46 protein-coding genes and 2 pseudogenes (1 of these 48 running past the window's edge) are annotated in these 57,671 nt (G+C 42.9%); 36 read left to right on the top strand and 12 right to left on the bottom strand.

All coding sequences use genetic code 11. The annotated features are described in order from the left end of the window. The 6 genes from NO992_RS10910 to NO992_RS10885 all read left to right on the top strand — a co-directional run. Positions 1-543, top strand: the 3' portion of a protein-coding gene (locus NO992_RS10910; protein ID WP_371376977.1) for a dynamin family protein. 1,746 nt of this gene lie to the left of the window's left edge; 543 of the gene's 2,289 nt are visible here — the last part of the coding sequence; the start codon falls outside the window, past its left edge; the stop codon is at positions 541-543. A gap of 51 nt (positions 544-594) precedes the next feature. Then, on the top strand, positions 595-1,548 hold the full coding sequence (locus NO992_RS10905) for a hypothetical protein (RefSeq protein WP_371376974.1): 954 nt from the start codon (positions 595-597) through the stop codon (positions 1,546-1,548). Positions 1,549-1,559: 11 nt separating this feature from the next. After that, the gene (locus tag NO992_RS10900; protein WP_371376972.1) at positions 1,560-4,817 is read left to right on the top strand and encodes an ATP-binding protein; all 3,258 of its coding nucleotides are present in this window, start codon (positions 1,560-1,562) and stop codon (positions 4,815-4,817) included. Then, positions 4,814-5,485, top strand: coding sequence for an HNH endonuclease (locus tag NO992_RS10895; RefSeq protein ID WP_371376969.1), 672 nt, complete (start codon positions 4,814-4,816; stop codon positions 5,483-5,485). The genes NO992_RS10900 and NO992_RS10895 overlap by 4 nt, the downstream gene beginning before the upstream one ends. 17 nt (positions 5,486-5,502) lie before the next feature. After that, a complete protein-coding gene (locus tag NO992_RS10890; protein ID WP_371376966.1) occupies positions 5,503-5,907 on the top strand; it encodes an SMI1/KNR4 family protein in 405 nt (134 codons plus the stop codon). 701 nt (positions 5,908-6,608) lie between these two features. Beyond that, positions 6,609-7,751 carry an MFS transporter gene (locus NO992_RS10885; protein WP_371376963.1) on the top strand — a complete coding sequence of 381 codons (1,143 nt, stop codon included), beginning with the start codon at positions 6,609-6,611 and terminating at the stop codon, positions 7,749-7,751. A 94-nt stretch (positions 7,752-7,845) separates the two neighbouring features. Here the strand turns inward: NO992_RS10885 and NO992_RS10880 are convergent, their stop codons facing one another. Genes NO992_RS10880 through NO992_RS10870 form a run of 3 tightly spaced genes read right to left on the bottom strand, consistent with a single transcriptional unit; the run spans position 7,846 to position 10,626 of the window. Beyond that, positions 7,846-8,652: a heme ABC transporter ATP-binding protein gene (locus NO992_RS10880; protein WP_371376960.1), complete on the bottom strand. Its 807-nt coding sequence runs from the start codon at positions 8,650-8,652 to the stop codon at positions 7,846-7,848. Between the two features lies 1 nt (position 8,653). Continuing rightward, positions 8,654-9,709, bottom strand: a complete 1,056-nt coding sequence (locus NO992_RS10875) for a FecCD family ABC transporter permease (RefSeq protein WP_371376957.1) — start codon at positions 9,707-9,709, stop codon at positions 8,654-8,656. Next, positions 9,709-10,626 carry a hemin ABC transporter substrate-binding protein gene (locus tag NO992_RS10870; protein ID WP_253106136.1) on the bottom strand — a complete coding sequence of 306 codons (918 nt, stop codon included), beginning with the start codon at positions 10,624-10,626 and terminating at the stop codon, positions 9,709-9,711. Before NO992_RS10870 ends, NO992_RS10875 begins: the two co-directional genes overlap by 1 nt. Positions 10,627-10,689: 63 nt before the next feature. Between NO992_RS10870 and NO992_RS10865 the strand changes: the two genes are divergently transcribed. From NO992_RS10865 to NO992_RS10800, 14 genes and pseudogenes are all read left to right on the top strand, one after another. Next, complete coding sequence (locus tag NO992_RS10865) at positions 10,690-11,430, top strand: energy transducer TonB (protein ID WP_371376954.1); 741 nt, start codon at positions 10,690-10,692, stop codon at positions 11,428-11,430. A 14-nt stretch (positions 11,431-11,444) separates the two neighbouring features. After that, positions 11,445-11,948: a MotA/TolQ/ExbB proton channel family protein gene (locus NO992_RS10860; RefSeq protein WP_010370061.1), complete on the top strand. Its 504-nt coding sequence runs from the start codon at positions 11,445-11,447 to the stop codon at positions 11,946-11,948. After that, positions 11,941-12,348: a biopolymer transporter ExbD gene (locus tag NO992_RS10855; protein ID WP_371376951.1), complete on the top strand. Its 408-nt coding sequence runs from the start codon at positions 11,941-11,943 to the stop codon at positions 12,346-12,348. Before NO992_RS10860 ends, NO992_RS10855 begins: the two co-directional genes overlap by 8 nt. A gap of 164 nt (positions 12,349-12,512) precedes the next feature. Further along, on the top strand, positions 12,513-14,630 hold the full coding sequence (locus NO992_RS10850) for a TonB-dependent receptor domain-containing protein (protein WP_371376948.1): 2,118 nt from the start codon (positions 12,513-12,515) through the stop codon (positions 14,628-14,630). Positions 14,631-14,639: 9 nt separating this feature from the next. Next, positions 14,640-15,707, top strand: coding sequence for a ChuX/HutX family heme-like substrate-binding protein (locus NO992_RS10845; protein WP_371376945.1), 1,068 nt, complete (start codon positions 14,640-14,642; stop codon positions 15,705-15,707). 171 nt (positions 15,708-15,878) lie between these two features. Then, a pseudogene (locus NO992_RS10840) lies at positions 15,879-16,247 on the top strand (NUDIX domain-containing protein); the annotation flags it as partial. 237 nt (positions 16,248-16,484) lie between these two features. After that, positions 16,485-16,757 (top strand): helix-turn-helix transcriptional regulator, encoded by a 273-nt coding sequence (locus NO992_RS10835; protein ID WP_349196217.1) that lies wholly within the window; start codon positions 16,485-16,487, stop codon positions 16,755-16,757. Further along, positions 16,758-17,012 carry a HipA domain-containing protein gene (locus NO992_RS10830; RefSeq protein ID WP_366033862.1) on the top strand — a complete coding sequence of 85 codons (255 nt, stop codon included), beginning with the start codon at positions 16,758-16,760 and terminating at the stop codon, positions 17,010-17,012. A gap of 498 nt (positions 17,013-17,510) precedes the next feature. Further along, positions 17,511-19,622 carry a TonB-dependent siderophore receptor gene (locus NO992_RS10825; RefSeq protein WP_371376942.1) on the top strand — a complete coding sequence of 704 codons (2,112 nt, stop codon included), beginning with the start codon at positions 17,511-17,513 and terminating at the stop codon, positions 19,620-19,622. A gap of 117 nt (positions 19,623-19,739) precedes the next feature. Next, positions 19,740-20,906: a DUF1624 domain-containing protein gene (locus NO992_RS10820; RefSeq protein WP_371376939.1), complete on the top strand. Its 1,167-nt coding sequence runs from the start codon at positions 19,740-19,742 to the stop codon at positions 20,904-20,906. Positions 20,907-21,238: 332 nt separating this feature from the next. Beyond that, positions 21,239-22,870 carry a hypothetical protein gene (locus NO992_RS10815; RefSeq protein WP_371376936.1) on the top strand — a complete coding sequence of 544 codons (1,632 nt, stop codon included), beginning with the start codon at positions 21,239-21,241 and terminating at the stop codon, positions 22,868-22,870. A 22-nt stretch (positions 22,871-22,892) separates the two neighbouring features. Next, positions 22,893-23,330: a hypothetical protein gene (locus NO992_RS10810; RefSeq protein WP_371376933.1), complete on the top strand. Its 438-nt coding sequence runs from the start codon at positions 22,893-22,895 to the stop codon at positions 23,328-23,330. A gap of 9 nt (positions 23,331-23,339) precedes the next feature. Next, positions 23,340-23,690 (top strand): hypothetical protein, encoded by a 351-nt coding sequence (locus NO992_RS10805; protein WP_371376930.1) that lies wholly within the window; start codon positions 23,340-23,342, stop codon positions 23,688-23,690. A 68-nt stretch (positions 23,691-23,758) separates the two neighbouring features. Further along, positions 23,759-24,848 (top strand): annotated as a pseudogene (locus NO992_RS10800) (ISAs1 family transposase). A 134-nt stretch (positions 24,849-24,982) separates the two neighbouring features. Here the strand turns inward: NO992_RS10800 and NO992_RS10795 are convergent. Continuing rightward, the gene (locus NO992_RS10795; RefSeq protein WP_371376927.1) at positions 24,983-25,420 is read right to left on the bottom strand and encodes a DUF6641 family protein; all 438 of its coding nucleotides are present in this window, start codon (positions 25,418-25,420) and stop codon (positions 24,983-24,985) included. Positions 25,421-25,546: 126 nt separating this feature from the next. Between NO992_RS10795 and NO992_RS10790 the strand changes: the two genes are divergently transcribed. Further along, the gene (locus NO992_RS10790; RefSeq protein ID WP_371376924.1) at positions 25,547-25,873 is read left to right on the top strand and encodes a transposase; all 327 of its coding nucleotides are present in this window, start codon (positions 25,547-25,549) and stop codon (positions 25,871-25,873) included. A gap of 17 nt (positions 25,874-25,890) precedes the next feature. Beyond that, positions 25,891-26,850 carry an IS5 family transposase gene (locus tag NO992_RS10785; RefSeq protein ID WP_371377162.1) on the top strand — a complete coding sequence of 320 codons (960 nt, stop codon included), beginning with the start codon at positions 25,891-25,893 and terminating at the stop codon, positions 26,848-26,850. Between the two features lie 378 nt (positions 26,851-27,228). On the opposite strand, the gene NO992_RS10780 is transcribed toward NO992_RS10785, so the two are convergent. Next, positions 27,229-27,978, bottom strand: a complete 750-nt coding sequence (locus NO992_RS10780) for a type 1 glutamine amidotransferase (protein WP_371376921.1) — start codon at positions 27,976-27,978, stop codon at positions 27,229-27,231. A 98-nt stretch (positions 27,979-28,076) separates the two neighbouring features. Between NO992_RS10780 and NO992_RS10775 the strand changes: the two genes are divergently transcribed. From NO992_RS10775 to NO992_RS10760, 4 genes are all read left to right on the top strand, one after another. Continuing rightward, positions 28,077-28,868: an AraC family transcriptional regulator gene (locus NO992_RS10775; protein WP_371376919.1), complete on the top strand. Its 792-nt coding sequence runs from the start codon at positions 28,077-28,079 to the stop codon at positions 28,866-28,868. Between the two features lie 121 nt (positions 28,869-28,989). Next, positions 28,990-30,894: an alpha/beta fold hydrolase gene (locus NO992_RS10770; RefSeq protein WP_371376916.1), complete on the top strand. Its 1,905-nt coding sequence runs from the start codon at positions 28,990-28,992 to the stop codon at positions 30,892-30,894. A 165-nt stretch (positions 30,895-31,059) separates the two neighbouring features. Next, positions 31,060-31,461 carry a hypothetical protein gene (locus NO992_RS10765; protein ID WP_349196225.1) on the top strand — a complete coding sequence of 134 codons (402 nt, stop codon included), beginning with the start codon at positions 31,060-31,062 and terminating at the stop codon, positions 31,459-31,461. Between the two features lie 196 nt (positions 31,462-31,657). Next, complete coding sequence (locus NO992_RS10760) at positions 31,658-32,767, top strand: tetratricopeptide repeat protein (protein WP_371376912.1); 1,110 nt, start codon at positions 31,658-31,660, stop codon at positions 32,765-32,767. A gap of 51 nt (positions 32,768-32,818) precedes the next feature. Here NO992_RS10760 and NO992_RS10755 read toward each other — a convergent pair whose 3' ends face one another. From NO992_RS10755 to NO992_RS10735, 5 genes are all read right to left on the bottom strand, one after another. Further along, on the bottom strand, positions 32,819-34,765 hold the full coding sequence (locus tag NO992_RS10755) for a winged helix-turn-helix domain-containing protein (protein ID WP_371376909.1): 1,947 nt from the start codon (positions 34,763-34,765) through the stop codon (positions 32,819-32,821). A 111-nt stretch (positions 34,766-34,876) separates the two neighbouring features. After that, positions 34,877-35,752: a putative DNA-binding domain-containing protein gene (locus NO992_RS10750; protein ID WP_371376906.1), complete on the bottom strand. Its 876-nt coding sequence runs from the start codon at positions 35,750-35,752 to the stop codon at positions 34,877-34,879. After that, the gene (locus NO992_RS10745) at positions 35,752-36,702 is read right to left on the bottom strand and encodes a DUF692 domain-containing protein (RefSeq protein ID WP_010370012.1); all 951 of its coding nucleotides are present in this window, start codon (positions 36,700-36,702) and stop codon (positions 35,752-35,754) included. Before NO992_RS10745 ends, NO992_RS10750 begins: the two co-directional genes overlap by 1 nt. 13 nt (positions 36,703-36,715) lie before the next feature. Further along, positions 36,716-39,034, bottom strand: coding sequence for a ferritin-like domain-containing protein (locus NO992_RS10740; RefSeq protein ID WP_371376903.1), 2,319 nt, complete (start codon positions 39,032-39,034; stop codon positions 36,716-36,718). A gap of 190 nt (positions 39,035-39,224) precedes the next feature. Then, the gene (locus tag NO992_RS10735; protein ID WP_010370008.1) at positions 39,225-39,812 is read right to left on the bottom strand and encodes a hypothetical protein; all 588 of its coding nucleotides are present in this window, start codon (positions 39,810-39,812) and stop codon (positions 39,225-39,227) included. Positions 39,813-39,863: 51 nt separating this feature from the next. Here NO992_RS10735 and NO992_RS10730 point away from each other — a divergent pair, with 51 nt between their 5' ends. Next, positions 39,864-40,874: an alpha/beta hydrolase gene (locus NO992_RS10730; RefSeq protein ID WP_248694127.1), complete on the top strand. Its 1,011-nt coding sequence runs from the start codon at positions 39,864-39,866 to the stop codon at positions 40,872-40,874. A gap of 234 nt (positions 40,875-41,108) precedes the next feature. On the opposite strand, the gene NO992_RS10725 is transcribed toward NO992_RS10730, so the two are convergent. Further along, a complete protein-coding gene (locus NO992_RS10725) occupies positions 41,109-44,360 on the bottom strand; it encodes a PDZ domain-containing protein (RefSeq protein WP_371376900.1) in 3,252 nt (1,083 codons plus the stop codon). 144 nt (positions 44,361-44,504) lie between these two features. Next, positions 44,505-45,308: a putative porin gene (locus NO992_RS10720; protein WP_017217680.1), complete on the bottom strand. Its 804-nt coding sequence runs from the start codon at positions 45,306-45,308 to the stop codon at positions 44,505-44,507. A gap of 170 nt (positions 45,309-45,478) precedes the next feature. Here NO992_RS10720 and NO992_RS10715 point away from each other — a divergent pair, with 170 nt between their 5' ends. From NO992_RS10715 to NO992_RS10675, 9 genes are all read left to right on the top strand, one after another. Further along, a complete protein-coding gene (locus tag NO992_RS10715; protein ID WP_371376897.1) occupies positions 45,479-45,865 on the top strand; it encodes an STAS/SEC14 domain-containing protein in 387 nt (128 codons plus the stop codon). Between the two features lie 142 nt (positions 45,866-46,007). Further along, entirely contained in the window at positions 46,008-46,700 is a 693-nt protein-coding gene (locus tag NO992_RS10710) for an SDR family oxidoreductase (RefSeq protein ID WP_253106099.1), read from the top strand. Positions 46,701-46,808: 108 nt separating this feature from the next. Next, positions 46,809-47,465, top strand: coding sequence for an ABC transporter ATP-binding protein (locus NO992_RS10705; RefSeq protein WP_371376894.1), 657 nt, complete (start codon positions 46,809-46,811; stop codon positions 47,463-47,465). Between the two features lie 4 nt (positions 47,466-47,469). Continuing rightward, on the top strand, positions 47,470-49,923 hold the full coding sequence (locus tag NO992_RS10700; RefSeq protein WP_371376890.1) for an FtsX-like permease family protein: 2,454 nt from the start codon (positions 47,470-47,472) through the stop codon (positions 49,921-49,923). Next, complete coding sequence (locus tag NO992_RS10695) at positions 49,913-50,980, top strand: lipocalin-like domain-containing protein (RefSeq protein ID WP_371376887.1); 1,068 nt, start codon at positions 49,913-49,915, stop codon at positions 50,978-50,980. The genes NO992_RS10700 and NO992_RS10695 overlap by 11 nt, the downstream gene beginning before the upstream one ends. Positions 50,981-51,158: 178 nt before the next feature. Further along, positions 51,159-54,437 carry an MHYT domain-containing protein gene (locus NO992_RS10690; RefSeq protein WP_371376884.1) on the top strand — a complete coding sequence of 1,093 codons (3,279 nt, stop codon included), beginning with the start codon at positions 51,159-51,161 and terminating at the stop codon, positions 54,435-54,437. Then, positions 54,437-55,420, top strand: a complete 984-nt coding sequence (locus NO992_RS10685; RefSeq protein ID WP_371376881.1) for an HD domain-containing phosphohydrolase — start codon at positions 54,437-54,439, stop codon at positions 55,418-55,420. Before NO992_RS10690 ends, NO992_RS10685 begins: the two co-directional genes overlap by 1 nt. Positions 55,421-55,582: 162 nt before the next feature. After that, positions 55,583-56,278 (top strand): hypothetical protein, encoded by a 696-nt coding sequence (locus NO992_RS10680; protein ID WP_371376878.1) that lies wholly within the window; start codon positions 55,583-55,585, stop codon positions 56,276-56,278. Between the two features lie 225 nt (positions 56,279-56,503). Then, entirely contained in the window at positions 56,504-57,190 is a 687-nt protein-coding gene (locus NO992_RS10675) for a porin (RefSeq protein WP_371376875.1), read from the top strand. The last annotated feature ends 481 nt before the right edge of the window (positions 57,191-57,671 follow it).

Below are 57,671 nucleotides of genomic sequence, written 5' to 3'. Positions count from 1 at the left end.
GAAAAGTTACATCAAGAGTATCTAGACCATATTGCTACATTATTCCCTGAAAGCAGCACACTTGAGCTTCCCGTCTTTCAGGCTCTAAAACACAGCATCACTGCTATTTCTCTTGATATCGAACTCAATCAAAGCGATATCAGCAAAAGGTCAGTGGTAAGCGGTTATAGAACCGTCAAAGATTCCAAGTGGTACAACCCTTTTTCTTGGGGGCGAACCCGCGAAGTGGAAGTGTACAGTGAAGAAGAATACGTTGATCTTCAAGAGCTTTGGAAAGAGCGGGTTATCCCAATTCGTGCCCAATTTGTATCCTTAAAAGACGACGCCATCAAACGCATCAGAGAGGATAAGGACAAGTTGATTGATAACTACCTCGCATTCTTAGAAGACGAATTTAGCACCAAGTTTGCTGCCATTCTCGCCGATCTAGAACAAAAAGTTAAAAACCAAACTCAGCGCGAGAACGCCATCGCTCAAGCAAAAACTGATATCGACGAGATTCGCGCTATCAAGCAAGAGCTGGAAGCCATCTTACTGTTTTAACCCGTTACTGACCCACTGAGAACATCAATGGGTTTTTGGAGGCCAAATACCATGACAGCATCCACGGAGCTTGTTGCGCCAAATCTAACAGCCGCAGAGTTTAAAGCGAAAATCATCAACTTTGTAAAAAGCAGAGATTTTAAAGCGGAGTTGCTCCGCCAAATATTGTCAGCTCTGCCTGGTGACAAACTCGCGCTTTTCGAAGAATACCGAACCAATACCACCACAGATCCAATTAGTGAAGACAGTTATAAATGGGAACGTGAGGGGGGGGCTTATTTTTCCTTGCAACTCCATATGGCAGAAGAAAATTTCTGTTTGGAACGATTAGAGCACCTTATTCAGGTGAAAAGTCACTTAACGGAACGAGGTATCGCTGGTTTTTCCCACCCCGTCTCCAGTTCGACAACAAGCCACGAAGAAGCAAAAAGTACAAAGGAAAACACAATGACCACTGATTTTTCATCTGTTGATTCAACAGGCTTCACTCCATCACGCTCGTTGAACAATTGCATTGAAAATGACGACATTTCGACCATACGCGTCGCATTGTTCATGGAGATGAATGATAAACGTCTATCGACTGTCGCATTGTGTCAAGCTATTGCATTTACTCTTTCTAAACATCCAAATCTATTTGTAACCTACGAAGAGAATGCCTACTCCCAAAAGATGGATTTTGACGCTACTAGTTGGAGCAAAGACTATTACCATATGCAAGAAGTGTATGCATCTTCCAACTTCTCTTTGGAACGCATTCGCCATTTGGTCGCAGTGCGTGAGCATGTATTTACGATTGCACAAGATGGCGCCCGACCTGCAACATTGCCGAAAACTCCGCCACAACACGCACCGAAGCAATCGACCCTGCATCGAGATCAACCATCGACGGGCAGCACTTATCGCCCTGAGTCTAAACCTGAGAACAACGTTCTGAAATCCTTGTTGTTGATTGGTGGTGCGGTGGCAGCCATCGCCTTAGTCATTCTGGCTGTAATTGTTTAGTGGGGCTTAGAATGAATCTATCAACGACTGAAAGGGAACAACTTACTTCTCTTACCGAGTTGCTTCCCGCACAGCAAGAGGCGCTGACGACGCTATCTACTGCGCATGCATTGGTTAACAAAAGTTATCTTGCTGAACTTAAACACTACAATGTGTTGCCAGTGGAAAACCAACAAAGCCTTCCACTTAACCGTGGTGGCGATGTACGCATTTTCCGTGTGGAACGTTTGATTCAGGAAAACAAGCAATCGGTGCTAGAAAGTACCACCGCAGCTTACACTGCATTGGGAGCAGCGGGATACTCAGTGTTCCTTTTCTTAAAATCTGATGGAAACGAGACACTGCTCTACATTGGTACACGTGGTGATCCCGGGAAAATGTTGGGCCAAAACTCAGGAGATTTGTTGCAAGAAACCTTCAAAGGGCATTTCCCAGGTAGCAAATTGACTTCGTTAAACGGTGCGCAGGTAGATGCATTATTAAATGGACTTAGTGAAGAAAGTTCGAGTAAAACAGTTACCGCAGTCAGCAGTGTGCCTGGTCTTTCTACAGAAGACCAGACTCATTTTATGCAAGGGCTAGAGCGTTTTATCGATGCGGCAGAAAACCGCACTTATGAGGGGCTGATCCTCGCTGAGCCCGTTTCTATGCAAGCATTGAATACCGTACGTACAGGATATGAGCAGGTGGCGACCCAGCTTTCCGCTCTGTCAAATCGCCAATACAGCTATGGCATTCAGGACAGCGATGCTATTAACCTCAGCATCAGCGAAGGACTGAGCCACTCTTTGGGAGAAAGCCTCGGGCTGACCGAAACAACAGGTACCAGTGAAAGTACAACAACATCGGTTTCCCGTTCTCACACCACCAATGAAAGTAAATCCTCGCCAAACAAAAAGGATAAAATAATTGGAATGGGAGCCATGGCTCTAGGATCTGCAGCAGGTATCTTCGCTGGGCCATTAGGGGTAATGATTGGCGGACAAGTTGGTGGGCAAGTTGCGAGCATGTTTCAAACAACAGACACAATCGGCTCCTCTGAATCTACCTCAACAAGTGAAAGCAGCAGTCATTCGACTAACCAGTCGACGGCAACCAGTACCACAACAACAGAAACAGACACACATAGCACGACCAACACCAAAGGCCTAACGCAGACCCACGGCTCAACACAACAAGTGAGTTTTGAGACAGCGGACAAAGGCATTTTGAATATGCTGGAGAAGGTCGACCACCATCTAAATCGTATCAACGAGGCAAAAAGCCACGGTGGCTGGCTCAGTACCGCTTACTTTGTCAGTGACAGCGCAGCCTCCAGTGAAGCTTTGTCTAGCATTTTCTTGGGCCTCACCCGCGGAACTCAGTCGTCCATGGAAGATTTTGCTCTGACCACATGGACCGGCAAAAAAGCCAATGCAATAACACAATGGCTGGGGCAGCTCATGCACCCTCGACTTGAACCGAGTTTTGCAGGGAATACTCACATCCCCTACCTCACTCCTGCTACCTTGGTATCGAGCAAGGAGATGGCGCTACAGCTAAGCCTTCCTCGTCGTTCTACATCTACCGTCGTGGTGCAAGAAACCGCCGCATTTGGCCGGAAAGTGCAGACGCTGAATGCTGATGTCACTAGCACAAACTCGCGAACTATATCATTGGGCCAAGTACGTCACTTATGGACCGACTTGCCACAAACTGTGGAATTAGACCTTGACCAACTAACAAGCCACACCCTGATCACTGGTTCAACAGGTTCAGGCAAAAGCAATACGGTTTACGCGCTACTGGATCAAGCAATACAACAAGACATTCCATTCTTGGTCATTGAGCCTGCAAAGGGCGAGTACAAGCACGTCTTTGGAAATCGCCCAGATGTGCGTGTTTTGGGCACAAATGATCGATTTACAGAACTGCTGAAAATCAATCCGTTTTCTTTCCCTGAACAAACCCATGTCCTTGAGCATGTGGATCGCTTGATTGAAGTGTTTAACGTCTGCTGGCCAATGTATGCCGCAATGCCTGCCATTCTCAAAGATGCAGTGCTGAGAAGTTATGAGGCCTGTGGGTGGGATTTGCGTGACTCAACGTCAACACTCAGTTCTCCGTTGTTCCCGACGTTTGCCGATTTGCTTATGCAGCTAGAGTCCGTCATCGCCCAATCGGCTTACTCGGACGAAATGAAGAGCAACTATACAGGTGCATTAGTCACGCGTGTGCGATCAATGGTTAACGGACTGAACGGCCATATCTTTGCTGCTGATGAAATCAGCAATGCCGACCTGTTAGACCGCAATGTCATCATTGATTTGAGTCGAGTCGGGTCGCAAGAAACCAAATCGCTGTTGATGGGGCTGTTAATCATTCGACTTGGTGAATACCGTGCTGAACAAATGCTCATGAACCAGCCTCTCAAACACATTACTGTGTTGGAAGAAGCTCACAATATCTTGCGAGCAAACCAATCAACAGGGGGAGCAGAAGGCGGCAGCGTTGCGGAGAAATCAGTTGAAATGCTGTCGAATGCCATCGCAGAAATGCGAACGTATGGCGAAGGCTTTATCATCGCGGATCAATCACCGTCAGCGGTACATATTTCAGCTATCCGCAATACCAACACGAAAATCTTGATGCGTTTGCCAGATGAAGCAGACCGCTTGTTGGCAGGGAAATCTGCAGCACTAACGGATGAGCAAGTTGACGAAATGGCCCGCTTGCCTCGAGGGGTTGCGGTGGTGTATCAGAATGAATGGCTCGAAGCTGTATTATGTAAAGTCAGCCGTTTTTCTGGGCAAGAAAGCTCCTACCAGTATCAAGCAGTGCCAACTAACACGATGAGTGAAATGTCGTTTCGCTTTAATTTAGTCACTCATCTTTTGAGTGAATACAATCAAGTGGAGTCAGAAACGAATGGGGAGCAATTGGCAGAAACTCTCTTCCGAAGTAATTTGCCAACGACAATGAAAGTTCGACTCAGACAGTATTTGCGTTCTGGTCTGACAGATCTTGTTTTCCGCGACTTTGCATTTTTAGTACCTCATTTGTTGGATTGTAAACATCAGTTAGAGAGCGTTATTTGTAAGGCAAAGAACGTAGAACAAATACATTCTCGTCTCCAAATGCTGGTATTGGAGAAGTTTAACAATGCGGCTCAGGAGCAAGTGATTATGATCATCCAGCCTTTACTGAGATCATTAGTCCCGAATGGAGAGATATACATGAAACTCTACTCAGAGTGGAGACAGTTTGCTAAGACGGACGTTGCATTATGAAGGATTTATTTATACCAAAAGAGATTGCAGATAAGCTTCAACCCGAGCTGTCAAAAACATTAGAGCATATTAACCCAGTAAATATCGATTTAAGTGAACTAGACCGTCCTATTTTGAAAACGGCAGACTTTAAGCTTGAGTGTAAAGAAAGTGAAACTCGACCTTTGACACAACAGGAAAAGGACTTTTATCGAGAAAAACTCGGCTGCTCAGAAAATTTAATTGAAAATGCTACTATCGATGAAAATGGAAAAATTTACATAAAAACAATTAATGAAAGTAAAGAAGGTCAAATAGGTGAAGATGGCGTTGAATATGTACGCCGGACAATTGAAGTCAATGGCATTGAAGTTGAAGGCGTGTTCCCTCAATTCGAAAGCGCAATTGATATACAACTTCCCGAGGAACTGATCCAAGCGACAGATTCTGAACAAGCTAAATTTGCAAACCAAGAGCTAAAAGAAAAGGTTCAAAGTGATCCTGATTTTGCAATGCAGTTCAACGATGAACAGCTTGAGCAGATTGAGAATGGTGAAACCCCAGATGGTTATACTTGGCATCACAGTGAAGAGTATGGCGAAATGCAGCTGATTAGCACGGAAGATCATCAAAATAACCGTCATACTGGTGGCAAAGCCATTTGGGGCGGCGGAAAAGAAAACCGTTGATATAGAGGATTTTAAAAATGAAAGAATGGCGTTACATCAAACCTTTGGCAGCGGAAGGTCTCATTCCTGACGCTCAAGAAAAATTAGGCTACAACTTTGTCGATTCCTATATCGACTTTGTTAAGAAATACAATGGCAGTCGACCTCCTGTGAGTGTATTCAGTACCAGTACATCGCAAGAAAGAACGATAAAGTCCTTTTTGTCATTTAACCCCACTGATGTAGAAAACATCATTAAGTTAAACCAAGCTGTCTCTGAGATCTCCGCAAAACTGGCTGCTTTCGCGATAGATAACTTTGGCAACTACATTTGCTTTGACAAACAAAATGATACGGTCGTCTTTCTGGATTTTGAGACAGGAGAAACAGAGCTGATCGACAATACGTTTTCTGGTTTCTTGCTAAAAATTGATACGGAATAAAAATAGAAGTTAAAGTATTGACCGACACAAAGTTACAATTTTTACCACCGCAGAGAAACACATATTGTAGTAACTTAGGTTGGAATATAGAGGCGCAGCTATGTATGATGAAGGCTTTGTAATACAAGGCCTTTGCAGAGCTCAATCGGCTCACACGAAATCCGTAGATGCAGTTATTTAGCACATCGTTGCGTTGACGTATCTCAATTTGGATTATTGACTACTTAATCGACATCGTATAAATTGGCGCACGATTTTAATTTGGATCTTTCCACGATGTTTTACATCCTATTTAAGAATTTTGTTAGAAGGCTCTGCTCCGTGCATTAACACGATGAAGTGTTGCTCGGAGCTTACTTTCTAAATCTTCATCAGAGGCATTGGCGACTACCAGAATAAAGGTGGGAGGCGTCAGTGTATCTGATGATTGGAAAGACGAAGCCGGCGATGATACTTCATCGCCGGCTTTTTTGTGCCCGAAATTCAGTGGCACACGTTTTCGAATTTTTTTGAAACGAGAGGTCGGTATCACAGCCGATCTCCCGTTTTTTATGGATGTAATTTAATGAATTTGCTTTTAAATGACCTGATGACGTCAGGTAGTGACTCGTACAAAGATAAGCTAAATGTTGGCTTTATTTCTTTTGCTTTGCTGAACACTTGCAAGGTAAACGTTTGCTGCGCAAAAAAGGGGTGAAGAGATGTTATTGACTTTATTACTTGCCTTTATTGCGTTTTTAGTTGGCGCCGATGAGCTGATGCTTGGGCCTATTCTTGAGCCTATTGGACTCGAATTAGGTGTAAAGCCTGAGCGAGTTACACTGTTTATTACCACTTACAGCGTTGCCCTAGCGATTGTGGCTCCGCTATTTGGGGCACTCTCAGATAAAGTAGGGCGCCGCGCTATCATCTTGCCTGCAATCGTTGTTTTTGGTGGTGCCTCCATCGTGACAGGGCTTGTCACTTCATTTGAGTGGGGGTTGGTTGCTCGTGTGATCACGGGGATTGCCAGTGCTGGCATGCTACCGGTTGCATTTGCCATCGCGGCAAGCTCTGGTGAAGATGCGCTAAAGCGGATCGGTTGGGTGCAAGCAGGCTTAACCCTTGGCATGATCTCAAGTCCTGCGTTTGGCGCATTTTTAACGCATTTAATGTCGTGGCGAGCGGCTTTTGTTGCACTCGGGATCGCTACTTGGGTTGTGGCGTTATTACTTACTGTAAACCGCAGTGCGCTCCCAAATGACAAAGCTGTAGAAGGCACCAAGATATCAGTCAAGCTATGGCAAATCCCCGGTGTTGTTGGCGCGTTACTTACCATGTGTATTGGTTTAGGTGGTGGTATTGGTTTGTTCAATTTGGTTGGGCAGCATTTACGAGATACACAAGCACTGTCAGTGTGGTTTATTGGTGTACTGTATGCCTTATTAGGCTTAGTGAGTGTTGCTGGAAACTTGATGATGCCAAAACTCGCAACCCATTTTGAAAGTGGACGGCAGGTCATGCGTGCGTCATTGGTTGTTTGCCTCATCGCTAGTAGCGGTCTTTATTGGTATCAAGGTATCTCTCTTATACCGTTATACGTTTTGATGACACTTTGGGCATTGGCTGGCGGCATTGGTGCTCCGGCATTACAGGCATATATTTCAGAGCTTTCGCCTGCACATCGCGGTGTGCTCATCTCACTGGCCATGAGCATGATGCACATTGGTGTAGCGATTTGGTCTGCCGTCGCGGGTTTTGCTTACAGCCTAGATGTGGCTGCGATGGCGCTGCTTGCTATTATTTTGTTTAGTCTTGCCATTTGGTGTTTGCGCCCCGTAAAAGGGCATCACTTTAGGAGGTAACTAGCAACTTGCTTAATTTTAGCTTCATAGTTGGGAGCTGAGTTAAGCGAGCTGATTAAACAGGCTGGTGTATGCCAGCCTGTTTAAGTGCAGGTTATTTTCCAGCCGCAAGTCCAAACGTTTTAGTAACACCCAGGGTTGGTAAAAACATATCTGAAAGCGTGATCTCTGCATCAATCCCATAGGTACTCATTAATTGAGCGTTACTGAGTACTTCCTCTGGGGATCCGGTGGCAACCAATTCGCCTTGTTGTAGCAGATATACCTTATCGGCAAAGCTCGCAGCGAGAGCTAAGTCATGTACCACTGCGACTACGCCAGCCCCCTGCTTAGCTACTTGCTGAGCTAGCTTCATGACTTGATACTGATGATATAGATCTAGGCTTGCAGTAGGCTCGTCAATCATCAGGTAGCAGGGGTTGTTCGCATCTAAGGTAGGTAGCAGCTGGCAAAGCACCCGCGCAAACTGAACCCTTTGCTTTTCTCCCCCTGATAGCTGAGTAAAGCACCGCTTTGCTAAATGCTCGACTGATAAAGTTTGCATCGCTTGCTGTGAATACTCACGAAGCGAGTACGGTGTACAATTGTGCTGATGTACATAGTGCGACATATCCACTATCTCTTGCACGCTAAATGGGAACTCACAATCATATTGCTGCGTGAGTACGGCGCGGATATGAGACAGTGCCAAGGCACTTAAGTCTTGCACCCGTTGTTGATGATAGGTGACATCGCCCTGTGATAGAGAAATATCGCCACACAGCGCCTTGAGTAGGGTAGACTTGCCTGCCCCGTTGGGGCCAAGAACAACGGCAAACTCCCCCGGGTTGATTGAAAAATCAATGTTTTTGAGCAACAATTTTTGCCCCACTTGGACACTGACGTTATGCGCTTCTAACATACTAAAGCTCCTTTATACGATACGTTTTTACCAGCATGATCAGGAAAAAAGGGCCTCCTAAAGCGCTGGTGATAAGGCCTATCGGTAATTCTGATGGGAGAATGAGTGTGCGCGCGAGCAAGTCCGCCAAACACAGTAAAATTGCCCCACCCAACATCGAAGCTGGTAATAAATAGCGGTGATCTGGGCCGATTAATAAGCGCACTATGTGAGGAACAATAAAGCCAACGAAACCAATAATACCAGTTAGCGCAACCGCCGCACCGGTGCACAGTGCGGTATAAACAAATACCTTCTTTTTTAAACCTACGACATCGACCCCGAGGTGTCTAGCTTGTTGCTCGCCAAGTAAATAGAGGTTGAGCGGTTGAGCTAAGCGGCTAAAACCAAAGCAGCAAGCCAACATTAAACACAGCGATGGGATGATAGTTGTGAAACTATTGCCTGCAAGTGATCCCATGCTCCAAAAGGTTAGGTCGCGTAACTGTTGATCTGAGCTGATCAACGTCAGTATTCCGATGACCGCACCAACAATGGCGTTTACTGCTATGCCTGCTAACAACAAACTGACAATTGTGAAGCGATTTCCTTGGCTGGATAAACGGTAGATTAAACTACACACACCAAGACAGCCCAGAAAAGCACCGATTGGCACGGCGTAAATACCATAATAATCAGCAAATCCACTGAGTAACGTAGAGCCTAGTACGATGGTACTAATTGCACCAAGTGCGGCACCACTAGAGATCCCAATTAACCCTAGATCTGCCAGCGGGTTTCTAAAGACTGCTTGCATTGCGGCGCCGCATGCACCAAGTCCGGCACCCACCACAATTGCGAGCATTAATCTTGGTAATCTAATTTGCCAGATCACCGCGTGTTCTAAGTTACTTGATTGACCTGCAAAGAGAATATCCATCAGACGACTGTAGCTAATGCTCACCCCGCCGCTGCTAAGGCCAATGAGGCTCACCACGATACAGCCGATAATCAGTCCCAACAACATCCATTTTCTGGCAACTTCAGCGGGAATTAAAGATTGCTCGAGTGCTAGCATTACAGAGACTCATTTTTTGGTGCAGACTGGGCTGCTCGAAATCGGTAACCCTTGGGCAGTGTGGCGTCTGGGTGGAGTAAGGTCGCCAGCTCAACCACGGCTTGTGGCGTGCGTGGGCCCATGCCAAGTAAATACGTTCCATCGATAAGTATAACCCTGTTGTTTTTAACGGCGTTTGAGAACTTAAAGTGGGGAACTTGGCTTAAATCCATCGCTTTTTGCTCGCCATGGCGGCCCATACTAATGATGACATCAGGATCCATGGCGATGGCCGCTTCGGTTGCGAGCGGCTTCCAACCGTCAAAATGCTGTGCTGCAACATTAACGCCGCCAGCTGCGTTGATAACCTCATCTGCAGAATTTCCAGCACCCGCAACAATTGGTTGGCCGCTACGAAGGCTCAAAACAAATAATACCTTAGGTTTGTTATTCACTTGTTTCAGGACATGAGTTAAGGCTTTTCTGTCGGCTTGAATATATTCGACTAGCGCTTGGCCTTTATCTTTAACTGCCAGTAATTCGGCGATTGTTGTTATTTTTTCTTCGACACCAGCAAGATCATCGTTATCACTGAAAATATAGGTGGGGAGTCCGGTCTCCTGAAGTTGTTTTAATACCTTGTCAGGGCCGGTGTCGGCCTCGCCGAGTAACAAGTCTGGATTCAAGGAAAGGATCCCTTCAACGTTGATTTTTCTTACGTAACCGATTTGTGGTTTATCGGTCGCAGCAACAGGGAAGACGCTAGTACTGTCTACGCCAACAATACGATTTTCCTCGCCAAGTGCATAAATAATCTCTGTGATAGAGCCACCAGAAACCACGATATTTTTGGCACCTTGATTAGCATAGGTAGGTTGAAGAACAGAAGTGAGTAGTAGCAAACTAGAAGTTAGCAGTGTCGTAATTTGAGCTTTCATTACAAATCCAAACTTGTTAGTATTTATTGCGAATAGTAACAGTTATCATTTGCTTTTATCAATATGAAATTAATTATCTGCATCACAGTCTCCGCTCTGCTGCATGGCTTGTGGTGGTTATTTCCTGCAAGCTCAGCACTGGTGTGGCACTCAGGCGTTGCTGCAAATGAAGTGAGTAAAGTCACCAAACCACTCATGATTTCGTTTACGGCACAACCTTCCCAAGAGCCAGCTTCAAAAGTGGTAGCAGAGCAAGTGCCATCTGATTTTAACGGCACTACGCACTTACTTAAAAAACCACAAAGGCAAGAACAGAAAGCCAAGCCTGTACCTAAACCCAAGCAACAGGCCAATGAGCGGCCACAACCTAAAAAGCTTAACAAAGCCATAGAGACTGAGAATAAAAAAACTATCGAAGCGGCAGCGCCTACCTCAACACGAGAAAATACGTCGCGGCAAGAGGTGGCGCAAATGGCCTCAGCTAGGCATCTCAGTGAAGCAAATAGTACCGATGACTCTCCTGTTAAATTAGATGCTTTACCTTTATTCAAAGCACCAAGACCTGCGCTTAGCTACCCACTGCGTGCCAAGCGAAGAGGGTTTGAAGGCGTGACAATTTTTGAAATTGAGCTGGATCAAAAAGGTGAAATCGTGAATTTAACTTTGGTTAAAAGTAGCGGTCATCAATCTTTGGACGTGGCTGCTCGCAAGAACGTTGAACAATGGCAGTTTCATCCAGTTTTTCGTGATGGTAATGCGGTAAAAGCCTTATTTACCGTACCCATTAAATTTTCCCTTTCTTAGAGAGTAATACTACGATGCAGTCTTGGTTTTCCCAACTTGGCCCAATGCAATGGCCATTTTTATGTTTGTCGGTTATTGCGCTTGCAGTGATCATTGAGCGGCTTTGGGTGCTTAGCCGCGCTTGGTTTACCGTTCATGAAATCAAGCGTAAACCCCATTTTTTTCGTAGCAAAGCAGTTGGCGCTTTGCGGTTACAAGGGTATGTTTTTGAGTGGCGTAAGCGGTTAGTGATCTTAAGCATTATCGGCACGCTAAGCCCATTAATGGGACTCTTTGGCACCGTCTGGGGGCTGGTCTTGATGTTTAAAACCATTGCCGAAACTCAGCAAGCGGTGACGCCCGCGTTATTAGCGGATGGATTATGGGAAGCCATGTACTCAACCATGGCGGGACTGGCGATAGCCATGCCATGTTTACTTATTTATGGTGTTTTGCAAGCGATGGTTGAGCGGTTTCAAAGCGAGCTTGTGCTTTATATGAATACCCAATTTACCTTGGTGGAGGCGGATAATGCTTGAGCTGCCAACACCCAAACCTCAGCACCTAGGCGCTGATTTAACCGCGTTACTCGATGTACTTTTTATCGTCCTTGTATTTTTGCTGCTCAGTGTGGCCGTAAAACTCAACGTCTTGGAGGTCAACTTACCAACAGCGGGGAAAAATGGCGAGGTTGTGCTGGAAAAAACACCGAAAGTTGTGAGTGTCATGTTCAATCATGGTCAAATAGCCTATGCCTTAGACGAGCAGCCGTTTAGTGCGGAAAACACGCTGATACAAGCGCTTGGTCATTTAGACAAGTCAGAGGTGATTTATATCGCCGTGGATAAACAAGTACCCAGTGAAGCACTGGTATCACTTTTTGCACAGCTTAGCAAACTTGAGATTCAAGTAGCGAATTTAATAGTTAAAAGCGAATAAAAATAATTACCATTTAGATTGGTGTGTGTTATATTGCGCCACGACAATCGCATTTCATCTTGGGGAGCCTGTCTACTAAAGGCCGGCACTATGTTAGAACACTAGGGAAGATCAGGGGCAAAGTTGAAGTGCGTGTAAAAAATAACGACACTCGGAGTATTCTTATGCGTTTATCTAAATTAACCCTTTTTATCGCGCTTGCCACTTCTGCCACCTGGGTACAAGCCGCATCTTCTTCAAATAACGATGGCTCTCAGTCGACAGTGGTAAAAACAGACTTAGATGCAGTGACTGTAACGGCAACGCGTACCGCAAAAACCGCATTGCAATCATCACAAGCGGTGAATGTTATTTCAGCTGAACAAATTGAACGCAAATTAGATAGCAGTGTATTTGAGACCTTAGATACCATTCCTAATGTTTCCGCCAATGGTGGACCAAGATCGACAGGACATAAGTTCAATATTCGTGGCTTTAGTGACGCGGAAGACGTGATGGTGACGATTGATGGCATGCTGCAAACTTTTGAAAAATATCGCATGGGTAGCCTGTTCACTGATCCTGAATTATATCGCTCAATAAGCATTAAACGAGGCACGAGCACTGTGCTTCATGGCGGTGGTGCGCTCGGCGGTGTTGTTCAGTTTGAGCTAAAAGACGCCGCTGATTTTTTACAGGATGGTGAAGTCGCTGGGGCTAAAATTAAACTTGGTTATGACAGCAACAACGCTCAGAAGAATGCCTCAATGATCGCGTTTGCAAGGCCGAATGATTCGCTTGACCTACTTGCTGGTGTTGTAAAGCGCGACAGCGAAGATTGGGAGCTGTCTAACGATGAAACTTTGGATAACTCGGCAATCGAAAATAGCTCTGTTCTGTTAAAAGGGGAATATTTCTTAAGTGATGATGCCATTGTGGGGGCAAGTTACACCGAGACCACAGATAACCAGCGAACCGAGTTTAATACAACAGATCCAGGCGCATGGGGAACGGTGTACCGTGAGGTAGAGCAGTCCGTTACTAATCTGAGCTATGAACTCAACCCTGCAAATAATCCCTACCTGAACCTCAGCGCTAAGGCCGGTTATACCAGCAGTCAAGTGGCTGAATCTGATGGTGTCGGCATGCTTGAGGACTACATCGGTATTGAATCAAACTATGAATACAACATCACCACTCTGGATGTAATGAATACCAGCGTATTGGACTCACATACTTTGACCTATGGTGTGCAATATACCGACAAAGAGCGTATTGGTGAAAAGACAGCATTACCATGCTTAAAACTTAACTACGAGACCTATGCTTGTGAGCAATACGGTCCGACTCCAACCACCGCTGAGATGACATCCCAACCGGGTGGTACGCAAAAGCGCTCCGGTGTGTATATCCAAGATGAATTTACTTGGCAGCAACTTACTGTGATCGCAGGGCTTCGCTATGAACGCTATAGCACCTCACCAACAGCTAAATTTCAACAGGCGTTTGCAGCATTAGATAGTAAAGTGACACACAGTGATTGGGCGGGTGCTTTGAGTGTAAATTACCAACTGACACCACAGTGGGCTGTGTTTGCAAACCGCCAAGAAGGTTTCCGTGCGCCACTCATTGACGAGTTATACGATCAATACGGTGGCAGACAGCCAGGATTAGCGTTAGACGTAGAATATTGCAATAACACCGAAGTTGGCGTGACCTATCAGGCAAATAACATACTCACTGACAATGACACATTAACTGCGCGTTTTATCTACTTTGATATCTCGGTAGACGATGAAATCACGTCGGTCACCAGTAATATGACCAACCCCGTACCTGCACCACGTTATGCTAATCGCGCTAGCAATGATAGAGATGGCATTGAGCTGGAAGTAAACTTTGCAACACCACGCTTTTACAGCAATTTTTCTTACAGTGACATAGACGGCAAAGATCAAGACAACAAGCCTTTATGGTATTTGCCTGCAGACAAAATGGCTTTAGATTTAGGTGCCTCGTTATTTGATCAAGCCGTTCAAGTTGGTACGCAAATAGTCAGGCGTGGCGATCGTGACGTGCAGGTGATGGACAGTGCAACAAGGCAATACTCAACGCAAACACAAAAAAGCTACACCCTGACTGATTTATATGCGAGTTGGGATATTAATGCTGCCTTTAATCTAAGAGTTGCTGTCGATAATGTTTTTAACAAAGAATACAAACTGATGGCTGGTACCGGTGGTGGAATAGGCGATTACGGTTTTGGCCGCAACATTAAAACCCAGATCAGCTGGCGTTTTTAAGGAGAGATCATGAAGCAATTAATTCAAGACTATAAAACCTTGTTAGCGGGTGAGCCAAGGACACGGCCCGTTGATGCTGCAATGCAACTGGGCGTGAGTGAGGCCGAATTATTGAATGCCCAACTTGAAGAAGCGGTGACTGCCACAGTAACGCGCTTAGATGAAACGCAGCTTGCCGATATCCTCAAGAGCCTGAAAAAGCTCGGTAAAGTGATGGCGTTGACGCGTAACGGCAGCGTGGTCAATGAAATTAAAGGGTTATATGAAAAGCTCTATGTTTCAGACAATAATGGCAAACTAAGTGGTATAGCGATTAATCCCGGTGGTATCGACTTACGGCTATTTTTGTATCGTTGGCAAAGCGTATTTTTAGTTGAAACTGAAAGTCATACGAGCTTGCAGTTTTTTGATGAAAATGGCCGTGCGGTACATAAGGTTTATACCACGGCTGAGTCGGACTTTAATGAACTGGTGAATATTAAAGCGCGCTATCAACTAACATCACAGCGCTCTTTTAGCGTTAAGCCATTTGAACTTGTGGAGCCTGTAATTACCTCGCCGAGCGCTGAGCAACTAGATAACTTTAGGAGCCAGTGGAGTGAGCTTGAAGATGTCCATCATTTTCCAAAGCTTTTAGAGACATACAACTTTGAACGCTTGCAGGCCCTTGAGCTCGTCGGCTCACCATGGAGCTTTGAGCTACAGAGCTTTGAACTTGCTGATATATTTCAGCAAGCAAAAACGTTTAAGCAAGAGATTATGGTATTCGTTGGCAACCCAGGTGCGGTACAGATCTTCTCTGGGAAGGTTGAAAACCTCAAGCAAGTTGGCCCTTGGTTTAACGTCTTAGATCCTGAGTTTAACCTGCATATAAAAGCAGACGATTTGACCCGCGCATTCGTGGTCAGAAAACCCACGGATAACGGCAATACGGTGGTTACCTCTATTGAGTTTTTTGATGCCAATCGCGAAACGGTATTAACGCTATTTGGCCGCCGCATTGAAGGCAAAAAGCAAACTAGCGAGTGGCAAGCCCTCTGTGAGCGATTGATCCACAAAGGACAGGTTGCGGCGTGATAAGTTTACCGTGTTAGTAGCAAAGCCCTGTTCATAGGGCTTTTTTCATTTTTACTTGCTAGGTATTAGGAATACATAATGAAAGAAAGACAATGTGCAAGACTAATTATCGTCAATGAAAAGCAAGAGTTATTGCTATTTTAGTATCAGGATGAACATCACCATGAAGCTTTCTGGGCAACGCCTGGTGGCGAATTACAAGGCAATGAGACTTACCTAGATGCCGCTGCTAGAGAGCTCTATGAAGAAACAGGGTTGGAGCAAGAAATAGGCCCCGTAGTGAAAGAGCGTGAAGCTATTTATGCAGTTGCTCGCTCCATCCCTGCGGTTTGGCAAGAAAAGTACTATTTTATTCGATGCTCAAGTAACGATGAGGTCTTTGCGGCACGTTGGACTGAAGAAGAAAAAGATACAATTCAACAATGGCAGTGGTGGAGCCTTAACGCAATGACGCAGGTAAATCCAGCGCAATTTAAGCCCGAGTGGTTGCCAAAACTGCTTCGAGAGCTAACCGATAAAAAACCTGAAAAACTATCTTAATTTGCTTTTTTAAAATGTTTTAACCAAGAGGTGGGTTAAAGTATTTGTACTGTTTAAGTCATTACGTGAATAGGTTTTAACGCGAACAAATAACGGTGGAAGTCACTGTTAACTTATGTTAATGCTCTAGAGTTCAATCGCCTTTTTCTCAATAGTTGGCACATTGGGAAACATACCTCACTACCTCTTTTTCTATATCTGAAGGATGTCAGTCTTGCTTTAGTTTCTGCTATCATAATGGCAAAAAAATCATCTTATGATATGCAGATGGAACTCAAAGAGTTTATCAAATCCGCTCGGAAAAAAGATAAACTCAGTGTTCAGAAGATGGCCGATCTCTCTGGTGTGCCTTATGCTACGATCCGAAAGTTTGAGTCATCTGGTAACATCTCATTGCGGCAGTTTCTTATGCTTTATGAGACTGTCGGTGACTTGAAAAAAGTGAAAGAGCTGACAAAGTTATCTGAGCCTGAATATAAAACTATAGAGGATGTGCTTCGACATGCTTAAATCAGCCTAGTTAAAGCTACGCGTATCATGTGCAGTGTTACTGAGTCTCAAAAGCTTATTAAGCGCTACATTTTTAATTACCTAACGGTTAACCAAGATGATCACAGTAAGAACTTTAGCTTTCTTGCCAGTGACACCGATAACTGGACACTATCGCCTTTCTACGACATTGTTTATAGCCCCAGCCCTTACAAAGAGCATATGACGGCATTTGGCGGGAATGGCCGAACGCCAAAGCGCGCGCTAGACCAGTAAGCTGCTCAGTCTGGGTTATCTTCAAAGAAAGCGATTATGGTGATGGTTGAAGAAATCTTCGAAATAACTCGCTCGTTTCGCAATCAAGCCAAAAATTTAGGTTTGTCACATACCCTGATCAAGGAGATTGATAAGGATATAGTCGAAAAGTTTACTATTTTGACAGGGTAATGTGGCCCGAGAAAACTGTAATTTTTTAACCTATCCGACTAAATTAACGTATAAAGTTCATGTGTACTGGAGAATAAATACTCAGTACGAGTATGAATGTGCAAAACTGCTAGGCACTTATAGCGTTAATATCCCTCGTTAATCACACCGCTCAGAGCTAATTCAGATAAATACAGCTCAGCTTCAGAAGCAAACAATCTCAAACAAGAGAGAGCTTTCGACCAAATACACAAAAAAAGCGTCGATTGACAGTTTATCAAATAACAATAATACGATGTAGTATGTTATATTGTATCAAATTTTGAATTCCAGAAAATAGAGATACCAGTGAACAAAAAATTACTACTCTCCCTCATTTTGGTGGCTAATGGCACTACTGCGCAAGAATCAGCTTCAAATCATAGCCCAAGCCGGGAAATCGAACGTATAGAGATTAAACAGTTTCGGCAGCCCTATCGTGGTAATGTACCTTTAATTCAAACGCCTCAAGCAGTCGATACCATTAGTTCAGAACTGCTTGAAAGCGAAAGTATTACTCGCTTTATGGAAGCGTTAGAACTCACACCGAGTGTTGTTAGGCAAAATAACTCTGGAGGCATGTTTGATAGCTTTGCTATCCGTGGTTTCTCGGGCGATGAAAATAATCCATCAGGCTATCTTGTCAATGGCTTTAATTCTCGAGGCTACAACGGCAATAGAAGTACAGCCAATATCGAAAGCATTGAAGTCATGAAAGGTCCAGGCTCTGCGTTATATGGGCAAGGGGAGCCCGGTGGCACTATCAATATCATTACCAAAAAGCCTCAGTTCGAAGAGCAAGGTTATATTCAAGCAACGTTTGGTAATTACAGTAAAAAACAGTTTGAATTTGATTACACAAACTCAGCTACCAAAGAAACTGCTTATCGACTAAATGGCGCATATGAAGATTCAGACACACATAGAGATCATGTTTCAATCAAAAGCTTGCACTTATCGCCGTCGGTACTGTGGAATATTTCTGATGACACGAGTCTGAGCTATGAAATGGAAGTACTCGATCAGAAAAAGCCGTTGGATAGAGGTGTGTATATTCTAAATAATAGCTTTGATGACGTTAACACGGACGCTTTTTACGGTGATATTCGTGATGGTGCGCACCAAGTTGAAGCCCTAGGTCATCAGTTAATGTTAAACCATAGGTTAAGCGATGATTGGCACATACTCACCGGGTTTGCTTATCGAGATTCTTCATTTAAAGGTGTATCTTCAGATACCGAATTATCGGATGGTCGACAGCTGATATACACAGACGCGAGCCTACTTTCTCGTCAAAGACGTGCTCGAGACTACGAAGCTTTGGATGTTTCTGCGCGTATTGAACTCAGTGGTGAAATTGAATTTGGCAGTGTAAAGCACAACATTCTAGTGGGCGTTGATCACTATAATTTTGACATTGATACTGACTATAAAGTATGGCGTACGGCATGGGGGGAGGGCGATACTACCTATAGCATTAACCCAAATAACCCAGACTACACGCAAACACAACCAGAGCCTGTATTAAAAACGTTGACCGAAGAAAGCCAAAAAGGTCTAGGTATTTATGCCCAAAACTTGATCGAATTGACCGAGAAATCGAAAGTATTAGTGGGTGTCCGTGTTGATAAATTTGAGCAAGACATTCTTAACCTTCGTAGTGATGAAGCGCAAAGCCAAGAGCAAACCGAGTTTACGCCACGTTTGGGTTTTATTTATAACGCGAATGACAAAGTTAATCTGTATACAAGTTACGCAGAAGGGTTTAGGCCAAATCCAGGTTTAGATTCTAATCGTAATGCGTTTGAACCAGAGGAAACTAAATCTTTTGAAATCGGCGCTAAATGGCAAGGTGTTGCGGATCGTTTCTCGGGTAGCATTGCACTGTTTGATGCGCAAAAAACCAATATGCTTACCGCTGAACCTGACACAGGCCTATCGGCAACCTTGGGCGAAGTAGAAAGCCAAGGTATTGAATTTCAATTAACGACTGAGTTAACCGACGAGACTGTACTCGCGCTTGCTTATACTTATACCGACGCAAAAACTGCAAATGATGTGATTAATGCAGACTGGGGCGTGCCTATTCCCAAGGGCTCACGTTTGATCAATATTGCAGATCATATTGGTCATGTTTCACTAAAGCATTACACCACTTTTTTAGGAAAAGAATCCTATCTTGGGGCAACCGTGAATTATGTGGGTGATCGTCTGGGCGAAACAACAGACGCAAACTTCATTTTGCCATCCTATACGCTAGTTAATTTATCGGCCTCGGTTGAATTAAATGACAAGGTAAGTGTGAAACTGGACATCAACAACCTGTTTGATAAGACTTATTTTGAAAACTCCTATCACAAACTATGGACCATGCCGGGATCACCTACAACATACAGCGCAAGTGTGAAGTATCAGTTTTGATCCCTAATACAAGCGTAAAATCTTAGCATATTTTAGGTCTTCTGCTTGTCGAGAGAGTAACAGTCTGAGTCATTTTACTTGGACTGTTTTTTCGTTTTTAACACGAGAAAGAGTGTAATGAATAATCTGCAAAACAGTAAAACACGGTTGTCTTCTATCGATATACTGCGTGGCATCGTGATGTTATTTATGTTGGTTGACCATGTGAGAGAGCGTTTTTTCTTGCATGTACCAGTTCTTGATCCAATGGACATTCATACCACGAGTCCAGATCTGTATTTTACCCGTTTAAGTGCCCATTTTTGTGCGCCTATTTTTGTCTTTTTGACAGGTTTATCGGCTTGGTTGTATGAAAACCCCGCAAATGGCGCAAAGCGGTCGGCCCAGTTATTTCTTTTAAAGCGTGGCTTATTTTTAATTTTACTTGAAATGACACTGGTTAATTTTTCTTGGTTTGGCGCGTATCAAACACTGTACTTGCAAGTTATTTGGGCAATTGGCGTCAGTATGTTGGTATTGGCACTGATGGTCGCTTTACCCCGCAGTGTGATTGCAATATTGGGGGTAAGTATTGTGGCTGGTCATAATTTATTGTCGCCCATCGGGTTTGCACCGAACGAAATAGGTTATACCGTTTGGACGATTCTGCATGACCGAGGTTATTTAGTAACAGATGCTGTTGTTAACGTAAAAGCGTCTTATCCGGTTTTACCTTGGATTGGCGTTATCTTGTGCGGCTATGCGGTAGGGCCTTTATTTTCAAGCTCAGTGTCATCGCAAGTACGTAAAACCATTTTATTGCAAAGTGGGACAGCTCTGTTAGCGGGTTTAGTGATTTTAAGAGGATTAAATCTGTACGGAGAAACGCTTGATTGGTCTCAACAGGCAACAACACTTCTTACCACGATGGACTTTTTTAACTTTACTAAATATCCGCCGTCTCTCGATTTTATTTTACTTACCTTGGGAGTTGGTGCATTGGTGTTAGCGTTTTTAGAGACTAATGCGCTCAGAGTATTAGAGCCAGTTCGCGTATTAGGGTCAGCGCCGATGTTTTTCTACATTACGCACCTATACGCGCTACTTGTTCTTAGTATATTGGCACAATGGCTATTTGGTGCGAATCAGCACTATGGTAGCAGTCAAACTGCATATTTTGGCTTTTATCATGTTTGGCAGATATGGCTATTCGCAATGTTTTTAAGTGTGCTTTTATACCCATTATGTAAATGGTTTGCAGGTTATAAACGGAAAACATCGGCGAGATGGGTAAAGTATTTTTAGAACCTGTTTAAGTTGTTGTTTTTAAAATAAACCAAGCTGATAGCGGACACCCATCATAATATAGGTGCAAATTGTGGTGAGTGTCGGTGATAACCTGTGTTTAGTTATCCACTTTAGATGCTATGCTTTCCGCATTCATAATAAAAAGACTAGTACAACGTAGCCTCCTAGTAAAGCAGATACTAATCTACAAGACAAACAACGCAACTTGTAAACGAACTCAGATATCTCAAAGTTGTTCTTTTGTGAACGGATTTGGTTCTATTTTTGTTCAGTTTGTGGTAGCTTTTTAGTTAATTATAACTATCTGAAACAAAAAATCAGGGATATACATGGCAGTTTCTACAGCTATATTATTGACTCTATTTCTGGGGCCTATTCTTTATATCGTTAAAACTCTGTTTATGGCACCTATAACCACCTCTGCTGAATATCATTATGCCTCCCGGAAAATAAAAGCAAGCCACTTTATTGACAGTACAGTAATGTATTCATTGCAGATTGCCAGTATTACTCTATTTGCGACATGGGGGTTTATTTTTGGACTATGGACACTATTGGTGCCTATTTTCTGGGGAGTTGGGTTCTATTTCGTCAGCTATTTTTTGAAGTCAGGCAAGTTAGATGACTTTATTACGTCAGAGTCTTTTGGAACACTACACCAATTCATATCTAATGGTGGTAATCAGAGGTTATTAGCTATTCTAGCATCGATAGTGACTTTAGTTGCTTTAGCTGGACCGGCGATGTTTGAAATTAAATACGTGTCAGAAATAGTATCCGTCGGCCTGACAGGTACAGACTCTTCTAGCATTATACTGATGATCGCTTTTTTGGGGGTTAGTGGAACCTACATGTTAAAAGGTGGCTTCTCTAATGTTGTATGGACTGATCGTATACAACTATTGTTAGGTTATGGTCTTTTTAATCTATTTATGGCGTTAATAGTCAGGCATTTTAGTGAGTTATTTTCAACTCCAGCCGTTATCACATTGATGCTCATGACGGTTTTTTCTAGCGTAATAGCATTTAAAAAGACTTCTTTCGACTCAAAGCAAAACCTAAAGGATTACTTATCCTTAATGAGTGTATGGTTTGTTGCTTTCATGTATTTGGCAATATTGTTAGAAGTTTTATTGAAGTTTGGTGTGACGGCTTCAAGTATCGGCGAATATTTTACAGAAGCATTATCAAGTAACTTTTCTTTTCTCTCTTTATTAAGTCTTTTTGTTGCAAACGCTTTTTATCAACTTGTTGATGTAGGCCAATGGCAACGTCTATTGTCTGTCGAAGTATCAGAAGGCAATTTAGACGAAACAAAAGCAAGGTTAAGGCAAGCATTAAAAGTCATTGCACTGTATTCACCACTAACTTGGGCTATTTTCGTTATATTTGGAGTGTTTCTCAAGTACGCGTTATCTGAAGTTGACCCTTATGTGATGATTAATCAACTGTCTAATCTAGTTTTTAGTAATAAACTGTTTCAACCGCTTACGATTTTGTTAGCTGGATTGCTTGTATTGTCGTTAACTTCTGTTATGTATTCTACAGTTGACTCTTTATTTGCTTCATCCTCATTTACCGTTGCCAACGACCTATTTAAGCTGGAGAAAAAGTCGACAGGAAGCTTAGTTACAAAGCATGTAGTTATATCTTTCTTTACCGTGGTGACTATATTTTTACAGTTACTCATTTATTTTACACTAAGCGAGTTGGCGGGAAATCGATTTGATGCTGTGCTGTATACATGTTGGGCGTTTCAGCTTGCTTTATTACCCTTGGTTCTAGCTACAATTTACGGTAAAGCTAGATCTCAAATAGCGGGTGTTTTATCAATAGCTATTGGATGCTTTGCAGCTGTATCCCCTTTAATATTTGGCAGCCCATACGATGTATATGAATACTCTCCATGGTTGACTGTGTTTAGTTCGTCAATCGTATATGGGTTATGGAACCGAAGTTGATTCAGAGAAAAGGAATTGTCATATGAGTGACTTAATAGAATTAACCAATCATACACAATTAACGTCAAGCACTGATGAACAGATTACACAACTAGTAAGCCTAATTCTTGAGGAACATCTATTTATTACCTTTTTTACTATATTTTTAGTGTTGGCCTTTTGGTTGAGTGGTTATTGGTTCGGGGTAGTGAAAGAAAGAGTTGACGATGGTAAACTTCTCACAGATCAGGCGGTAAAAGAACAGGTCAAGGACATATTTATTTGGTTAAAAGATTGTTGCTCAAAAAACATGGCTGCGGTTTTGATTACATTCTTTACAACCTTATTTGCTGCAATTGTGGTGAATCCAAGTGATATCATGAAAGCAATTTTGAACATTGTCCCAATTTTAGTTATTTCTAGTGCGAGTGCCATGAGCTTTTTTGTAGTCGCATTAAAGTGTTTTAAAAGAAAATGGTAAGGAGATTATATGCCACCATCAGGTTATCACAGAGACCAAGCTAACTCGGCTATCTCATTTATTTTATCTTGTGCAAGGGAGCTTCTGAGTGAAGCAAAAGAACAAGGTAAAGATATCATAAGTGCATTAGAGTGGGAGGTGAATAATATCGAGCGCTTGAGTAGTTTGGGAGAATTCTCAGATTTAACTAAATCGGTATTTCAGATTAACAAGGAATTCTATAAAGCAATACTTGCTGAAAGGCCTGCTGGATATGAAGAATACATGGTAGTAGTTGATCATTTATCACAAGATTACTTAAAACAGCTATTAGAAGTTGAGGAAATTGGACTTCGGTCACGGCGGGATCACACTTTGTAAAAAGGCTTTAACACCCGCCTCTTTTCTGATCTAATAACGCCCACATTATCACTATCTACTTGTTAATTATGTCGCTATTTTGCCACCTTAAACTTGTTGAAGATAAGGGTTCTTCTATCAATCAACATCATGATCTTACTGATGTTTTGTTTCTTATCATCTCGGCAGTTTTATCTGGTTGTGAAGGCTGGAAAGATATCGAGGTGTTCGGGCACAGTAAACTGCCCTGGCTCAGGCAGTTCAGAGCATTTAAGCATGGTATTCCTACGCGACATAGCATTGTACGTATTCTTAAAACCGTGGAGACTGATTCGTTGGTTTTGGCCTTGTTCAGTTGGGTCAACGAACTGCGCTGGTAGGCCAATCATTGCGTTTGATGGTAAAACTCTGCGCGGTGCCAGTAAAAAGCGTTAGGATAACTTACACTTGGTGTCCGTTTTTGATTGCGAGTCTGGTTTAACTTTGTATCAGCGAACGGTAGAAAATAAGTCCAATGAGATACCGGCAGTTAGGGCCTTATTAGATGTGCTCGATATTTCAGATTCTATTGTCACACTAGATACACTACGTTGTCAGAAAGCGACGCTCTCAGCACTGATTTCAAGAGGGGCTGACTATCTGGTTCAGGTCAAAGCAAACCAGAAAACACTCTATAAAGCAGTCACTTCATGTTTTGAAACAGCCTTTGCAGAAGAAAAGAATTTGCCTGAAGATGTACAAGTCAGCAATGGTCATGGACGTCAGGAAACACGCGTCACTTATGTTCTGAAGGCCGACAATCTGCCTGAAGAGATAAGAGAAAAATGGCCTGGGATCACTTCGCTGGTCGCCGTTGAAAGACACAATCAATCCGAGTCGGTAACAAAAATAGACACGCACTTCTATGTCACTTCAATTGAGCCTGATGCACAGATGTTACAAAAAGCTATCCGCCATCATTGGCACATCGAGAACCAGCAGCATTGGGTATTGGACGTGGTGTTTAAAGAAGATGCCTGTCAGATAAGTGAGCCTATTTCGGCGGAAAACATGGCGCTGTTCAGACGGGTTGTTCGCAATCTAGTAAAGCAGCACATAGGCCGTAAGGATTCGATACGTGGCAAGTGTGTTCGGGCTAGCTTTGACGATGAATTCAGGGCAGAGCTTATCTTTGGTTAATGGTCGTTAACGAAGTATGCTCTCACCCTGGGACTTCGGTCTAAATATGCCTAAAAACAAATTAACCGACAAATCAAATAGTCGGTTAATTTGCGGCCTATTAGTGGGTGAATTTTATTTATCTTAGGTTTGGGTTAGGCTTTGTTGACAGGTAAGTTGTTGGAGACCACCTCGAGCGCTTTATCCAGTTCACCGTCGGCGGTGGCATCAATCACGGTTTGGATCACCGTCGGTAAGCTTTCTTTGTCACCAACCTCAATGGCGTGGGTTCCTTTGGACAGTTCCTGTGGCTTGTTGGCGTATCGCACCTCCAAGTAGTATTTACCGCCTTTGGCGTAGAACCAAGGGCTTACCTTCTTGGTGATTTTAACTTTCTCTTGTTGACTTGTTTCTTCATTCTTCTGCCACTTCTCCTTGTAGCTGGTGTAGGATTCACCGTTAACCTGCGCCGTTGCCATTTCCAATTGGATTTGAAGGCGGTTGATTAGCTTGTCACGGCGTTTAGCCTCTGGTGTGGTGCTTTTCTCTGGGCGTGAAACGGCCTTGAGCGTACTCAATATAGATTTAGTCATGGTATTTAGTCGCTCCTGAAACCAATTTAATTTATTGAATTACTTGAAGATCTAAACGATTTTACTACCCTCAAATTGCAACTTTTTTGAATCACACAACCAAAACATTGCAATTTGAGTGTAAAAATGAAACCAAAACCAACCACGCAAACACCACAAAAGCACCTGTTTCAAGTCGAGCTTATTGATATTGTTTCACCGCGTCATGAGCTAGTGAAGCTAGCAAAACTCATTGATTGGCAGCGCCTAGAGGTTGAATTTAAACAGCATTATGGCGATAAAGGCGCTTGCGCCAAGCCTATCCGCCTGCTTGCGGGTCTCGAATATCTGAAACAAATTCACAAACTGTCTGACGAAAACACAGTGGATATGTGGTGCGAAAACCCGTATTGGCAATATTTTTGTGGCATGCAATTTTTTACGTATGAGCCTCCTTGCGATCCAGTTCAATGACACGTTTTCTCAAGTGAATTGGTAAGGATGGCGTTGAGTTAATGCTGTCACTCACGGTAGATGCGGGCCTTAAAAGTAATACTATTAAACCTTCAGGCTTGCGAGAAGTAGTCGTAGACAGCACCGTCATGGAGAAAAATATTGCCCATCTAACAGACAGTAAACTACTAGAAAAATACCGCAATAAACTGGTTGGCTTTGCTAAGCAAGTCGGTATTGTGCTTAGGCAAAGTTATGAACGAGTAGGCCCTAAGGCCGCTCAAAAGGTAGCAAGTTATGCTCATGCCAAACAATTTAAACGGATGAAGAAGACACTGAAAGAACAGAAAAACTATCTCAGGCGAGTGATGAAAGACATCTTGCGGAAAATCACCGAGCAACCAAGCAAGGAATTCTTCGATACCCTACAGCAGGCTGAGCGACTGTTAAAACAAGAAAAAACGAGTAAAAACAAACTCTATAGCCTACATGAGCCGGATGTTGAATGTATCGCCAAGGGGAAAAGCGCAAAGCCATATGAGTTTGGTGTCAAAGTGAGCGTCGCGACAACATTGAAAGAGCAGTTTGTGTTGTGCGCTCATGCAATGCACGGCAATCCCTATGATGGTGACACGTTATGGGAAACGTTGAGAATAGTAGAAAATGTCACGGATAAAAGACCATACAGCTGTTTTGTAGATAGAGGTTATCGCGGGCACTTTGCAGAACGTTATGATGTGTATATTGCAGGGCAAAAGCGCGGTGTGACGCCGAGCATTAAGAAAAATCTCAAGCGACGCAAAGCGATAGAGCCAATCATCGGGCACGTGAAACAAGATGGTCACTTGGGTCTTAACCGTTTAAAAGGAAAGCTCGGTGACAGGCTTAACGCAGTGCTTGCGGGTGTAGGTCAAAACTGCCGTAAAATCCTAGCCCAACTGCCGCTTTTTTATGCCTGGACTTTATATCAGTTCTTAGCAGCGAAAAGCGCTACGTAATAACAGAGCTGTCGATAAAGCTAATGCCCAATTTGGATTGATTTAGTTCGGCCAGCCTAAGCATTAAAACGTCAATATTCAGGATCGACTAAGTAGGTGGGACTGAGTAACCCGCGAACAATAAGCTGAATTAATCTCAACCCTTTTTTGTATTTCTCTGCTTAGTTCAGATTCGGATAACTACTGGTAGGGAATACGCGCATTATCAAGGTATGGGCGGATACTCGTTCTGGGTTTTAAACGGTAATGAGTTAGCTAAATGTCCGCCTTGGAGAATTACAGAGAAATGCAAAGAACAATGCCAATCCACAGTTGGAACCTGACATTGTCGCAATTAGCTGCCTACTTCGAAGGTAGGTTAGATGGCGTGCTAGATACTTAGCAATTTAGGCTGACATAGAATTCTGAACGCCCTCGTTTTGATTTATAAAAGCTTTCTAACTTATCTAAAAAACCATACAGTTTTTGGTTCATTTCGTCATAGTTATGATTCAGTAAAACGTCTGGCTCATCTACAAATCGATGCTGCAACGCGTCACTGAGATCGTCATTTTCAATCAGTAATGCGACGATATCTTTAGTAAATTCCATATGGCACTGAAAACCGTATACTAGGTCTCTGTAGGCGACAATTTGCCTTGGGCACCCGGCGCTATATGCAATCACTTGTGATCCATTGGTGAGCCCCGGCATATCATTATGCCAATGACCGACATCCAACACTTTTCCAAAATGACTAAATAATGGATGTGTCATCCCAGCTTCCGTCAAAGTTATCGGGTATTTTCCTATTTCACGTTCAGGGCTAGATTCAAATGTTGCACCTAACGCTTCACCAATGAGTTGCGACCCTAGGCATATACCAAGCACAACTTTTCCGGCGGTAATCGAGTTCAAGATGACTTCTTGCTCACCTTTTGTATCGAAGTGTGGGCATTGCTCAATAGTTGTCGACGGATTTTGAGGTCCTCCCATTACAATCAAAAAATCTAGGTTTTTGGCATTTTTTGGGAGCGGTTCTCCTTGATAAACTCGCGAGTAGGTAATGGTATGGCCGCGTTTATTTGCCCACGATTCATAGGCGCCGGGCGCTTCAAAATGTTCATGAACGATAAAGTGAATATGCATCTTTGTGCCTTTTAATTAACGATAGGCTGTAGATGGTATATTAAATTTGGATGGCGTAATTTATACTAACAGACGTTTAATGTTGATAAGTCGCCAAAATGCAAGCTAATGACCTTATTAAAGGTTCTCCTAATAAACAAATCATAACTAAAACGACGAATATGGCTTCTGGCTATGTTGATGACTTCCACTCGCATTCGTGGCATCAAATTGTGTTTCCTTTGCAGGGGCTGCTGCAATCAAGTATCGGCGATAAAAGCGGGATTGTTCCTCACAATGGCATGCTCTACATACCCGCAAATACAGTGCATAAATCCATAGCGATCACAAATACACAGTTTTTGGCGATTTACCTTAATCCCGACAAATATGTTCAGTATGGAGACAAACCAAAATCCTGTCTGGTAACGCCATTTATTAAAGCATTAATACTGCTTCTATTTGAAAACGAGACGCTCACTCAAGCAGAGTCCAATATTACACATTTGCTAACCGTATTGCGAGATCAGATCGAGATCGCAAACCGTTATGAAATACCTTTGCTCATACCTACCGATAAACGTCTTTTATCCATTTTCTTACAGCTTAAAGAGCAACCGGATTTACCATTTACGTTAAAGGAATGGGCAACAAAAGTGGGCGCTTCTGAGCGCACTTTGTCGCGATTGTGCTCGAGGGAGTTTTCTCAATCATTTTCACGGTGGAGACAAAATGTGAGGTTAGTTTTATCTTTGCAATTGTTAGAGTCGCAAAAGAGCATACAGGAAATTGCTATCGAGTTGGGGTACGCTTCTGACTCTGCGTTTGTGCAAGCGTTTAAGAAATTGTTTAACCAAACACCCAGAAAATACCGAATTGCCAACTTACAGCACAACGTAAATTCATTTTGAGCAACTTCTACTGCTTGCTCGTGACTTGCACTAGAGACGAAAGTATCTTATCGCGAATGCTTTTAAGTTCTTCTCGCTTTATGTAGTCTAGGTGGGATTTGATTATTGGAGGCATTTCGCGATGTTGCGAATTCTTTTATGTGCTAGCTTAGGATTAGCACCAAGTTTTGGGTTAGTTGCCAAAGAGGTAATGACCCCAGACAAGCTTTGGCAAGTAAAGCGCGTGAGTGCGCTTGGGTTATCTAAAGACAAAACCCATGTGATTTATCGAGTTACAACTCCTAGTGTTGAAAACAATGACTTTGATAGCAAAGTTTATCAAGTGCCGTTAAAGGGTGGGGCGTCTCATCTTTTAAGCGCGTATCAAGGGATATTGTCAGACGACAATATTTCGCCAGATGGTAGCAAAAAACTATTTCATGACACCGTCAATGTTGAAGCTGTGCTGGCCACGGATAGGCATAAAGCGCTTACGCAAGCAGATGCTTATGTATTTGACGACTTAAACTACCGCCATTGGGATACCTGGAAAGACGGCAGTGTTAAACATGTGTTTTATCAGGACCTAATCACAGAAGAAAAAGTCGACATCATGAAAGGCATGCCTTTTGATAGCCCGACGTCACCATTTGGTGGTTCAAGCGACTATGTTTGGGGCCCAAAAGGTGAAAATATCTACTACGTCAGTAAAAAGCTGACTGGCGCAGAATATGCGGGCAGCACCAACACAGATATTTATCGTTATAACTTAGCGAGCAAGAAAACCACCAATCTAACCGAGCAAAACTTGGGTTATGATAAAAGCCCTGAGTTCTCATCGACAGGGTTGCTGGCTTTCTTACGTATGGATGAAGCGGGTAACGAGGCGGATAAAAATGACATTATCGTTAAGTTGGGTGACAGAGAAGTCAACTTAACTGCGCATTGGGACGGCACGGTAAGCAGTTTTGAGTGGAGTCACGATGGCAAGCATATTTATTTTATTGCACCAATTGACGGAACAATCCAGCTATTTCAAGTAGCGGTGAGCAGCAAAACCAAAGCCAATCCAAAAATTAAGCAGCTAACTAAGGGCATGTTTGATGTAAATAGCATTGTCGCTGCCCTAGACGATCAGTTAGTTGTTACTCGCAATAGCATGAATCAAGCAAAAGAGATCTTCCGCTTTGATCTGAATAGTAAAAAGCTTGTTGCGCTGACAAATGTGAATGAGGCGTTTTATGCTGATTTGGATTTACCGAACGTTGAAAAGCGAATGGTGAAGACAAAAGACGGCGAAGACATGCTAACTTGGGTTATCTACCCACCTAATTTTGATAAGCGTAAGCAATATCCAACGCTGTTATACCTTCAAGGTGGTCCACAGTCGCCGTTATCACAGTTTTATTCCTTCCGCTGGAACTTCCAAGTGATGGCATCACAAGGCTACATTGTGGTTGCGCCAAACCGTCGTGGTATGCCTGGACACGGCGTGAAATGGAACAAAGATATCAGCCAAGATTGGGGTGGTAAGGTAATGCAAGATTACCTAGACGCAATCGACGATGTTGCGAAAGAGTCATATGTTGACAACAAACGTATCGCGGCAGTTGGTGCAAGTTTTGGTGGTTACTCTGCGTTTTACTTAGCTGGCAATCATGATGGTCGTTTCAAAACCTTTATCGCGCACTGTGGCATTTTTGATTTGCGCAGTATGTACGGCACAACCGAAGAAATGTTCTTTGTGAACAACGAATTGGGTGGCGCGTACTGGGAGCAAAACAATGCGGCCATCAGCAAAGCATACAATCAGTTTAACCCAATCAGCTATGTGGATAAGTGGGATGCGCCGATGTTCGTGATCCATGGTGGTAAAGACTACCGTGTACCGCTGAGCCAAGGAATGCAAGCCTTCCAAGCCGCTAAATTACGTGGCTTAAAGAGCCGTTTCCTTTATTTCCCTGAAGAAAACCACTGGGTACTGACACCGCAAAACGGGATAGTATGGCAGCGTGAATTCTTCAAGTGGTTAGAAGAAACTTTATAATTGATGTCACTACTGTCAACAATGTAGTTAAGAAAATGCCAGATCGCACAGTGTGTTGTCTGGCATTCTTGTTTTGTAGTGTAGCCTTGGTGCTGCGCAAGTATTGTTGTACCCGAAAATTGGCGCCATACTAAATTAGTCAAAGGAAAATAGAAGGAAAATTAAATGATTAAAAGGATAATAAGCGGTTTTTGGTTACTTATGTTGGCTGTGAATGCACAGGCAGCTGAAGAAGCATTAACGATTGATAGCGTAGTGCCTAACAATATGGAACTGGCTTTTCCGAATGATGCCAATATTTACCCAGATATCAGTGACTTCAAGGTACTTAACGCGGTACTGATGAGTAACGAAAACGGTGAACGCTGGGCAATGATCACGATTAAAAATCAATCGAGCGGCCGCCGCACATTAACACAAAAACACCTGCTGGCACTAACAGCTAACGGGCAAAGGATCGCGCCGATGAAGCTTTCTGAAAGCTTTGATGGCGGAGAAACGCTTTCACTCACACTGGCTTTCGGTGAGAACAAGTTTCCGTTGCTTAACGTGTATACGCGTAATTAGTAAGCCTTACCATCACTTTTTACAACCATAGTCACTGTGCTAAACGTTGCGACTTAGGTAACCATGTTAGCACTTGATATTTAGCCTCTGACAAACTCCGATTGATCCACATCAGCAATTCATCAATAAAAAATAAGCAATGCATCAAGTTTTAAAAGTTTTTATTTCATAAGCTTACCCAAAAATGGAGAAAAGCATGAAAATACTTTTAAAAAGTTTGATGTGGCTAAATTGCGCGTTGTTTGCGTTAGTTACTCACGCTCAGATAGCCTCAAAATTACAGCATATCACTGTGAGTTCAAAGTTAGTGGGAGGGCCTGTTGATGTACAAATATATCTGCCTTTTGATTTTGATGTTAACCGAAAGGAGCCATACTCAACGCTTTATACAACTGCGGGAGAGAGTCGTTTTGATGTACTGAAAGCTGAAGTGGACTGGTTGAGTCACACTAGTTTTTCACCTATCCCGCAACTTGTGATTGTGCGAGTGCCCAAATTGAATTTTGCTGAGGCTGACAAGTTATCTGACCAAGCGTATTTTGCTTTGCTAGCTCGCGTGTTAGCAAGTGAAGTTGAACCAACATTGATACGGCAATTTAATCTTTCGCCGTTTAAAGTCATTGAAGGGTACTCAAGCAGGGCGGCGATTGCTTTGAATTTATTAGGAAAGATGCCCGGTTATTTCCAAGGCGCGATATTGTCTGCGCCAGTTTGGAGTCAACTTCCCAAGCAACTAATAGAAGATATTAGTGACAACATCGCCAAGGGCAAACTCACCAATAACCTATATATCAGTCTTGGCAGCTTTGACGAAAATAGGCCGTTTTTTGCTGCACTCGCCGTTTCAAAACGACACCAACACTTGATGTTGGAGGACTTAAGTCAACATCATTATCATATAGGCGCACAGCTAGCGCTAAGACATGGATTACAACATATTCTTGGCGCAATAAAGCTTCAAGATTATGCTCAATTTGACAAGTCAGGCCTAAATGGGTTGCGAGAATATCACCAAAAACTAGAACAGCGCTATGGGTACTCGATTGATATTAAGGCCAATCAGCTTGCTCTAGGGCAATATTTATTCGCGCAAGGCAATAGAACACTTGGAAAAAACGTGTTTGATGAACTACTTGCGATTATGCCTAACTCTGTTATTTACAATTTACGCTATGGGCAGATTCTTTTGAATGCGGGCGATACAACACAAGCAACACTTCAGCTAGAGCGTGCCTTGCTGCTAGCAACAGAGCAAAAAAATGAAGAAGCCAAGCAGTATATTGAACAAGTATTGTCTCGGCTTTAGCGTTATTAAGAGTGATATAAAGGTGGCCCACATGTGTGAGCCACCTTTATATTAGTGGTTTTCTGGCTCTGCTATTTTTACTTTAACTTGGTTTGCGCTAAGTGTTTTTGGTGAGTCAGCTAAAACCTTAAAAGGATGTAGTTGAACATCTGTGATCAAGCGAGTCTGCTCGTCGGATTTGCCCAATGTATCCAAAACTTGCGTGTTGATGTTATAGCGCCAGATAGTCGCCTGTTTGTCGGGAATAATCAGCTCATTCCCACGTAGGTAAAAACGCCAATGCAATGTGATTTTGTTTGTTATTGGCTGTGGTTTGAGCGAATTGTTGACGAGTACTTTTAAGTTTGGCTCATCTGGTGTGGCTATATAGACAGTACCGTTTTGCTGTATTTGTGCCCAGTGAACCTGCCCCTGATAAAGTGGCTGTTTATGGTTGGTTACAGGGTCGAAAAGTACTAGCTGTTCATCGCCAAGATCATTGATGAGAAGGTAGTTACTTCCTTTTATTTCAATTGATTGCATTATAATTTGCTTTTCAAATAAAGCAGGAAAAACTTCAACGCCAGTGACTAAATTGATTTTCAATAAGCTTTGTTTTGATGCTGCCCACAATTGTTTACCATCGGCTGTCCAAACAAAAGACGAAATATGTTTGTTATGGGTGAGCGGGATCTCTCGCTGTTCTTGCTTTAACCAAACTTCATTGGTGCCTGTACGATTAGAGAGAAATGCAATGGCATTTCCACTTGGTTGAAATTGCCCTGAAAGCTCGTCGTAGTGGCTGATTGTAAGTCGGCTTGTAGAGTGGTTGTCTTGAATATTAATCTGCTTTTGTTCTCGGATTTGTGTCGCTAAATAGTTGTTATCTTTAAGATATTCAGTAATGTAGAACGATTCTGAGCCGATTGCAGGAATGGTTTGTACAAGCTGGAGGTTTTGGAAAATGTAGAGCGCAGATGCGGTTGAAAGTATATGTGTTGTATCTGGCCCATCTACTAGCACTAGCGAACGATCCAATTCTACACCAGACAATTTTTCTTGTTGAAGAAGAGAAAGCTCGTTTTCTCTGCTAATCATATAACTAGAGAGATAAGCCTCTTTATCTGGATCTTGGGTGAGTAAAGTAAGTTGACCCTCATTAAATAAGGACGCTAAAATTGTTGCAGTTATAGGTAAAGAAGTAAATGTGACTGAATCTGAGTGCGGAGTAAAAAGGGCATACTCGTTATTGGCGATAAGTAACACTTGATGACCAACCCAGTAGGCTTGCTGTACTTCTTTATTCAAGCAAGGAGAGATCACTTTTCTAGCAGCAAACCTTGGTAACACGACGATAGCTTGATGACACTTAGCTTGTGATTTTGTTTTGCGTGTTTCAATGAGTACTGCTTTTTTACCATCTTTGTTTAGCTGAGGTTTGCCAACAAAATCCAATGCACGGGTAACTAACTTAGTTGTTTGGAAATCCAAATCCTTTACTTTTAGTTCCGCTGCTTGCGGCGTTCTGGCCACATATAACAACCTTCTACCTGAGGTGAGTGTCGCAGTGCTTTCCAACTCCAATCCGTAACTTACGGGTGTAACCTCTGAAAGTTGGAAATTAGCTTTTGGCATCGTTGAATAGATAAACAACATACCGAAGAGGGTGATGAAAGCTGTGAAATAGAGAATATAGGCTCTCAGCTTTTGGCTTAAATCAGTATGCTGATCCCCAACTTGTAAACGATAGCCCTTTTTATGAAAAGTCTGGATAATACGTTTATCACTATCCCCAAGTAGTTTTCTAAGCTGAGCAATACATCGTTGAAGGGCATTTGGGGCGACGACGGTATTTTGCCATACAGAATTAAGTAAATGCTCTTGCGTAACAAGCGTTCCGCGATGCTGATACAGTATTTCAAATACTGCCAGCACCTTTGCCTCTAATTTGATTGTCTCATCAAGGTAGATAAGTTCACCCGTGGCTAAGTCTAGCTTACGGTTATTGATTGTTATCATTATTATTTGGGAACAGCAGTCGATACAGCTAGTCTATCTTGTATTGCCTATAAAAATAACCCATCAAGAGTTATTTAACTTTAGCAACCGAACCTTTATTAGAAAATTGGATCAGCAGGGTGCTGGTTCATTTTGAATTCTAAACAGCCCCCTATTAATCGCGCTTGGCAGCCAAACTGCTAACTGTGCTCTCAATACTTGAGTCTCCATATTCATGCACTTAGCACAGTAGGTTATTGCTTCTTGATAGCGCAGCGGTTTTTCTCTCAAGTGCAGTAATAAATTCGCTTGCCAGTCATTTAATACATTCATTTTGATGCGATATTGTTGGCGCGATATTGCAATATGCGTTTGCTCAGGCGTTGGCAAGGTGCACGGTTTTGCTTGCTCAAGCTGGGTTATAAGAGAAAGCAAAGGGTAATCGGTTTGAATAAGTTGTACGGATTCTGGCACCGATATGACAAAGTCTTCGGCAATGCCGCAAAGGAGTTCAATCTCGTTTATTAGCGCTGTTGATTGCTCGGTTTCCGGTCCTGGTTTTAACAGTGCAAGGGCTTTGGCTCTTTCAAACTTAGCCAGCTCTGAAGGCAAGCTAAACATAGCTTGCTGGTGGGCATTAAAATCACCGGTAGGTTTAGTGTGTGCTAAAAAATCAGCGAAGCGTGAGCCTAGTTGATGTAGTGTCCAAGACTCTGAGGGTAAGGTGACAATAAAGGCTTTGGCGAAGGTGTCGAATACTTCGTCGCCCATAAACTGGCAAAGTAGAGCAAACTCCCCCCGAAGACATTCTACTAAACGCATCACATAGCCCGCAGCATAGATGTCTACTCTTCTCATGGCTCCCAGTGTTTTGTTACTTTTTACACAGTCATGCAGCGTTAAACCATGCGGATTTGCAGCGGTATTGAGCTTTTGTGGTAGGTCGCCTCGTACCATTAAAACGGTGCTAAGCCACTGCTGAGTTTGCGTTAAATCTGGCGTTTTCATTATGTTAATTCTGCTCGCTCTTTGACAATTGGAGTTGACAGTGCGTTGGTGTTAGTAACTGTATCTTGCTTTGGAATATGCCCTGTCAGGACCAGTTTTGCTTTGCTTAACTCATCAACGAGCTCTGGAAAGTTGGGGATATTGGCATCCCATTCTAGTAGGGTAGACACGCCACCCGTTAAGTGCTGCGCCAGTTGGTAAAGCTGCCAAACCTTGGCGGGCACCGGCTGGTCATGAGTGTCTATCAAACAATCACCGCAGTCACTAGGACCGGCAAGATGGATTTGAACGATGTGCTCATGGGGGAGTTGACGAATAAACGCTTCTGCGTCAAAACCATGATTAAAGCTACTAACAAAAACATTGTTTACATCCAACAGCATACCGCAGCCTGTTGCGGTGACTAACTCACTGAAAAACTCGCTTTCAGTGAGGGTTGAATGTTGAAATTCAAGATATGTTGATGGGTTCTCAAGCACTAAAGGCCGTTCTAAAAAATCCTGAACTTGGTCAACACGGTTGATAACGTGTTGTAGGCTTTCGTCAGTCAATGGCATAGGTAGGAGATCGTGACTATTCAAACCAGCAATGCCTGTCCAACACAAATGATCGGAAATAAGCTGTGGCTTAACGAATTCACTTAACTCCTTAAGCTTGCTTAAGTATTCAAAGTTAAGCGGGTCGCTGCTACCAATATTCATTGACACACCATGCATCACTAGCGGGTATTGTTCCTTTAACTGAGCGAGGACATGCCGGCCATAGCCGTGATTATCTATATAGTTTTCACTGATGATTTCAAACCAGTCGACGCTAAGAGATGTACCGCGCTCTAAATGGGACATAATAAAGGGATAGTGCTGGCTTCTCAGGCCAACACCAAACCCCAAGTCGGTTAGTTTTTCGATAGCGGACGCAGCAAGCTGCTGCGTCCGAATTGGATTTGTCATGCTATCTTTCCTATCAAGTTGATGGAGGAAGAGCTAGACGAATATCTGAAGGTTTTGGCTTCTCTTTAGGTTTGCCTTCTTCGTTCAATAAACCATTGGCATTGCAGTATGCTTGCCAAGCAATATTGTATACGGCATCCCCTTGTTTATATGGCATTAGCACATGATCTGTAGATTGATCGGTTGGAGCTTGTTGGCCTTTCGGATAAGTGTAATCAATAGCAGAGAAGCTGTTATCTTTTAGGTTAAACTTAAATAGCTGCATATCGTATTCTTGGTCTTCACCGGAAAGTTTTGGGAAGAGTTGAGAGGCTGAGATAGGCACAGCACACCCACCCAAGTTATTACACTTATTATCAGCAGGGGCACTTTTTGGCCCTGTTGATACGCTACCACCACAGCTACCGCCGGGCGTTGTACTATGAACAAAACCACAGCCGCCCTGTGCTTTACAGTCGTTACTACCCTTACAACTGTGATAGACCTCAGGAGGTGGTAAGTCATCCGCCCCAATGTTGGTGTAACTCATCCCTTGGCAGGCGTGGTAAAGGGTGTTCGGATTTTGTGGGGCGATACCCGTTACTAAATCTGGCGCAATTCCCGTGGTTGCCCAGCAAATCGAGATCCTATCGCCAGAGCCACCCATTGCGGGGCCCGGAAATTCACTTGTTTTACCCGACCAATAACGATCAAGTGCTGAAGTTAGACCTTTAATTGTGCCTACCGCAGATTGACTAAATAGCTTGTTTGTTTCCTGCGTTTTTTTATCTGTTTCCCTAAGATTATTGAGTGCGCGCACTACGCTATCCACTGGTGGAAGTTGTGGGTGACGTCCGTGTGCTTCATCACCGCCGTTGGGATCCAATAATGCCTCAGTCCAACTATTACCCTCAGCAAACCAAGTTGGCCAAGTCAGGTAGCGTTCTTTATGAGCCATTGTTGGTTTTTCATAACTAACAATGAGCTTCATCGTATCGGTGAAAATTTGAAAGTGGTCTTTATATTTGTTGGCTATTCGGGCACAGGCGGAACCGGATAACGGTTTGCCATCTGTGCTTGGATAGTCATGCTCTAAGGCAGGTTCATCTGGTTGAAAACGTGCATCTACAGTGCTCGGGTGAGCAGGCTTAGCCGTACTTTGTAATTTACCCAAGACACTTTGGGCCCAAGGCTCTTCTGCCCAGCGTAAACATATCATCTTTGCAACGCCGTCGCCTTCACCTTGATCTGTGATTGCATTGACATTATTCATGAGTGCTTCTTTTAACAAATTATGTTCATTATTTGTATCAAGAGAGCCCTTTATTTCAGGGAATTGGGCTTGATATGAAGCATCACCAGGACGTTCATTAAAGTAGTTTCTCTGTGCTCTAGCGTCGTTTGCTTCAGCCTTTGAGAGCGCATAGTCTAGTAGACTCGTGTTATCATCGTATTCAATTTGAATATAGTCCCAATAACTCAAGTACATATGCCCAATTGAACCGAATAGTGGCAAATCACTTTCTGTGTAATCCGGTTTCCACCAGTCGTATGGGGCTTGTTCAAAATATTTTGGCTGTTTTGTTTTTGCGTCTGGCTCTAAAAACTGCGGCTGAATAATTTTTTTGGCGTTTTCTTCAGTCTCTTCGATTAGCATAAAGAGTAAAGTCTGTTCTTTATTTAGCTCTGTCGCATTAACGCGCAGGTCTTGTAATGTTTTACCAGGAAAAATTTGTTCGAAATAAGCCTGAACTTCTGGGCTTAGCTTAGATAAGTCTGTAGTACAGTCTGCAAAGTCCAAAATATGTGGAATACCGCTTTGGTTGTTGTAGCACTTCCAACCAAATTTATCGTCAATTAACGCCTGACTGGTAAAGCTCGGTGTGAGCCCTATTTTACTCGCCATGTTAGAAGCGAGTTGTAGATGCAGCATCTCTTCAATAAATACACTATAAACGCCGTTAAAAACCTGTTCATTGACATTAAGTTCAGAGTCACTAAAACCAATAAACCTGTCTTTTAAGTCGTAGTCGTAAGGAGACAATCGTTCTGAAGGAATGTATCCTGCAGTCGGACCAAGCCCTGGCCAGTAACGGCCGGGATAGAGGTTTGATGAGTCTGCAATCTGGTGTGTGCCCTGAATCGAGTAGAGGCCGGTCATATAAAGTGGGATTGTGAATAACTCCACGTTAATTGCAGCTTGTGCAATTGCTTTCAGGCAAGATAAATCAGCAGCCTTATACTCGCTACTGCGTGCTTTAATTTGTTGTTTTTGTGTACTGCTTAAGAGGATGTTGGCATCAATTTCTTTATCTACTTCTACCGATGGGCCTGTCTTGTTCTGTACATTCATGGTTTGCTCCTTTGTGACGGTATATGGTGTAAGATGTAAGATATAGTTTGCTGACGACAAAAGGTACATAGACCCAAGGCCGTAAAATAAAAAGTAGCTGTAAATTGTTGATAAGGCGATTACATCAAATTACAGAGAAGGGGAAGCCAAATATGAGCGACAAATGAAGAGTTTGCCGCTCAACTTGCACTTATCTTTCGCAATAGTCACCTGGATTGGGTACAGGAAACTCTGGTGATCCTTCACATCCTTCAAAAGCGATATGAGCAGATTCAAACAAAGAGATGCTCTGATACTTACCAGATACTGAAAAACGGCTTGGTGACGTAATTGTTCTTGGTGAGGGATTAAAGTTTATGTTAAAGCCATCAGCTTGGGATTCATATGGCTTAGCCCAATTTGAAAATGCTGATGGTGATCGCAGCTTGTAACTGCCACCTAATTTATACACATCGAACCACCTATGAGCTAATGCATAATCACCTGACTTTAAAGTGATTTTTATGCGATTATCTTCTACTTCATTATAATTGTAAGCATTATTTATCTCGAGCTCTAATTTCGCAGGATCCATATTAGTTATCGTGAAATTACCTCGTGAGTCGAAAAGTTCAGGTGCGAATGACCGCAATAGAGAATATCGATGAGAGTCCATATTTGTTTGGACTTTACAAACTAATTCAACGTTTTCCGATCTGTGCTCGATAGTTGTTTCACAACCTGATAATGAAATAATTAAAGCCGTAGCAATTAATGAACATCTAATTTTACAATTCATAAAATATCCTTTTTAATATGAAAGTTAGTACTTCAAGGAGGATGTTAGTTTATGGATTTTATTAGATCAATTTTCATCTGTATTTTTCTTGTTTCAATGGTTTCTAGTTGCACTTCAATAGGTAGAAGTATAATGCACAGCTCTTTGAATAATAGAGCTAAGTTTGTAATTAACTATGATTTTGATTATTTGGAGGTAGTACGGTTAGAGAAGATAATTAAGAGCGAGTCAAGCTCTTTGATATATGATTTTTATCCAGCTGATCGTTCTGTGAAAGGAGATTTTAGCCTATCTTTTAAGGCTGGAGATTTAGATCATGAGTTCAGTGTTATCCGAAATAGTGAGGATCGTCCATTAGATTTGAGTCAACAACTCACAATATTGATCCCAGGCTTTGCTATAGATAAATCTTTTTTAATATCTTATGCAGTTTGGTTCTCGTCAATGGGTTCTGATGTTGTTGTGATGGATCTTGATGGGGTAAAGGAAGATAGTTTTACGTTTGGAAGTAAACTGACTGACTATTACTCAGAAATAGCGAATGGTTATGATAAAGTCAATATTGTTGGATTTTCAATGGGTTTTTTACCTGTTTTAGATATTGCTAATAAGTATAGAGTAAATTCATTAATTGGTGTGGTGCCATTACTGAGTCGAGAAGATTTGAATCTTGCTGCAAGTGAAGCCTCTTCTTATGTTGAGCTTCTCCCAAATAGCATCATTGAAAATGTTATTGATGAGTATATGAGTGAAAATAAAATTAATGATTACTTTTATGGTGCACTAAATGGTATAGATTCGCACAATAAAATGCTAATTATTCAAGCTGAAAACGACAAAGTTTTACCCGCGTCAAGCCTTGTATTTTTTGAAGGTGATAAAGTGAATAACTTAGTTTTATCAGGTTATAATCATTACATTCTTGCATCAATGCCAACTCCAGAAACTACAGGTGCTGTTATTGAATTTTTCAATAACTCTATAGGTACAGATTCAGTCTCTAATTCAGATAAAAAGTACACCACTCATCGTGAAGCTGAGGTGAAAAAAGAGCTTAACTGATGGGATCTGCTACAGAAAAATGTAAGTGTAGGTCTTACAAAAGACTGTCAGAGGCGCTGGTTGGGGCAAGTGTGTTCGGACCAGCTTTGACGATGAATTCAGGGCAGAACTTATCTTTGGTTAATGGTCGTTAACGAAGTAAGCTCTTACCCTGACAATCGCATAAAGACAGATATTGAGATTGTTCGAAAATATAAAGGGCTGAGAGTCCAGCCTTTTATATTTCTACAATAATTAGAACTTAGATGGTGCAGGAGGCACTGTCAGTGTTTTCTTCGGGCTATCTTTTAACTCTTGTAGTAGCTCTTTCACCGCACGTTCGACAGAAGGATCTTTACCTGCATGAACAAGTTCAGGTCTATCGATCACTTCGATATCAGGGCTTACGCCCTCATTTTCGATGATCCAATTACCATCGTTATCTAGTATTCGGAAGGTTGCAGCGATAACCTGACCTCCGTCAACAAGACTTGGATTGCCTGAGATCCCGATAAGACCACCCCAAGTGCGAGTACCAATCAGTTTGCCAAGGCCCGCCTGACGGAAGTAGTAAGGTAAAGCATCACCGCCCGAACTTGAATAACCATTGATAAGCATGGCTTTTGGACCATCGTGTGCAAACGAAGGTGTTTTTGTTGGTTCAACACCACGGCGTTTCCAATAGTTAAGTGGCTTACGAGCAAGCCAAGTGATCATGTGCTCAGGGATAAAGCCGCCGCCGTTATAACGGTCGTCGATGATCAGCGCATCTTTGCTCGTTTGTGGCATAAAGTTTTTAAATAACGAGCGATTACCATCATAGTGAGTATTTGGCAGGTGAACGTAGCCAATCTTACCGTTTGATAGTTTATCCACGTAGTCAGCACGTGATTGAACCCATGCCATGTAACGTAAGCCTTGCTCGCTGGCGACAGGTTTTACCGTGGTTTTCCAGCTATCATCAGCGTTTGGTGATTTACTCAATACCAGCTCAACTTGCTCGCCTTGGGTGTTTTCAAGTAGCTCGTAAAAGTTAACCACGTCTTTTACCGAGCGGCCATTTACCGAGATGATGTAATCACCTACATTGGCATTCACGCCAGTTTCATCGAGTGGTGAACGGTAGTCTTCATGCCAGTTCTCACCTTTGTAGATACGCTCAATTTTTACGTAGCCAGACTGATGAGCGCTTATTTCTGCGCCAAGTAAACCATGCTTTTTGCGCTCGGCTGTTGGGGCATCACCAGATTGTACGTAAATGTGACCTGCGTTGATTTCACCCGCAATTTCGCTAAGTACATAGTCTAAGTCGCTACGGTGTGCGACAGCGCTGGCAAGTGGTTGATACTTCTCCAAGATAGTATCCCAATCTTGACCGTGGTGATGCTCGTCGTAGAACCAGTCGCGTAAGGTACGCCAGCCTTCTACATACATTTGTTGCCACTCAACTTGCGGGTCGATTTTCAGTGCCATCTTAGATAAATCAAGCTGACTGGCTTTTAAATCTTGTTTTGGCTTTGGTGCAATTACACTGAAGTTGTTACCTGCGCGAGCGATCAGGTGCTTACCACCAGCGGCAACTTTATAGCTGCTTACGCCTTCGGCGACGGTTTCTAGTTTGCTATCCGGCTCGGTGCCGAGTAACTTTAACGCACCGCCTGTTAAGGTCAGTACGCCCCCCTCCACACCTGTGAGTGCACTGTAGTTACCAGCTGGGGCTGAGAGTGATATAACCCGTGACATAAAGCCGTTGGTCTCAATGTGATTTTCTTGTTTGTCGCTGTCTTTTTTCGCTTCATCGTCTGATTGAATGCTTAACTCATCACTTTCAAAGGCATTAAGCGGCTTAATCTGACTATTCACCGCAACGCTATAAATGCGTGTGGCATTATTAAACATATAATCAAATTCATAGCTGCTAAAGGTGAGGTTATAGTCACGCTCAGAAGCGAAATAAATGTAGTTTCCGTCAGGTGAAAAAGTCGGGTTACGCTCACTGGTCATGTTGTCAGTCAGTCGAGTGACCTTTTTATCCTTGATATTATAGTGCCAAAGTGAAGCGTAGCGGTTCTCGTTGTTTTTAACAAAAACAATATCTTCACTGTTTGGTGACCAAGTATATTCGGTTAGACCATCTTCGTCGTATTTGGCGGTGTCAATTTTATGCATATCGCCAGATTTCGCATCGACCCACCATAGCGTGTGGTTTTTATCTGCAAAGAGCAGTTTGCTATTATCAGCCGACCAAATTGGCGTAAAGCGCCAGATGGTACCATTGTCGGTTAACTGAATGGTTTTGTTGTTATTTGCTCTATCTTTGAGATAGATCTCATATTCACCTGTTTTATCGCTCATGTAGGTAATATAACGGCCATTCGGTGACCAGCTGGCTTCAATTTCACGGCCCTCTGGCGTGTAAGAGAGGTTACGAGTTGGCCCCTGTTTTACTGGGACTGAGAATAGCTCACCACGGGCAGTAAACAATGCGCGCTTACCATCGTGTGATATATCCATAGAATCAATAAAGTCGCTAACGTTTTTACTATATGGCATGGCATATTGACGCACACCAGCAACATCGATTTTTAGCTTTTTAGTTGTCTTTGTCGCTTCGTCAAAGCGATATAAGTAACCGCCATTTTCGTAGACAATGGCATCTGGTCCGGCTGATGGCCACAGCACGTCAAAGTCTTTGTGGTCAGTCATTTTAACCGGTGACTTGCCATCTCGATATTTATAAAGGTTGAGCGTGTAGTCACGATCAGACACAAAGTAGATACTGTCATTCACCCAAGTTGGTTGCTGATCGGTTGCTTTGTCGGTTGTGAGTTGTTTAGACGTATTATTTTCAAGGTCGTAAATCCAAACATCCTGTGCTCGACCACCACGAGAGCGCTTCCAGGTTCTAAACTCTCTGTCGATAGGCGTGTAAACATACTTGCTACCATCTGGAGAAAGCATGCCACCGCCGGTTTCCGGAATAGCCAGCGGCTGCTCGAGTCCACCCTCTACCGGTACCATATAAGGGCGACCCATACGTTTGCCCCATGGAGTACGGTTTGCTCTAAAGACGATATGTTTGCCGTCGGGCGTCCAATCCATTACACGGTAATCGAACCCACCACGAGGTGGCATTTGCCCAACATCGTTGTAATAAGTCAGTTGCTTTAATCCTGAACCGTCAGCATTGATCACGTAGATTTGACGGCTGCCATTATACTCAGCGGCAAAAGCGATTTTACTGCCATCAGGAGAAAACTTAGGGAAAGTCTCAAAACCAATATGGTCAGTCAGACGTTGGCTTTTACCTGTGTTGGTATTGGCAATATAAATGTCGCCAGCGTACACAAAAGTGACTTTATCTTTGTGAATATCTGGAAAGCGGAGTAGGCGGGTATCTTCGGTCTGATACGCTGAAACAAAAGGCGCGGCTGCCGCAGCAATGGCGAGCACGAGTGTTTTTATCTTCATCATAATATAGGCATTTCCGTTATTATTTTGATACATAATAACGATTGATAAGCGAAATGCACCCAATTTAGATGAGTAGCTTGTTTCAAAATGTGAAAAAACACCCCAACGCGGAGTGTGGTCGCGAAGAGGTGTTGAGTAGTTGGGGGAGGTACAGATGTACCTCAATCATGTGTTGATTTAGAACTGAGCAACAAAAGTTAGGTTGCTTGTTTCACCGCCGTCTGTGTCAACTACACTACCTTTAAGGTAGTAAGTGTCGTTGAAAAAGTATTTAGCTTCTACTGCTAAGTCTGAATCATATGAACCTAGACCAAGCGCAAAGTTGCGAGTGAAGTAGTAGTTTGCAAGCACGTTTGTTACGTTGTCGTCAAAACCATCAGTATCAATACGGTTGTGCTCTAAGTCGATTGTGAAGTAGCTGTCACCACCTACATGCATGAAGTAACGTGCACTTAGGTTTAGGTAATCAAATTCGTCTTCAGTTTCAACAGTGAAACCGATGTAATCTGTAGAATTTAGTTCGTGATTGTACTCAGCTTTGAACCAAGTGGTATCACCATTTTCAAACTCTTCTTGGCGAATGCTTAGCTTTAGGTTGTCGTTGTAAAGGTAACCAAAACCGAAAGAGTAATGGTCGTCAGCTTCGCCAAGATCTGCGATGCTAGCAGTTACAAACCATTCTTTAGTGATAAAGCCTTCACCACGAGCTGAGAAAGCATTTGAGAAATCATCGTTAAAGTAACTTACGCCTACGTTGCTGTCCGTATCAAGGTAGCCAAAGTCATCCCATACGCCTACTGATTCTTGAGGTGCGAAGAAATAGCGAGAAGAAAGCATCAGTGCGCGGTTGTCAGAGCCATCATAGTCATAATCTGTGTAACTAGCGGCGTTGAACCACTCTTTTTGTACGTTACCAGTGTTAGCCTGAGCTGCTGCTGAAACAAGTAGTGAAACAGCTGCGATAGATAGTAGTTTTTTCATAGTCATCCCTTTAATTTCCATATATTGAGCTACATCGACTCAACGGCGCGCATGGTAGTATTAGAAATCTGAACGGAAGCTGACAATAATGAAAAAAGTTTGGATATTGGCAAAAAAGCTGAGACTTAATTATGCTTTTTATCTATGAGATAAACATAAAGGAAGAAAACATGACGAATTCATTCCATGGTATATCAATAGGCACTGAGCGCTTTGGAGATGATATTTATCTCACACTTAAGCCTACAGGTAAACTCACTCATGAAGACTATGTTGTTATTACACCAATAATCGAGAGTGCACTTAAAGCAGTAACAGCGCCTAAAATCTATGCATTTCTTGATGCAACTGATTTTGAGGGCTGGGAGCCAAGAGCCATGTGGGATGACTTCCGACTCGCCTTTGAGCATAGCACTGAATTTGCCAAAGTAGCAATATATGGCGGCAAAAACTGGCATCGACTTGCTGCAACAATAGGTAACTGGTTTGTTACTGGTAAAGTGAAGTATTTTGATGATAAAGGAGATGCATTGAATTGGCTTAATGAACGAGAATGATTGAAGTTGAATTAAATTCATGATTTATGTGTTGTGACTCGAGACGCTAGTCACGTGTGCAAAAAGTGGATTATTCAACCTATCATCAGTATAGTGAATTTACACCATTGGCTTTTGTCATAACGGCTTAGGAGCTTCAACTGTGAAAAAAATACTGATCACTGGTGCAAACCGCGGTATTGGACTTGCGTTAACTAAAACCTATCTGCAGGCTGGTTGGCACGTGTTAGCAACGTGTCGAGACCCGCTTATTGCTTCAGAACTCAATTCTCTCGCGCCTACTTTTCCTGAGCTCCAAGTATTTGCTTTAGATGTGACCAATTTCGACCAGATGGAAGAATTAAGCGAGAAGCTAGCCCCTGTTGCCATCGATATTGTTATTAACAATGCGGGTATTTATGGGCCGAAAGACTATGCATTTGGTGAAACAGATATAGAAGCGTGGCGAGAAGTGATGGAGGTTAATGTATTTTCCACCATGCGACTCGCAGAGCTATTTTACACCCATCTTTGCAACGGCAATGAAAAGATTTTTGCGGCCATTTCTTCTAAGGTAGGTAGTCACACCATGAATACTAAAGGCGGTGGCTATATCTATCGCAGCTCTAAGGCTGCATTAAATTCAGTGGTAAAAAGCCTATCAAATGATTTACTGGGTGAAGGGATCCGCACGGTTGCTATTCACCCTGGCTGGGTCCAAACGGAAATGGGTGGCCCTAACGCGTTAATTACTCCAGATGAGTCTGCAAATGGGATCTATTCCGTGTTATCTCATTTTGTGGATGCACAAAGCGGCGGTTTTTACGACTATAGCGGTGATGCTATTCCTTGGTAGTTAAACGATAGCTAATCTGCGCTTACACGATAAATAAAAGGTTCTGGCTACTTGACGAGACAGATGCATTGAGTAGTGCCCACATAGTAGTAAAGGAATGTGCATACAGTGGTAGAAGTGCAAAATTTAGTCTTCACGCGGCGTGATGGTGACGTGAATCGAGCTGTATTAGATAAGCTTAGCCTCAGTATTGCCGCTAAAGAACAGGTCGCGATTGTTGGAGATAGCGGGTCGGGTAAAACTACCCTGATCCATCTGATTGGTGGTTTATTAAGGCCTGATAGCGGCAGCATTGTTATTGATGGGCAAAATATTACTCAATTTAATGATACCGAGCTGGCGCTCTACCGTCGTGGTTTGGGGATGATATTTCAGCACTATCAATTGCTTGCACCTTTATCTGTTTACGACAATATCGTTTTTCAAGCACAGCTCAATCAATTGAACCCAAAGCAAAGCGATGTTAAAGCGTTGGCTGAGCGCTTAGGGATTTTGCATAAATTAACAGCCTTGCCTCAGCAATTGTCAGGTGGTGAGCAGCAGCGAGTTGGTATCGCACGTGCCATGATCAACAAGCCTAAGTTATTGCTGGCCGATGAGCCGACGGGCAACTTAGATGCTGCGAAAAGCGAAGAAGTGGTATCACTTCTGCGTGAGCTGTGCGAAGAGCAAGGCGTTAACTTGCTTATGGTTACACACAGCCAACACCTTGCTGACAGGCTCGATAGAAAAGTCACCATTCAAAATAACCGTGCTTATGGCTAAAACGATGGAACGGCTGAACGCGTTATCAGAAATTAGGCTGATACTTACTGTTTTTATCCAGTTCTACAAAAGGCATCTTTGGTTGTTTTTGCTATTCGTTTTTGGCTTGTCCTTGGGTAGTGCTTTGCTTGGCTCAATTCGAGGACTAAATCAAGAAGCAACAGATCGCTATCAGCAAACCAGCGCACTTATTAACAATCCTATTAGTCACTTTGTTCGGCCAAGCGTAGGCCGCGAGATGTTGACTGCCGATGTATGGACGGCGCTTCGAAACGCAGGAGTCGTATCTGCTGAGCCTGTTTTGGAAGGCGTGCTTACCCTGCCGAGCGGGAATAGGCTTCGCATCAAAGGGGTTAATACTTTGCAATGGTTGTCTGTGCCTAAAGCGCAATCACAGGGAGGTACGTCAGGCAATCAAACCGCACCGTTACAATTTGGATTTAATACAATTTACGTATCTGACACGATGGCTCAACAGTTGTCGCTCAGTAGGCATGAAGTGATCAAGCTTCTTGATACGGATGTACACTTCGTTGTTTTATCGGAACTGACTGGTGATACCGCATTAGCCGATATTGCATTAGTTGACCATTTACTGAATTCAGCGGGTCGAATAAGTTATATAGAGATCTCAAATGCAGTATTGGATGAGACAAAGGTTAGGCAGATTATTGGTGACAAAGCACAGCTACAAAGTGCACAAGCACAGTCATTCGACTCGTTGTCGAAGGCATTTTTCTTCAACCTGCAAGCACTTGCATTCCTAGGCTACGTAGTTGGCGCTTTTTTAAGTTTTAACGCCATAAAGCTTTGTCTGCACGCAAGAAAAACACTACATCAGCAACTCACACTACTCGGATGTATTCAAGCAAATGTAGTCGCAGCAGTAGTCATTGAGGTGCTCGCCTTAAGTTTGATTGCTGCACTGGTGGGAGCAGGTGTGGCTTTCTTGGGGGCGAACTTATTGGTGAGTGAGATCTCAATGGCGTTAGAGAGCTTATTCGCGTTAGATAGACGTTTACCGGTTAATTTCAGTTGGTTAGTCGTGCTGCAAGCATTTGTGTTAAACCTTTTGGTACTTGCCAGCGTGGCCTATTGCCAAGTAAAGCCTCTTACTTTTTATAAATCTTGGCAGAGTAAAATAGTGAGTGGAAGTCTACTGGCTGTGGCCGCTGGGTATTTTTATCTGGGTAGCGAAGCGCCATTTCATGCGCTTGGGTTGTGCGTTTGCTTACTGTTGCTCTTTTTTATGATAACACCAGTGGTACTACGAGCCGCATTTAAAGGTATTCCAACTCAGCATCCATTAGTTAAATGGATGAAAGCAGATAGTGGCGAGCAGATCAGAGTACTTGCAATCAGTGTTTATGCCGTATTGCTTGCGGTTGGTACTTCCGTAGGGTTACAAATTATGGTGAGTAGTTTTAGTTCAGCTTTGCAGATCCATTTAGATGGCCGCCTTAGCGCAAATCTATATGTGAGGCCTAGCGAAGTCTCTGATGTGCAATATCAATGGCTTTTAAGCCAACAGGATATCGACAAGGTCGGTGTATTCTGGCGTGCAGAGATAAGTTATGGTCTGAGCTCACATCAACGAGATCCCCAACCTGCGAGTTTGATTAGCTTCGGTCGCTCTGGTGAACATCACTACAATCTTACGCTACTTTCGGGATCGCCTCCTAATAATGAAGTGCTTTACTATGATGTGAATAAGAACGTGATTGGGTGCCTTGCAAACGAGCCAAGCAAATTATTGTATGGCGTAAAGTTGGGTCAGCGTATTCGGTTGCAGCAAGGCAAAAAGCATATTAACTGTGAGATAACGGGTTTTTATTACGATTATGGCGAGCAGCGTGCGGTATTCGTCGCCGTGAATGACGCAATTGAAAACGCTGGGCTTAACTATGAAGCATATGGTTTTTCAATTGTTTTGAAGCCAGATATTGATACCGCTTTATTTAAGCAAAAGGTCATGCAGCAATTCCATTTAAACGACTCTCAAGTGGTTCAAAATCAGCGCTTTAAACAATACGCTACGCGTTTGTTTGAACATACGTTTTATGCAACACACGCGTTAAATTTAATGATAGTTGCTATCGCGTTATTTGGACTATGGGTATCATTACTGACACTCGGCGCCAAGCAAATTCAACCATTGGCCATCTTAAAAACATTAGGCGTTACAACTTGGCAAGCATTTGCCATTAAATTAGGGCAAAGCGCCGTTATTCTGCTTGTGAGTTTAGTGCTGGCGACGATACTTGGGGGAATGCTCGGGTGGATCTTGCTTAAATTTGTGATGCCAATTGGCTTCGGTTGGACGATCCCTTTTCTATTACCTTATCTTGAGATCGTAGTCTTTATCACCCTAATTTTTGGTTTAGCTTTGCTGGTTAGTGTACTACCTCTACTCAAACTGAGTCGTTACGATACTGCGGATCTGTTGTATGAAGACTAATTATCTTATCGTTTTATTACTGTTAATCGTGGGAGTCGGCTGCACACCGGAATTATCAGAAGTCTCTAATTCAAAAAATGATTTTTTCAATCTTGAGTTAGGCGATCCGGTCTCTCCCTCATATCAGTTAAGTTTTCCACTTGATCACGGCAGTCATCCGGACCAAGGCATTGAATGGTGGTATGTTACTGCAAACTTAAAAAGTGATTCAGGGCAAGAGTTTGGTGTTCAATGGACGTTATTTAGAACCTCAGTTGTCAGCGGTCAATATGTCAGTTCATGGTGGGATGGTGAGTTATACTTTGCGCATTTTGCAATTCAAGATAATACAAGGCACCAAGCCTTCGAACGTTATGGCAGAGCAGGACAAGTAAAAATTCAAGCAGACCCATTTATCACGCAATTAGATAATTGGTATTTGCGCAGTGAGACGGAAACATTTTTTCCGTTAACGCTTCATGCTGAGGAAGAAAACAGCCGTGTTAGTTTAACACTTAACACAAGCCCAATGGTGCTACATGGGAAGAATGGCTACAGTGAAAAAACGTCCGACGGCCATGCCTCCATGTACTACAGCTATCCTTTTTTAAGCGTCTCGGGTGAGCTTACTTTTCAAGGTGCAACACATCAAGTCAGCGGTGACGCGTGGCTCGATAGAGAATGGTCTTCCTCGTTTATCAGTAAATCACAACGCGGCTGGGACTGGTTTAGCATTCGGAGTCAAGACAGATCGAATGGTGCACTAATGGTATTTTGTATTCGTGATAGCCAACAAGTCTACAAAGATTGCCGAGGCACTGAAATTACAGCTGAGGGTAGAGCGACAAAAATAGCGCATAAGGATATTCAATTAAGTGTTTTGGAGCAGGTTTCGTTAGATGGAGTAAGCTATCCATTTAAATGGCAATTACGACTAAAGCACAGTCCTGTTATTCTGATAGAAAGTATCAATCGTGATGCGAGAAACCAGCTGACGATCCCGTATTGGGAAGGAAGAGTAAAAGTGTCCGGCGGCTATACCGGTGAAGGGTACGCTGAGCTAGTCGGATACGAATAGCCCACATTGGCTATATCGATTAACTTGTACCTATATTGTCGTTAAATTTCCTAGTGAGATAGTACTAGCTCACAATAAACATGAATTTATCCTGAAATCTTGTTTTGACAGCGCTTTTTTCTGTCAAACTCAGTCCTAGAAAGCTAGACTCTAAGAATATCTTACTATCTGTGTTGCTATGTTAAATACGTTTTTTGTAACCGATCCCGCACCAGAGTTGCTACTCAACGGAACTTATGATGCTACGCTTGTGGCGTTATCTGTGCTTGTGGCTGTTATTGCCTCATTTTTTACGCTTATCCAGATCGACTTTGCTGAGCAAAATCAAAATAGCCGTATAAATCGACTCGCAAAATTTGGCGGTGCTGTGGCCATGGCTGGTGGTATTTGGAGTATGCACTTTATTGGCATGTTAGCGTTTTCACTCTGTGTAGAAGTGGATTACGATCCTTGGCTTACTGCGGCATCTATCTTCCCCGCTTTCTTAGGCTGTTGGGTTTCGTTTGATTTGATAACTCGACCAAATGTCACACTTTCAGTTAAGGGGCTCGCCGCTGTCATTTTGGGAGCCGGTATTGGCACCATGCACTATAGCGGTATGGAAGCCATGCAGCTTGGCCCTATGCTGGGCTATGACCCTACACTTTTTGGTTTATCCATTATTGTTGCAGTGTCACTCGCTTTCATTGCAATTCAAACGAGAAGTAAGCTGCGCGATTATGTCAGTGACAACAATATCAGTGTTGTGAGGTGTTTAGGTGCTTTGGCGCTTGGGGCGTCGGTGTCGGGAATGCATTACACGGGCATGCAGGCGGCAAAATTTGTATCTGACTCACCAATCATCAGCCAAGAAATGCAAGATCAGCACACACAGTCACTCGCATTGTTTATTGCAGCTGTCAGTATGATCATTAGTGCTTTATCTGCGCTTATTCATACCGCGAGCAAGTACCGTTCGGTGGCTGCAGACAAAGCCGCTAATGAATCTAGGCTTGCGGCGATCCTAGAAACGGCCGTTGACGGGATCATCACTATCAATGGTGACGGTATCATTAAGAGCTGTAACCCGTTAGTTGAACGAATTTTAGGATGGTCTGAGGGAGAAACGCTTGGTCGCAATGTTGCGGTGTTTTTACCTAAAGAAGCGCAAACGAAAGTATCATTCGACAGCACTTACCTTGAGCAATTTAAAGGGGTTGGCCGTGAAATCAAGGCGCTACACAAGCAAGGGCATCTGGTGCCTATCCGATTGGGAATAGGAGAGGTTGAGCTAAAAGACCAAAGCGCATTTTATGTGGGTTTTATCACTGATCTAACAGCCCAAAAGCAAATGGAAAAAGCGCTGATTGAGCAGGAAACGCGTTATCGGACACTATTAAATAACATGCCTGGCGTGGCGTTTCGCTGCCGGATAGATAGCGAATGGACAATGTCGTTTGTAAGTCCCATTGTTGAGCAGCTTACAGGCTATCGAGCAGAGGAGTTTATTTCTGGGCAAGTTCATTTTGCTAGCTTGATTATTGAAGACGACAAAAGCTTAACGCACGATGTGGTTGAACAAGCACTGCAATGCGGCAAAGCGAGTTACTCGCAGGAATATCGAATATTACACAAGTCAGGCCATACCAAGTGGGTGCTGGATAAAGGTTCATTTGAATACGATCAAGCGGGTAAAGTTGAGGGTATTGCGGGCGTATTACTTGATATTAGCGAGCGCAAGAACATGGAAGACGAACTACGTGCCGCGAAAAGCATCGCTGAAAGCGCAGCGGCTTCCAAGCAAGCGTTTTTAGCGAACATGAGTCATGAAATTCGCACGCCGATGAACGCTATTTTAGGATTTAGTGAAGTACTGAGAGAGTCTGAACTGAAGCCCGATCAAAGTAAGCATGTAAATACGATACTTACCAGTGCAAAGGCGCTACTGCACTTACTTAATGATATTTTAGACTCCGCTAAGCTGGACCAAGGCAAGCTCGACCTGATTGAAAATGATTTCTGTATTTCAGAGTTACTCGACAACGTGGTATCGACGTTTTGGTATCAAGCTAAGAAAAAGGGCTTAAAACTAGAGCTCACGATGAGTCATAGTTTGCATCAAACTTATCATGGTGCTTCAGACCGCTTACGGCAAGTATTGGTTAATTTATTGGGCAATGCCATTAAGTTTACAACGCACGGCAATGTAGAGCTTAGTGTTGAGTCATCCCATGACGATTATGTGTTGTTTAAAATTGCAGACACAGGTATAGGAATTGCCAACGATAGACTAGATTCTATTTTTAACCCTTTTGAGCAGGCCGATGAGAGCATGAGTCGCCGCTTTGGTGGCACAGGCCTTGGGACGACCATTAGTCGCCAGCTAGTCGAGTTAATGGGTGGAAAAATATGGGCTCATAGTGAGCTTGGAAAAGGGTCTACTTTCTACTTTACCGTGCCTCTTAAGAAAATCGCGGCATTCACAATAGCGCAAGATGTTCATGTCGAACTTCCCCCACTAAATATCTTGGTTGCCGATGATATTCAACAAAATACCGAATTGTTGAGCTTATTACTTGAAAAGCAAGGTCATAGTATAGAGGTCGCAGGAGATGGGCTTGAGGCCATCGAAAAAGCAAAAGCGCAACAATACGATCTTATTCTAATGGATATTCATATGCCGGGTTGTGATGGACTTGAGGCGACGCGTGCTATCAAAGCATATGAACGAGAAAATAGGCAACAAGAGACACCGGTAATTGCACTGACCGCGAGTGTGTTGGGCGAGGACAGAGCCGCTGCAAAAGCTGCTGGTATGGCTGCATTTGCGTCAAAACCAGTGGTGATAGAAGATTTAACTCGCACTATTGCTGAGACGCTCAATATTAATATCGCTCATACGGCGATTGGAGTAAGGCAAACCAGCAACAAACAGCTTATAAATAGAGCTAGAGCAATAAACCTGTGGGGCAGTGAGGCTCGGTTTTTAAAAGAACTGGCGCGTTTTTGGGAAGGTAAAAGAGAAGAAGTGATAGCGCTCTTTGCGCACGAAGGTCAGTTTACGAATGATGTGCTACAGAGCATTCATACCATCAAAGGCGTTGCCGGAAACCTGGCTTTGGAGACGCTATTTGCTCTGCTAGAGCAAATAGAGCGTAAAAAGGAAATTGACGAGCGCTTGAGAGCCAAAATGGCGCTCATTATTGAAAAACTAGACGACGTGGTTGGTCTGAGTGATGAAGAAGTCGTGACCAACGCGTTGAGTGAGGGCGACGTTTTTTTGTTTAAGCAAAACTTGCCACAAGTAAAAGAGATGATAGATGAGGCGCAAGTCGAGGATGATGTGCTTGACGCATTGTTAGAGAGTGCGCCCCTTACTTACCGAAGCCAGGTAGAGGCGTTGAAACATGCATTGGATGATTTTGAATTTGAACGTGCGGAGGAAATTCTCGCACAATTAATGAGTGCTGATGTGTAATGATAAATGACCACAAGCCTCTGATCCTAGCTGTTGACGATGAAGCGACAAATTTGCAAATTCTAAAGCAAACGCTGGGCAATCAATATCGTATGAAGTTTGCAAAGTCAGGAAAGTTGGCGCTGGAGCTAGTAGATAAAGAACTACCTAACTTAATTTTACTCGATGTTATGATGCCAGAAATGACAGGTTTTGAAGTCTGCTCCAAATTAAAAGAAGACCCTACCACGGCGAGGATCCCGGTGATTTTTGTGACCGCCTTGAGTGAAGAGTTTGACGAAGCTCGAGGCTTTGAGTTAGGTGGTGTTGATTACATCACAAAGCCTATCAGCCCTGCTATAACTAGAGCGCGAGTGAAGACGCACTTGTCTTTAGTTAGTGCTACTGAGCTTAAAAGTGCATACGTTGAATTGATGCAGCGGCTCGGTCAGGCGGCGGAATACAAAGACAATGAAACAGGCCAACATATTGCAAGAATGAGCCGCTACTGCTTTGTGCTTGCTAAAGCTTGTGGTTTACCGGAAGCGTATGCGGAAGATTTGATGCTCGCTGCCCCGATGCATGATATTGGTAAGGTTGGTATCGCCGACAGCATTTTGCTGAAACCCGGACGTTTAGATGCCGAAGAATATGAGGTGATGAAACAACACGCTGAGCTGGGTGCAAATATACTCGCGGACTCTGATTCAAAACTCGTCAAGCTTGCATATTTAATGGCAATGGAGCACCACGAGAAATTTGATGGAAGCGGTTATCCAAAAGGATTAAAGGGGGAAGAAATCTCACTTGAAGGGAGGATCTGTGCGCTTGCGGACGTGTTTGATGCACTTACTTCAAAGCGCCCATACAAAGAGGCTTGGCCTATTGAAAAGGCATTAGCCTTCATTCATTCTGAAAGTGGTAAGCACTTTGACCCAAAATTAGTTGAATTACTCGATGAAAAGCTACCGGAAATCTTAAAAATTAAAGCGCAGTATGGCTGAGGGGAGTTAATCTTCGCTGGCTAATTGAAGATTAATGCTTGTGAGAATAGAGAGAGAGTAGTAAGGCATTTTTAAGTTGCCTATATTGTAAAGCATTTGCCATGCGAATAATTTGTATCTATATTGGGTTCTAATCATGGAACTATCAACAAGGATACGATTGTGAATTCAGTTTCAATTATGGCAATAAGTCTTACCGCCATGTTAGCTTCACTACCTAGCAGCGCCAGTTCAACAAATTTTATGGAGCTTGGGTTTGGTCGGTTAGCGTTCGATAACGTCAGTGAGATTGAGCCTAAAGGCTTTGTCATTACTGCAAATATAGAGTTTGGTGGGCTTTACCTGGAAGGCTCTTCTGCTCTGATGGCTGATGACGTCGCGGTTACCGGAATAGTTTATGGTGCAGAAGAAGACGTATTAACTACATTAGATTTCGATGTTGACTCTAGAGCTTATACCTTATTGGCCGGTAAGCAGTTCGATTTGAATGATAATAGCCTTATTGATATTTATGGCGGTTATTCTAGGCATAGATTGGAGGTAGCTTATTCAGGCTTAGTCAATACGACGTACTATGATGGTTACACCAATAAAGAGCTTATATTATTTCTTGACCAAGGGGAAAATGAGTCAAGTGATCATTATCATTTAGAAGCTGCTTATGACTATACACATGTAGACCTTAATTTTAGGGTAGGTGTTGGCTTTGAGCGGATCCAGGATGATGTAAGTGAGAATAATTTAGTGTATCTGGCAGAGGTTGGATATCGTTTTACCAATAATATTTCCGCAAACGTGAGCTATAGAAATGCTGAGGTCTACAATACCCTCAGTCTGAATTTGAGGTATAGCTTCTGACTACAATGCCCTTGTCATGCCGTTAATCTTGTTGTGAACGGCATAACATCCACTTCCAAAGCGCCTAGCTAATTTTCTTCCTCTTGGTTTACGACACTGAGTTGAACTCGAGCAAGTTAACGGTTTGATTAATGGTAACAAACTTTGTTACAAAGTCATTTTGTATTTATATGTAATTTCAGTAGTATGCGCCACGAATTAAATACGAGAATGATGGAGTGGATCGTGAATTCAATTTTAAAGCAAGTGGCATTAGTATCTGCATTATTTGCATCAACAGCTAGCCTAGCAAACTCAACAGACTTCGTTGAACTAGGTTATGGAAAAATTACGCTTGATGGTGTTGATGAATTCAAGCCTACGGGTATCGCAGTTACGGTAAACAAGGCATTTGACGGCTTTTATCTTCAAGGTACTTATGCTGCATTAAGTGATGACTTTAAAGGTACTTCAATCGAAAGCGATTATTACGCAAATATAGAAACAACGATTAAAGTTGAGACAGATTTAAACTATCTTACTCTTTTAGTTGGTCATCAGTTTGATGTAACAGATGCTGGCTTCGTCGATGTATATGGTGGTTATTCAAGATACAAATTAGAACTGGATTATTCAGGCATCGCAGATATTGCTTACAACGATGGCTACAGTTATCAAGACAGCTTCTCTGATAAAGAGAGTGACACGAGCGATCATTACCATATTGAAGCTGCCTACGAGCATTCATTCGGAGCTCTGAATGCACGCGTTGGCCTTGGTCTAGAACGTATTCAAGAAGATGAAAGCGAAACTAACTTTGTATACTTAGCCAAGCTGAGTTACCAATTTACCGAGAGCATCTCGGCTAATGTTAGCTACATAAATGCAGACGAATACGATAACTTTGGTGTAAACCTAAGATATAGTTTCTGATATCACGGTTATTAAGGTCGGCAGACCCTAGATAAGATGCGGTTTCTTTTAGTAGAAATTGCATCTAAAGCAAAATGCATGTTCTAATCCAAACTTTCGCTACTATACCTGTTAACACCAAGCTATTATTTCTTTGACATTCGTGTTCATCTCTTCGAATTTTCCTATCAAATTAAGCTTTTTGCATCGCACCCAGCATGTAATACCAATTAGTTAGTTCATTCCTTATCCAAACCTCAGGTTAAATAAATTAATATTAAAAGTTTTTTTATTCTAGAAACACTTAAACGTGCAACAAAACCTTGTTATGCTCCGACCTTTACTATGTAGATAGATAAGGAGATGATCATGAATTCTACAGTTAAGTTAGCTGCTTGCCTTTCAGTAGCTTTGGTAAGCTCAGGTGTAGTGGTCAACTAATTCCGGACAGTGAATTAAGTTTTTCTTCTGCTACTGCTGGAGCTTGCATATCGTTATGACT

The sequence above is a fragment of the Pseudoalteromonas sp. DY56-GL79 genome (assembly GCF_041414765.1).
In the GTDB taxonomy this organism is placed as follows: domain Bacteria; phylum Pseudomonadota; class Gammaproteobacteria; order Enterobacterales; family Alteromonadaceae; genus Pseudoalteromonas; species Pseudoalteromonas piscicida.
This window is presented reverse-complemented; position numbering and strand designations above follow the sequence as displayed.

Excerpts from the sequence above, each read along its gene's own strand:
- NO992_RS10905 (WP_371376974.1), top strand. The coding sequence starts at position 595 with ATGACAGCATCCACGGAGCTTGTTGCGCCAAATCTAACAGCCGCAGAG.
- NO992_RS10900 (WP_371376972.1), top strand. The coding sequence starts at position 1,560 with ATGAATCTATCAACGACTGAAAGGGAACAACTTACTTCTCTTACCGAG.
- NO992_RS10895 (WP_371376969.1), top strand. The coding sequence starts at position 4,814 with ATGAAGGATTTATTTATACCAAAAGAGATTGCAGATAAGCTTCAACCC.
- NO992_RS10890 (WP_371376966.1), top strand. The coding sequence starts at position 5,503 with ATGAAAGAATGGCGTTACATCAAACCTTTGGCAGCGGAAGGTCTCATT.
- NO992_RS10885 (WP_371376963.1), top strand. The coding sequence starts at position 6,609 with ATGTTATTGACTTTATTACTTGCCTTTATTGCGTTTTTAGTTGGCGCC.
- NO992_RS10880 (WP_371376960.1), bottom strand. The coding sequence starts at position 8,652 with ATGTTAGAAGCGCATAACGTCAGTGTCCAAGTGGGGCAAAAATTGTTG.
- NO992_RS10875 (WP_371376957.1), bottom strand. The coding sequence starts at position 9,709 with ATGCTAGCACTCGAGCAATCTTTAATTCCCGCTGAAGTTGCCAGAAAA.
- NO992_RS10870 (WP_253106136.1), bottom strand. The coding sequence starts at position 10,626 with ATGAAAGCTCAAATTACGACACTGCTAACTTCTAGTTTGCTACTACTC.
- NO992_RS10865 (WP_371376954.1), top strand. The coding sequence starts at position 10,690 with ATGAAATTAATTATCTGCATCACAGTCTCCGCTCTGCTGCATGGCTTG.
- NO992_RS10860 (WP_010370061.1), top strand. The coding sequence starts at position 11,445 with ATGCAGTCTTGGTTTTCCCAACTTGGCCCAATGCAATGGCCATTTTTA.
- NO992_RS10855 (WP_371376951.1), top strand. The coding sequence starts at position 11,941 with ATGCTTGAGCTGCCAACACCCAAACCTCAGCACCTAGGCGCTGATTTA.
- NO992_RS10850 (WP_371376948.1), top strand. The coding sequence starts at position 12,513 with ATGCGTTTATCTAAATTAACCCTTTTTATCGCGCTTGCCACTTCTGCC.
- NO992_RS10845 (WP_371376945.1), top strand. The coding sequence starts at position 14,640 with ATGAAGCAATTAATTCAAGACTATAAAACCTTGTTAGCGGGTGAGCCA.
- NO992_RS10835 (WP_349196217.1), top strand. The coding sequence starts at position 16,485 with ATGGCAAAAAAATCATCTTATGATATGCAGATGGAACTCAAAGAGTTT.
- NO992_RS10820 (WP_371376939.1), top strand. The coding sequence starts at position 19,740 with ATGAATAATCTGCAAAACAGTAAAACACGGTTGTCTTCTATCGATATA.
- NO992_RS10815 (WP_371376936.1), top strand. The coding sequence starts at position 21,239 with ATGGCAGTTTCTACAGCTATATTATTGACTCTATTTCTGGGGCCTATT.
- NO992_RS10810 (WP_371376933.1), top strand. The coding sequence starts at position 22,893 with ATGAGTGACTTAATAGAATTAACCAATCATACACAATTAACGTCAAGC.
- NO992_RS10805 (WP_371376930.1), top strand. The coding sequence starts at position 23,340 with ATGCCACCATCAGGTTATCACAGAGACCAAGCTAACTCGGCTATCTCA.
- NO992_RS10795 (WP_371376927.1), bottom strand. The coding sequence starts at position 25,420 with ATGACTAAATCTATATTGAGTACGCTCAAGGCCGTTTCACGCCCAGAG.
- NO992_RS10790 (WP_371376924.1), top strand. The coding sequence starts at position 25,547 with ATGAAACCAAAACCAACCACGCAAACACCACAAAAGCACCTGTTTCAA.
- NO992_RS10780 (WP_371376921.1), bottom strand. The coding sequence starts at position 27,978 with ATGCATATTCACTTTATCGTTCATGAACATTTTGAAGCGCCCGGCGCC.
- NO992_RS10775 (WP_371376919.1), top strand. The coding sequence starts at position 28,077 with ATGCAAGCTAATGACCTTATTAAAGGTTCTCCTAATAAACAAATCATA.
- NO992_RS10770 (WP_371376916.1), top strand. The coding sequence starts at position 28,990 with ATGTTGCGAATTCTTTTATGTGCTAGCTTAGGATTAGCACCAAGTTTT.
- NO992_RS10765 (WP_349196225.1), top strand. The coding sequence starts at position 31,060 with ATGATTAAAAGGATAATAAGCGGTTTTTGGTTACTTATGTTGGCTGTG.
- NO992_RS10760 (WP_371376912.1), top strand. The coding sequence starts at position 31,658 with ATGAAAATACTTTTAAAAAGTTTGATGTGGCTAAATTGCGCGTTGTTT.
- NO992_RS10755 (WP_371376909.1), bottom strand. The coding sequence starts at position 34,765 with ATGATAACAATCAATAACCGTAAGCTAGACTTAGCCACGGGTGAACTT.
- NO992_RS10750 (WP_371376906.1), bottom strand. The coding sequence starts at position 35,752 with ATGAAAACGCCAGATTTAACGCAAACTCAGCAGTGGCTTAGCACCGTT.
- NO992_RS10745 (WP_010370012.1), bottom strand. The coding sequence starts at position 36,702 with ATGACAAATCCAATTCGGACGCAGCAGCTTGCTGCGTCCGCTATCGAA.
- NO992_RS10740 (WP_371376903.1), bottom strand. The coding sequence starts at position 39,034 with ATGAATGTACAGAACAAGACAGGCCCATCGGTAGAAGTAGATAAAGAA.
- NO992_RS10735 (WP_010370008.1), bottom strand. The coding sequence starts at position 39,812 with ATGAATTGTAAAATTAGATGTTCATTAATTGCTACGGCTTTAATTATT.
- NO992_RS10730 (WP_248694127.1), top strand. The coding sequence starts at position 39,864 with ATGGATTTTATTAGATCAATTTTCATCTGTATTTTTCTTGTTTCAATG.
- NO992_RS10725 (WP_371376900.1), bottom strand. The coding sequence starts at position 44,360 with ATGTATCAAAATAATAACGGAAATGCCTATATTATGATGAAGATAAAA.
- NO992_RS10720 (WP_017217680.1), bottom strand. The coding sequence starts at position 45,308 with ATGAAAAAACTACTATCTATCGCAGCTGTTTCACTACTTGTTTCAGCA.
- NO992_RS10715 (WP_371376897.1), top strand. The coding sequence starts at position 45,479 with ATGACGAATTCATTCCATGGTATATCAATAGGCACTGAGCGCTTTGGA.
- NO992_RS10700 (WP_371376890.1), top strand. The coding sequence starts at position 47,470 with ATGGAACGGCTGAACGCGTTATCAGAAATTAGGCTGATACTTACTGTT.
- NO992_RS10695 (WP_371376887.1), top strand. The coding sequence starts at position 49,913 with ATGAAGACTAATTATCTTATCGTTTTATTACTGTTAATCGTGGGAGTC.
- NO992_RS10690 (WP_371376884.1), top strand. The coding sequence starts at position 51,159 with ATGTTAAATACGTTTTTTGTAACCGATCCCGCACCAGAGTTGCTACTC.
- NO992_RS10685 (WP_371376881.1), top strand. The coding sequence starts at position 54,437 with ATGATAAATGACCACAAGCCTCTGATCCTAGCTGTTGACGATGAAGCG.